Annotated in this window: 58 protein-coding genes and 1 tRNA gene (2 of these 59 only partly in view); 37 read left to right on the top strand and 22 right to left on the bottom strand. The window is 60.9% G+C overall.

The window, feature by feature from the left end; genetic code table 11:
* The 6 genes from BLU46_RS04705 to BLU46_RS04680 all read right to left on the bottom strand — a co-directional run.
* On the bottom strand, positions 1 to 255 hold the 5' portion of the coding sequence (locus BLU46_RS04705; RefSeq protein ID WP_093199097.1) for a COG4705 family protein. It extends 510 nt beyond the left edge of the window; only the first 255 of its 765 coding nucleotides appear in the window; its start codon is at positions 253 to 255; its stop codon lies beyond the left edge, outside the window.
* A 58-nt stretch (positions 256 to 313) separates the two neighbouring features.
* Positions 314 to 1,369, bottom strand: a complete 1,056-nt coding sequence (locus BLU46_RS04700) for an ABC transporter ATP-binding protein (protein ID WP_093199091.1) — start codon at positions 1,367 to 1,369, stop codon at positions 314 to 316.
* Positions 1,366 to 2,964, bottom strand: coding sequence for an ABC transporter permease (locus tag BLU46_RS04695; protein WP_093210117.1), 1,599 nt, complete (start codon positions 2,962 to 2,964; stop codon positions 1,366 to 1,368). The genes BLU46_RS04700 and BLU46_RS04695 overlap by 4 nt, the downstream gene beginning before the upstream one ends.
* A 3-nt stretch (positions 2,965 to 2,967) precedes the next feature.
* Entirely contained in the window at positions 2,968 to 3,984 is a 1,017-nt protein-coding gene (locus BLU46_RS04690) for an iron ABC transporter substrate-binding protein (RefSeq protein ID WP_093199086.1), read from the bottom strand.
* Positions 3,985 to 4,161: 177 nt separating this feature from the next.
* Positions 4,162 to 4,665: an SPOR domain-containing protein gene (locus BLU46_RS04685; protein WP_063031691.1), complete on the bottom strand. Its 504-nt coding sequence runs from the start codon at positions 4,663 to 4,665 to the stop codon at positions 4,162 to 4,164.
* A 103-nt stretch (positions 4,666 to 4,768) separates the two neighbouring features.
* The gene (locus BLU46_RS04680) at positions 4,769 to 5,314 is read right to left on the bottom strand and encodes a DUF4410 domain-containing protein (protein ID WP_017478821.1); all 546 of its coding nucleotides are present in this window, start codon (positions 5,312 to 5,314) and stop codon (positions 4,769 to 4,771) included.
* 332 nt (positions 5,315 to 5,646) lie between these two features.
* On the opposite strand from BLU46_RS04680, the gene BLU46_RS04670 reads away from it, so the two are divergent.
* The 3 genes from BLU46_RS04670 to pcp are packed head-to-tail and all read left to right on the top strand — an operon-like array spanning position 5,647 to position 7,962.
* Positions 5,647 to 6,360, top strand: a complete 714-nt coding sequence (locus BLU46_RS04670) for a DUF969 domain-containing protein (RefSeq protein ID WP_093199082.1) — start codon at positions 5,647 to 5,649, stop codon at positions 6,358 to 6,360.
* Positions 6,357 to 7,307: a DUF979 domain-containing protein gene (locus BLU46_RS04665; protein WP_063031687.1), complete on the top strand. Its 951-nt coding sequence runs from the start codon at positions 6,357 to 6,359 to the stop codon at positions 7,305 to 7,307. The genes BLU46_RS04670 and BLU46_RS04665 overlap by 4 nt, the downstream gene beginning before the upstream one ends.
* Positions 7,308 to 7,314: 7 nt before the next feature.
* Entirely contained in the window at positions 7,315 to 7,962 is a 648-nt protein-coding gene (gene pcp / locus BLU46_RS04660; RefSeq protein ID WP_093199078.1) for a pyroglutamyl-peptidase I, read from the top strand.
* On the opposite strand, the gene BLU46_RS04655 is transcribed toward pcp, so the two are convergent.
* From BLU46_RS04655 to BLU46_RS04635, 5 genes are all read right to left on the bottom strand, one after another.
* Positions 7,955 to 9,367: a heavy metal sensor histidine kinase gene (locus BLU46_RS04655; protein ID WP_063031682.1), complete on the bottom strand. Its 1,413-nt coding sequence runs from the start codon at positions 9,365 to 9,367 to the stop codon at positions 7,955 to 7,957. The genes pcp and BLU46_RS04655 overlap by 8 nt on opposite strands.
* Entirely contained in the window at positions 9,364 to 10,035 is a 672-nt protein-coding gene (locus tag BLU46_RS04650) for a heavy metal response regulator transcription factor (RefSeq protein ID WP_063031680.1), read from the bottom strand. The genes BLU46_RS04655 and BLU46_RS04650 overlap by 4 nt, the downstream gene beginning before the upstream one ends.
* Positions 10,036 to 10,086: 51 nt before the next feature.
* On the bottom strand, positions 10,087 to 10,335 hold the full coding sequence (locus tag BLU46_RS04645; RefSeq protein ID WP_017478827.1) for a DUF2790 domain-containing protein: 249 nt from the start codon (positions 10,333 to 10,335) through the stop codon (positions 10,087 to 10,089).
* Between the two features lie 111 nt (positions 10,336 to 10,446).
* The gene (locus BLU46_RS04640) at positions 10,447 to 11,217 is read right to left on the bottom strand and encodes an alpha/beta fold hydrolase (protein WP_063031677.1); all 771 of its coding nucleotides are present in this window, start codon (positions 11,215 to 11,217) and stop codon (positions 10,447 to 10,449) included.
* Between the two features lie 162 nt (positions 11,218 to 11,379).
* The gene (locus BLU46_RS04635; RefSeq protein ID WP_063031676.1) at positions 11,380 to 11,592 is read right to left on the bottom strand and encodes a hypothetical protein; all 213 of its coding nucleotides are present in this window, start codon (positions 11,590 to 11,592) and stop codon (positions 11,380 to 11,382) included.
* 243 nt (positions 11,593 to 11,835) lie between these two features.
* Between BLU46_RS04635 and BLU46_RS04630 the strand changes: the two genes are divergently transcribed.
* Positions 11,836 to 12,510 carry an HAD-IA family hydrolase gene (locus BLU46_RS04630; RefSeq protein WP_063031674.1) on the top strand — a complete coding sequence of 225 codons (675 nt, stop codon included), beginning with the start codon at positions 11,836 to 11,838 and terminating at the stop codon, positions 12,508 to 12,510.
* Positions 12,511 to 12,570: 60 nt separating this feature from the next.
* Here the strand turns inward: BLU46_RS04630 and BLU46_RS04625 are convergent, their stop codons facing one another.
* Entirely contained in the window at positions 12,571 to 12,831 is a 261-nt protein-coding gene (locus BLU46_RS04625; protein ID WP_063031672.1) for a hypothetical protein, read from the bottom strand.
* 169 nt (positions 12,832 to 13,000) lie between these two features.
* Between BLU46_RS04625 and BLU46_RS04620 the strand changes: the two genes are divergently transcribed.
* Complete coding sequence (locus BLU46_RS04620) at positions 13,001 to 13,459, top strand: DUF2214 family protein (protein ID WP_063031670.1); 459 nt, start codon at positions 13,001 to 13,003, stop codon at positions 13,457 to 13,459.
* 120 nt (positions 13,460 to 13,579) lie between these two features.
* Here BLU46_RS04620 and csrA read toward each other — a convergent pair whose 3' ends face one another.
* Positions 13,580 to 13,774 carry a carbon storage regulator CsrA gene (csrA, locus tag BLU46_RS04615; RefSeq protein ID WP_003192511.1) on the bottom strand — a complete coding sequence of 65 codons (195 nt, stop codon included), beginning with the start codon at positions 13,772 to 13,774 and terminating at the stop codon, positions 13,580 to 13,582.
* A 248-nt stretch (positions 13,775 to 14,022) separates the two neighbouring features.
* Between csrA and BLU46_RS04610 the strand changes: the two genes are divergently transcribed.
* Complete coding sequence (locus BLU46_RS04610; RefSeq protein ID WP_093199074.1) at positions 14,023 to 14,415, top strand: penicillin-binding protein activator LpoB; 393 nt, start codon at positions 14,023 to 14,025, stop codon at positions 14,413 to 14,415.
* 43 nt (positions 14,416 to 14,458) lie between these two features.
* On the opposite strand, the gene BLU46_RS04605 is transcribed toward BLU46_RS04610, so the two are convergent.
* The 3 genes from BLU46_RS04605 to BLU46_RS04595 form a co-directional block, all read right to left on the bottom strand.
* Complete coding sequence (locus tag BLU46_RS04605; RefSeq protein WP_063031666.1) at positions 14,459 to 15,148, bottom strand: endonuclease; 690 nt, start codon at positions 15,146 to 15,148, stop codon at positions 14,459 to 14,461.
* 4 nt (positions 15,149 to 15,152) lie between these two features.
* Positions 15,153 to 15,404, bottom strand: a complete 252-nt coding sequence (locus BLU46_RS04600) for a DUF1654 domain-containing protein (RefSeq protein WP_008438695.1) — start codon at positions 15,402 to 15,404, stop codon at positions 15,153 to 15,155.
* Between the two features lie 229 nt (positions 15,405 to 15,633).
* Positions 15,634 to 16,722 carry an asparaginase gene (locus BLU46_RS04595; RefSeq protein WP_003219965.1) on the bottom strand — a complete coding sequence of 363 codons (1,089 nt, stop codon included), beginning with the start codon at positions 16,720 to 16,722 and terminating at the stop codon, positions 15,634 to 15,636.
* A gap of 567 nt (positions 16,723 to 17,289) precedes the next feature.
* Here BLU46_RS04595 and BLU46_RS04590 point away from each other — a divergent pair.
* The 7 genes from BLU46_RS04590 to BLU46_RS04560 are packed head-to-tail and all read left to right on the top strand — an operon-like array spanning position 17,290 to position 24,257.
* Positions 17,290 to 18,249 (top strand): sugar ABC transporter substrate-binding protein, encoded by a 960-nt coding sequence (locus BLU46_RS04590; RefSeq protein ID WP_093199069.1) that lies wholly within the window; start codon positions 17,290 to 17,292, stop codon positions 18,247 to 18,249.
* Between the two features lie 58 nt (positions 18,250 to 18,307).
* The gene (locus BLU46_RS04585; protein ID WP_063031660.1) at positions 18,308 to 19,861 is read left to right on the top strand and encodes a sugar ABC transporter ATP-binding protein; all 1,554 of its coding nucleotides are present in this window, start codon (positions 18,308 to 18,310) and stop codon (positions 19,859 to 19,861) included.
* Complete coding sequence (locus BLU46_RS04580; protein WP_063031658.1) at positions 19,858 to 20,835, top strand: ABC transporter permease; 978 nt, start codon at positions 19,858 to 19,860, stop codon at positions 20,833 to 20,835. The genes BLU46_RS04585 and BLU46_RS04580 overlap by 4 nt, the downstream gene beginning before the upstream one ends.
* Before the next feature lie 3 nt (positions 20,836 to 20,838).
* A complete protein-coding gene (locus tag BLU46_RS04575; protein ID WP_063031656.1) occupies positions 20,839 to 21,861 on the top strand; it encodes a LacI family DNA-binding transcriptional regulator in 1,023 nt (340 codons plus the stop codon).
* Between the two features lie 23 nt (positions 21,862 to 21,884).
* The gene (gene rbsK / locus BLU46_RS04570; RefSeq protein ID WP_093199064.1) at positions 21,885 to 22,802 is read left to right on the top strand and encodes a ribokinase; all 918 of its coding nucleotides are present in this window, start codon (positions 21,885 to 21,887) and stop codon (positions 22,800 to 22,802) included.
* Positions 22,799 to 23,203 (top strand): D-ribose pyranase, encoded by a 405-nt coding sequence (gene rbsD, locus BLU46_RS04565; RefSeq protein WP_017478841.1) that lies wholly within the window; start codon positions 22,799 to 22,801, stop codon positions 23,201 to 23,203. Before rbsK ends, rbsD begins: the two co-directional genes overlap by 4 nt.
* Positions 23,204 to 23,228: 25 nt before the next feature.
* The gene (locus BLU46_RS04560) at positions 23,229 to 24,257 is read left to right on the top strand and encodes a nucleoside hydrolase (RefSeq protein WP_063031651.1); all 1,029 of its coding nucleotides are present in this window, start codon (positions 23,229 to 23,231) and stop codon (positions 24,255 to 24,257) included.
* A 33-nt stretch (positions 24,258 to 24,290) separates the two neighbouring features.
* On the opposite strand, the gene BLU46_RS04555 is transcribed toward BLU46_RS04560, so the two are convergent.
* Complete coding sequence (locus BLU46_RS04555; protein WP_063031649.1) at positions 24,291 to 24,503, bottom strand: hypothetical protein; 213 nt, start codon at positions 24,501 to 24,503, stop codon at positions 24,291 to 24,293.
* A gap of 143 nt (positions 24,504 to 24,646) precedes the next feature.
* Here BLU46_RS04555 and BLU46_RS04550 point away from each other — a divergent pair, with 143 nt between their 5' ends.
* Both BLU46_RS04550 and BLU46_RS04545 read left to right on the top strand, forming a co-directional pair.
* Positions 24,647 to 24,952 (top strand): hypothetical protein, encoded by a 306-nt coding sequence (locus BLU46_RS04550; protein WP_063031647.1) that lies wholly within the window; start codon positions 24,647 to 24,649, stop codon positions 24,950 to 24,952.
* 147 nt (positions 24,953 to 25,099) lie between these two features.
* The gene (locus tag BLU46_RS04545; protein ID WP_017478844.1) at positions 25,100 to 25,420 is read left to right on the top strand and encodes an I78 family peptidase inhibitor; all 321 of its coding nucleotides are present in this window, start codon (positions 25,100 to 25,102) and stop codon (positions 25,418 to 25,420) included.
* A 73-nt stretch (positions 25,421 to 25,493) separates the two neighbouring features.
* On the opposite strand, the gene BLU46_RS04540 is transcribed toward BLU46_RS04545, so the two are convergent.
* Positions 25,494 to 25,706 (bottom strand): cold-shock protein, encoded by a 213-nt coding sequence (locus tag BLU46_RS04540; RefSeq protein WP_003179963.1) that lies wholly within the window; start codon positions 25,704 to 25,706, stop codon positions 25,494 to 25,496.
* Positions 25,707 to 25,995: 289 nt separating this feature from the next.
* Complete coding sequence (locus BLU46_RS04535; protein WP_081253185.1) at positions 25,996 to 26,310, bottom strand: hypothetical protein; 315 nt, start codon at positions 26,308 to 26,310, stop codon at positions 25,996 to 25,998.
* A 364-nt stretch (positions 26,311 to 26,674) separates the two neighbouring features.
* On the opposite strand from BLU46_RS04535, the gene thrS reads away from it, so the two are divergent.
* From thrS to BLU46_RS04490, 9 genes are all read left to right on the top strand, one after another.
* Entirely contained in the window at positions 26,675 to 28,597 is a 1,923-nt protein-coding gene (gene thrS / locus BLU46_RS04530) for a threonine--tRNA ligase (RefSeq protein ID WP_093199059.1), read from the top strand.
* Positions 28,597 to 29,148, top strand: coding sequence for a translation initiation factor IF-3 (gene infC, locus BLU46_RS04525; protein ID WP_169875357.1), 552 nt, complete (start codon positions 28,597 to 28,599; stop codon positions 29,146 to 29,148). The genes thrS and infC overlap by 1 nt, the downstream gene beginning before the upstream one ends.
* Positions 29,149 to 29,207: 59 nt before the next feature.
* Entirely contained in the window at positions 29,208 to 29,402 is a 195-nt protein-coding gene (rpmI, locus tag BLU46_RS04520) for a 50S ribosomal protein L35 (RefSeq protein WP_002553160.1), read from the top strand.
* A 28-nt stretch (positions 29,403 to 29,430) separates the two neighbouring features.
* Positions 29,431 to 29,787 carry a 50S ribosomal protein L20 gene (gene rplT / locus BLU46_RS04515; protein WP_003219940.1) on the top strand — a complete coding sequence of 119 codons (357 nt, stop codon included), beginning with the start codon at positions 29,431 to 29,433 and terminating at the stop codon, positions 29,785 to 29,787.
* 109 nt (positions 29,788 to 29,896) lie between these two features.
* On the top strand, positions 29,897 to 30,913 hold the full coding sequence (gene pheS / locus BLU46_RS04510) for a phenylalanine--tRNA ligase subunit alpha (RefSeq protein WP_063031643.1): 1,017 nt from the start codon (positions 29,897 to 29,899) through the stop codon (positions 30,911 to 30,913).
* Between the two features lie 26 nt (positions 30,914 to 30,939).
* Positions 30,940 to 33,318 carry a phenylalanine--tRNA ligase subunit beta gene (gene pheT / locus BLU46_RS04505; RefSeq protein ID WP_093199055.1) on the top strand — a complete coding sequence of 793 codons (2,379 nt, stop codon included), beginning with the start codon at positions 30,940 to 30,942 and terminating at the stop codon, positions 33,316 to 33,318.
* Positions 33,319 to 33,321: 3 nt separating this feature from the next.
* The gene (ihfA, locus tag BLU46_RS04500; protein ID WP_002553164.1) at positions 33,322 to 33,624 is read left to right on the top strand and encodes an integration host factor subunit alpha; all 303 of its coding nucleotides are present in this window, start codon (positions 33,322 to 33,324) and stop codon (positions 33,622 to 33,624) included.
* Positions 33,605 to 33,961 (top strand): MerR family transcriptional regulator, encoded by a 357-nt coding sequence (locus tag BLU46_RS04495; RefSeq protein ID WP_003219935.1) that lies wholly within the window; start codon positions 33,605 to 33,607, stop codon positions 33,959 to 33,961. Before ihfA ends, BLU46_RS04495 begins: the two co-directional genes overlap by 20 nt.
* 90 nt (positions 33,962 to 34,051) lie before the next feature.
* Positions 34,052 to 34,128: transfer RNA gene (locus BLU46_RS04490), tRNA-Pro, on the top strand.
* 549 nt (positions 34,129 to 34,677) lie between these two features.
* Here BLU46_RS04490 and BLU46_RS04485 read toward each other — a convergent pair.
* The 3 genes from BLU46_RS04485 to BLU46_RS04475 all read right to left on the bottom strand — a co-directional run bounded on the left by BLU46_RS04485 (position 34,678) and on the right by BLU46_RS04475 (position 38,523).
* The gene (locus BLU46_RS04485) at positions 34,678 to 35,511 is read right to left on the bottom strand and encodes a CmcJ/NvfI family oxidoreductase (RefSeq protein ID WP_063031639.1); all 834 of its coding nucleotides are present in this window, start codon (positions 35,509 to 35,511) and stop codon (positions 34,678 to 34,680) included.
* A gap of 28 nt (positions 35,512 to 35,539) precedes the next feature.
* A complete protein-coding gene (locus BLU46_RS04480; protein WP_093199052.1) occupies positions 35,540 to 36,280 on the bottom strand; it encodes an SDR family NAD(P)-dependent oxidoreductase in 741 nt (246 codons plus the stop codon).
* Between the two features lie 92 nt (positions 36,281 to 36,372).
* Positions 36,373 to 38,523 (bottom strand): TonB-dependent receptor family protein, encoded by a 2,151-nt coding sequence (locus BLU46_RS04475; protein WP_093199047.1) that lies wholly within the window; start codon positions 38,521 to 38,523, stop codon positions 36,373 to 36,375.
* 433 nt (positions 38,524 to 38,956) lie between these two features.
* Here BLU46_RS04475 and BLU46_RS04470 point away from each other — a divergent pair, with 433 nt between their 5' ends.
* From BLU46_RS04470 to BLU46_RS04410, 13 genes are all read left to right on the top strand, one after another.
* The gene (locus tag BLU46_RS04470; RefSeq protein ID WP_093199044.1) at positions 38,957 to 40,660 is read left to right on the top strand and encodes an ABC transporter substrate-binding protein; all 1,704 of its coding nucleotides are present in this window, start codon (positions 38,957 to 38,959) and stop codon (positions 40,658 to 40,660) included.
* A complete protein-coding gene (locus BLU46_RS04465) occupies positions 40,657 to 41,589 on the top strand; it encodes an ABC transporter permease (protein ID WP_093199041.1) in 933 nt (310 codons plus the stop codon). The genes BLU46_RS04470 and BLU46_RS04465 overlap by 4 nt, the downstream gene beginning before the upstream one ends.
* 23 nt (positions 41,590 to 41,612) lie before the next feature.
* On the top strand, positions 41,613 to 42,866 hold the full coding sequence (locus BLU46_RS04460) for an acyl-CoA dehydrogenase family protein (protein ID WP_093199038.1): 1,254 nt from the start codon (positions 41,613 to 41,615) through the stop codon (positions 42,864 to 42,866).
* Positions 42,867 to 42,898: 32 nt separating this feature from the next.
* Complete coding sequence (locus BLU46_RS04455; protein WP_093199035.1) at positions 42,899 to 43,951, top strand: NADP(H)-dependent aldo-keto reductase; 1,053 nt, start codon at positions 42,899 to 42,901, stop codon at positions 43,949 to 43,951.
* A gap of 15 nt (positions 43,952 to 43,966) precedes the next feature.
* Positions 43,967 to 44,830: an ABC transporter permease gene (locus BLU46_RS04450; protein WP_093199032.1), complete on the top strand. Its 864-nt coding sequence runs from the start codon at positions 43,967 to 43,969 to the stop codon at positions 44,828 to 44,830.
* Positions 44,827 to 46,485 carry a dipeptide ABC transporter ATP-binding protein gene (locus BLU46_RS04445; protein ID WP_093199028.1) on the top strand — a complete coding sequence of 553 codons (1,659 nt, stop codon included), beginning with the start codon at positions 44,827 to 44,829 and terminating at the stop codon, positions 46,483 to 46,485. Before BLU46_RS04450 ends, BLU46_RS04445 begins: the two co-directional genes overlap by 4 nt.
* Positions 46,486 to 46,522: 37 nt before the next feature.
* On the top strand, positions 46,523 to 47,923 hold the full coding sequence (locus BLU46_RS04440) for an LLM class flavin-dependent oxidoreductase (RefSeq protein WP_081253184.1): 1,401 nt from the start codon (positions 46,523 to 46,525) through the stop codon (positions 47,921 to 47,923).
* Positions 47,924 to 47,964: 41 nt separating this feature from the next.
* Positions 47,965 to 48,480: a GNAT family N-acetyltransferase gene (locus tag BLU46_RS04435; protein WP_157721263.1), complete on the top strand. Its 516-nt coding sequence runs from the start codon at positions 47,965 to 47,967 to the stop codon at positions 48,478 to 48,480.
* Between the two features lie 989 nt (positions 48,481 to 49,469).
* Complete coding sequence (locus BLU46_RS04430; RefSeq protein ID WP_093199025.1) at positions 49,470 to 51,131, top strand: ABC transporter substrate-binding protein; 1,662 nt, start codon at positions 49,470 to 49,472, stop codon at positions 51,129 to 51,131.
* Positions 51,128 to 52,108, top strand: a complete 981-nt coding sequence (locus BLU46_RS04425; RefSeq protein WP_093199022.1) for an ABC transporter permease — start codon at positions 51,128 to 51,130, stop codon at positions 52,106 to 52,108. Before BLU46_RS04430 ends, BLU46_RS04425 begins: the two co-directional genes overlap by 4 nt.
* Entirely contained in the window at positions 52,105 to 52,968 is an 864-nt protein-coding gene (locus BLU46_RS04420; RefSeq protein ID WP_076016009.1) for an ABC transporter permease, read from the top strand. Before BLU46_RS04425 ends, BLU46_RS04420 begins: the two co-directional genes overlap by 4 nt.
* Positions 52,965 to 54,680 carry a dipeptide ABC transporter ATP-binding protein gene (locus BLU46_RS04415; RefSeq protein WP_093199019.1) on the top strand — a complete coding sequence of 572 codons (1,716 nt, stop codon included), beginning with the start codon at positions 52,965 to 52,967 and terminating at the stop codon, positions 54,678 to 54,680. The genes BLU46_RS04420 and BLU46_RS04415 overlap by 4 nt, the downstream gene beginning before the upstream one ends.
* A gap of 20 nt (positions 54,681 to 54,700) precedes the next feature.
* Positions 54,701 to 55,528, top strand: the 5' portion of a protein-coding gene (locus tag BLU46_RS04410) for an acyl-CoA dehydrogenase family protein (RefSeq protein WP_093199015.1). The gene runs 381 nt beyond the window's last position; the window shows 828 of its 1,209 coding nt (coding positions 1-828); it begins with the start codon at positions 54,701 to 54,703; its stop codon lies beyond the right edge, outside the window.

Raw genomic sequence — 55,528 nt, 5'->3', positions numbered from 1 at the left:
ACCGACGATGCTCACCAGCACCACCGTCAGCCAGTAGATCCAGGGCGTGTAGGCCTTGGTGCGCAGTTGGTAGAACAGCGCGATCGCCAGCAGCGTCGCCATGCCGACGCTGGTCCAGCCGACGCCGAAACCGGCGTCGACGGCGAGAAAGTCGGCGCCGGTTTCGCCCACGGTCGTCGACATTACTTTGATCACCCAGAATGACAGCGTCACCTCGGGCACTTTGTTCAGCCAACGGGCTGCTGTGGCATTCATCGGGGTTACCTCTCCTGTACGCGGCAAGTGGCGCAGGGGAGAAGGTACGGCACGACACTTAGCTGGGACTGAGGTCCGTCAGTACGTGTGCCCGGCCTACGGTTGTGAGGTGCACGACACTGCCGGTCGGCGGTGCCTGCAGCCCGGAACTGCGCACCAGCAAGGATCGACCTGTGCCCGATTGCAGGGCCACGGTCAGGGTGCAGGTGTTGCCGCCAAAATCACGCTCGGTCACCACGCCCTGACAGCCTTCAGTCGCTGGCTCGCCCAGGCTGATGTGCAGTTGCTCGGGGCGCAACATGATCTGTGCCAGCCCGTGGTTACCCAGGCTGTTGACCGCGATGCGGCCCAGGTCGCAATGGGCCCAGCCACCTTCGATGCGGGCGGGCATCAGTACGGCATCGCCGAGAAACAGGGCGGTCTGTTCGTCCCTGGGAAACTGATACAGGTCCATCGGATTGCCGGATTGCACCAGGCAACCCTGACGCATCACCGCCAACTGATCGGCGAACGACAGGGCTTCGCTCTGGTCGTGGGTCACCAGAATGGTGGTCACACCCGCGTCTTCCAGGAGCCTGGCGACCATTTTGCGCATCGCCGCGCGCAAGCCGGTATCCAGGGCGGAAAAGGGTTCATCCAGGAGCATCAGCCGTGGCTGTTGTGCCAGGGCCCTGGCCAGCGCCACACGCTGTTGTTGGCCGCCAGAAAGCTCATGGGGCCAACGCTTGGCCATGCTGGCGTCAAGCGCCACGCTGTCCATCAGTTCGGCAATTCGCTGTTGCCGCACATCGCCCTTGGCTTTGAGGCCGAAGCCTATGTTGTCGGCCACCGTCATGTGCGGGAACAACGCGCCATCTTGCGGCACGTACCCGATCAGGCGTTGATGGGCCGGGACTTCATGCTGCTCATCCACCAGTACCTGGCCATTGAGGGTGAGGCTGCCGGAATCGGGAAATTCGAAGCCGGCAATCATCCGCAGCAAGGTGGTTTTGCCTGAACCGGAAGGCCCGACGATAACCGTCCGGCTGCCGGTGGGCACTGACAGGTTGATGTTTTCCAGGGCGCGTTGGGTGCCGAAGGATTTGCAGATCGCGGTGAGTTCGAGAGCGTTCATCGGCCAGCCGTGCGTTTGGATTGGTGATAAAGAAGACCGGTCAGCGGCAGCGACAGCAGGATCATCAGCAGCGCATACGGGGCTGCGGCTGCGTAGTCGATTTCACTGGTCATGGCCCAGAAACCGGTGGCCAGGGTGCGGGTACCGTTGGGGGCGAGCAACAGGGTAGCGGTCAGCTCGTTGGTGATTGCCAGGAACACCAGCGCGGCCCCGGCGGCGGCACCCGGTGCGGCCAGGCGCAAGGTGATCAGCCATAGGGCGCGGCCAGGAGAACGGCCGAGGCTGCGGGCCATGTTTTCCAGCTCTACCGGTGCCTGGGCGATACCGGCGCGCAAGCTCACCAGCGCCCGTGGCAGGAACATCAGCATATAGGCCAGCAGCACAGTGATCGTGGTTTGGTAAATCGGCCGGGCGAAGTGGATAGTCACCGTCACCAGGGCCAGCGCCACGACGATACCGGGCAGCGAGCTGGTGATGTAGTTGCAGCTTTCCAGCACCCGCTGCAAGCGGCCTGGTGCACGAATCGACAGCCAGGCAATCGGCACCGCTGCGCAGGTCGTCAGCACCGCACCGGCGATGCCCAGCAGCAGGGTTTGCTCCAGCGCCGGCAGCAATTCCCCCAACTGCCAGACCTCGCGGCCACCGGCAATCAACCATTTGCCCAGGGTGATCAGCGGCACGCCGAGGGCCAGCAGGCAGGTCACGGTTTGCAGGCCCAGGGCGAGGGCGGTGGTGCCCGCCTTCAAGCGTACGATTCGCTGTTCCCGTGCGCTGCCCGAGCCGACACGGGCGTAACGGGCATTGCCCCTTGCTGCGGATTCGGCGGTGAGCATCGCCAGGCAACACAGCGCGAGTACCGCCGCGAGCATGTTGGCCGCCGGGCCATTGAAGGTGGACTTGAACTGATCGAAGATCGCCGTGGTGAAGGTGTCAAAGCGGATCATCGCGTACAGCCCGTATTCGGCCAGCAAGTGCAGGCCCACCAGCAGCGCGCCACCGCAGATCGCCAGGCGCAATTGTGGCAGCACCACCCGGAAAAACACCGCCCAGGGTTTTAGCCCGAGGGATTCGGCCACGTCCTCGATGGCAGGGTCGAGCCGGCGCAGTGTCGCCGCCACTGGCAAGTAGAGAAACGGGAAATAGGCAATCACCGACACCAGCACGCCCGCCGGCAGGCCGTGAATCGATGGCACCAGGCTGACCCAGGCGTAGCTGTGAACAAACGCCGGTACCGCGAGCGGCGCGACGGCCAGTAGCGACCAGGCGCGACGCCCGGGCAGGTTGCTGCGCTCCGTGAGCCAGGCCAGCGCGACGCCCAGCACCACGCACAGGGGCAGGGTGATCAGTACCAGCAACACGGTATTGACCAGCAATTCGCCCACTCGCGGTCGTAACACCAAGGCAGCGATCTGCGCCCAGCCAATCTGCCAGGACACGCCGATCACAAAGGCTATCGGCAACAGTGCCAGCAGTGAGACCCATACGGATAAACCGGTCACCCACGCGCCGCCGCGGCCTTTGAACAGGCCACGGGAGCGTCGGGCAGAATGGGCGGGCAGCGCGTGCGCGATACCCGGCGGCAGGGATTCAGGCAGCAATCAGAGCAGTCCGGCCTGGGTCATGAGTTCGACGGCTTTTTTGCTGTCGAGTTTGGACGCGTCGACTTTCGGTGCATCGAGTTGCGCCAGTGGCACCAGTTTCGGGTTCGACTGGGCACCCTGGCCCACGGCGTATTCGAACGAGTTACCGCTCTCGAGAATCGCCTGGCCGTCTTTGCCGGTGATCCATTTCAGGAACGCCTGCGCTTGTTCCGGGTGTTTGCTGGAGGCCAGCACGCCGCCACCGGAGATGCTGACGAAGGCACCCGGGTCCTGGTGCTTGAAATAGTGCAGCGCGGTGTTCTTGCTGTTTTCGCCGGTCTTGGCCTGATCGACGAAGCTGTAGTAGTGATAGATCACGCCGCTGTCGACCTGGCCGGCGTTGACGGCTTTAAGCACTGCGCTGTTGCCGCGATAGATGGTGGCGTTGGCTTTCATCGCCTTCAGCCAGTCGAGGGTGGCGGCTTCGCCTTTGAGCACCAGCACGGCGGCGACGATAGCCTGGAAGTCGGCACCGGCCGGGGAGGCGGCCCAGCGGCCTTTCCAGCTTGGCGCGGCGAGATCGAGCAAGGACTTTGGCAGGTCAGCTTCTTTCAAGGTGTTCGGGTTGTAGACAAATACCGTGGAGCGTGCGGCGATCCCCAGCCACTTGCCTTGGGCCGGGCGATAAGCGGCGCCGACCTGTTCCAGCGTGCCCGGTGCCACGGGCGCGAACAGCCCTGCGTTATCCACCAGCACCATGGCCGGGGAGTTTTCAGTGAGGAATACGTCTGCCGGCGAAGCGCTGCCTTCCTGGACGATCTGGTTGCCCATCTCGGTGTCGTCGCCATTGCGCACGGTCACCGGAATGCCTGTTTCCTGGGTGAAGCCTTCAACCCAAGCCTTGGTGAGGCTTTCGTGTTGGGCGTTGTAGACCACGATGCCCACCGAGTCGCTCGCCGCATAGACATGTCCGGCGCTGACCAATGCAGTGGCCAACAGGGCCTTTTTCAGAAAGGAAGGGATGCGGGTAATCATGCCGGGCGAACTCCTGGGCTCTTATCGTTGGGCGATGCAATTAATTCCCGGGCAATAGGAATCATTTGCATGTTTTGGCGCGGCGAATGTAGAGCGGGGAATGAGAAAAAAACGTCAAATAAATCGTTAATCCTCGTGATAAGAACTCGCGAAGCGGGTCTGCATCATGGCAGGGCGTTATCTCGCTACAGACCGCCAGGTCACCAGGCCGTCCAGGCCATGATCGGACTTCAAGTACCGAAGCACATTCTGCGCCTGGGCCTTCTCCTCAAACGGGCCGACAAAGGCGTGAGGTGCTTCATCGAGCACGGTGGGTACATCGAGCGCCTGCAACTGCGCAACCAGCTCGCCAAACGCTGTGTCGGTATCGGCGGAAAGACGCACGACCCAGCCGCTGCGATATTTCAGGGGGATGGGCTCTACCTCGGCGCCACAGTGCTTGCAGTGCGCGGCGGCGGCTTTGATCGGGCTGGAACAGGCAGGGCAGGGGCGCAGGTCTTCGTGTACCAGGGCGTCTACACCGGTCTTGGGAACGCGTGGCATCAGCAGGAGGACGATCAGGGGGATCAAGGGCACGAACAGCCCTATCGCAAACCATCTTGGCCCTGATCTGCCGCGCTCGCTGGCGAGGTAGGCGGTCACGGCGGTGACTGCCAGCCAAAGGGAAAGGTAGATGCTCATGTGCACGTCCTTGTCTTGATTTAGCGGGAGTGATGGCGACGCTGAGCCTGTTCAGCCCCGCGTCGCCATCGGCAGCGCAAACAACAGGGAGGCCGCCAGGTGCTTACTGCGCCTTGGCGTTCTTGATGTCCGCAATCACCTGCTTGGCAATCGCCTGGACCTGCTTCTGGGTCATGGCCGACGCCACGCCTTCCCAGGCTGATGACTCGGTTTCATAAGTGCGTGCGCCCAGCGGTGCACCGGATTTCAAGTCGGAAAAGTCAGCCTTCGAGAACACCCAGGCATTACCCACCAATGCCCCAGCAGCGTAGCGGCTGCCGGCCGTCAGGTAACGAAACTTGCTGACGTTAATGGTGATGCCCACCCCGTCGGCACTGCCGGTGTTGATGGTGGGTGTTTCCTTGAGGCTATAACCGGCTTGTTGCGCCTCGGTTTGCAGGGCCGCGCCCCATTGTTGCTTGAGCAGTGGCCAGTCCTGGTTTTGCTCGACAGTGGTGTTGCCCTTGAAGCTCACGACCAGGTTTTGTTTAGCCGATTCCGGGATGGCCAGGGTGTCTGCACCACCGCTTTTTACCTTGGCTGCACAGCCACCCAGCATCGAGAGGGCAACAGCGAACGACAGGGCGTAAAGCGCCTTGGAGGTTTTCATTGAATTTCCGTATCCACAACAATTGAGAAAGGGGGAGGCCACCGCATCGGATGGGGCGGCTACGATGCTTGAACCTCCCGGCGTCTGGCAAGCGATGACTGCCAAATGCCCTCTAACACTTCAAACACCCACAAACTTTATTGGATTGCAGCAACAATTTTTCTTGTTGGACACCTCCCTCCCCAAGCAGCAAAGATGCCGCCACTGACGCTCGACCTTCCAGGTCAACAATAAAAAATCGAGCCGGGCTGCACGCCGTTTTCTTGCAGTGAACCCTTTGTTCACTACCTGCTTTACTGGCGCCGCAGCGCGCACTTAAGGACCTCACCACCATGCAAACTGTTGTGAACCTATGGCCGCTGATTGGCGTACTCGTCATCGTGGTCGGCTTTGTGTTGCGCTTCAATCCGCTGCTGGTCGTCACGGCGGCAGCGATTGCCACCGGGTTTGCCGCCCACTTCCCGCTGGAAAAGATCCTCGCCACCATGGGCGACGGCTTCCTCCAGACCCGCGCCTTGCAATTGATCCTGTTGTTGCCCCTGGCCGTCATCGGCTTGCTGGAGCGCCATGGCTTGCGCCTGCATGCGCAAAACTGGATCGCGCGCTTTGAGCGGGCCACGGTCGGGCGCTTGCTGATCATCTATCTGTTTGTGCGTGAATCCACAGCGGCCATGGGCCTGACGAGCCTGGGCGGGCACCCGCAGATGGTGCGCCCGTTGCTGGCGCCGATGGCGGAAGGCGCGGCGGAAAAACGCTATGGCAAACTCCCCGACAAGCTTCGCCACAAGGTCCTGGCCATGTGTGCTGCGACCGACAACGTGGGGCTGTTCTTTGGCGAGGATATCTTCGTCGCCTTTGGTGCGATTGCGCTGATGCACACCTTCCTGCTGGGTTCGGGGATTGATGTCGAGCCTCTGCACATCGCGGTCTGGGGCATCCCGACGGCGATCTGCGCATTCATTATTCACGCCATCCGCTTGCATCGCTTTGACCGAATGCTGACCCGAGAGCTGTCACCGGCCAAGCAGTCGGAGTCGGTGCAATGATCATTTCCATTGAATACCTGTATTGGCTGGCTGGCATTCTGCTGGTGATCACCTCCGGGATGATCCTGATGGATCGCACCCACCCCAAGCGCTGGTCGAGTTCGTTGTTCTGGCTGTTGTTTGCCATTCCGTTCCTGGTGGGGGAGCGTCTGCCCTCGGTAGTGGTCGGCGTGGGCGTGGTGGTGATGGCGCTCATCGCGGGCCTGGGCGGCGTAGGCCGCGGCGCGCATGCCCAGTTGCATGACAAGGCCGCACGGGCCAGCGCTGGTCGCCTGGGGCATAAACTGTTTATCCCGGCCTTGGCCATTCCGTTGACCACGGTGATTGGCTCGGTGCTGCTCAAGCACACCGAAATAGGCGGCGTGCCGCTGCTGGACCCGAAGAACACCACCTTTGTCTCCCTGGGCATCGGCTGCCTGATTGCACTGGCGCTGGCCTGCTGGCTGACGCGGGACACCCCGGTGCAAGCCCTTCGCGAATCCCGGCGCCTGACCGAAGCACTGGGCTGGGCGATGGTGCTGCCGCAGATGCTGGCGATGCTAGGGTTGTTGTTCAACGAAGCGGGCGTGGGCACGGCCGTGGCGCACATCACCACCACCTACATCAACCTGGATTACAAGCTGGTAGCGGTGATGGTGTATGTGTTGGGCATGGCGCTGTTTACCGTGATCATGGGCAATGGCTTTGCCGCCTTCCCGGTGATGACCGGCGGCGTGGGTGTGCCGGTGCTGGTGGGTATCTACGGCGGTAACCCGGCGGTGATGGCCGCCATTGGCATGTTCTCCGGTTACTGCGGTACGTTGATGACACCCATGGCGGCCAACTTCAATATTGTCCCGGCAGCGTTGCTGGAGCTGCCGGATAAAAACGCGGTGATCAAGGCGCAGATGCCGACCGCGTTGATGATGCTGGTGGTCAATATTGTCCTGCTTTACCTGCTGATGTGAGGCTGTAATGCGCACTGTATTGCTGACGGGTTTCGAACCGTTTGACCAAGACCTTATCAACCCGTCCTGGGAGGCGGTACGCCTGTTGGAGGGTGTGCAGTTGGGCGCTGATGTGCGGATTGTCGCGCGGCAGTTACCCTGTGCTTTTGCCACGGCGGGCGAGCGCCTGGCTCAGCTGTTGGCCGAACATCGCCCGCAGATGGTCATTGCGGTCGGGCTGGGCCCCGGGCGCAGTGATATTTCCATCGAGCGGGTCGCGATCAACCTCAACGACGCGCGTATTCCGGACAACCTGGGTCAGCAGCCTGTCGACACGGAAGTGGTGCCCGGCGGCCCTGCGGCCTACTTCGGTACCTTGCCGAGCAAGGCCATGGTGAGGGCCGTGCGCGAGGCCTGCATTGGGGCCAGCGTGTCGCAAACCGCCGGCACTTTCGTGTGCAATCAGGTGTTCTACCTCTTGCAGCACGCACTCGCCGGATCAGGGGTACGTAGCGGTTTCATCCATGTGCCGTGGCTGCCCGAACAGGTGGCGGGCCGCGTACCCGAGCCGCCCTCGATGGCATTGCCGATGCAGGTTGAAGGGTTGCGGATTGCGCTGCTGACGGCCTGGAATACCCCGGTGGATATCACTGAAGCGGGTGGGCAAGTCAGCTGAGGTTTTCGGCTTCGCGTCCCGGGAAAAACAACGCGAAGCACGTCACACCGTCCTCGCTGCTGACGCTGTAGCGCCCGTTGTGCAACTGCATGATGGTCGCGACGATGGACAGCCCCAGTCCATTGGAGTGCGCCGAGCGTTCCCGGGATTCATCCACCCGATAAAACCGCTCGAACAACCTCGGCAAGTGCTCCGCCGGGATGGTTGCCCCGTGGTTAGTCACCGTCAGGCTGATGCCCTCGGCGCCGGGCGTGGCCTGAATCAACAGCTCGGAACTCGGCGCACCATATTTGATGGCGTTGGCGCACAGGTTGGCCAGGGCGCGGCGCAACAGCATCGGTTCGGCCCAGATCACGCCTTCGCCCTGGGCAAGGATGCGGATGTCGACATCGCCCGCCAGGCCTTCGAAGTAGTCGGCCATGCGTTCCACTTCATCGGCCGCATCCAGTTCCTGGCGTTGGCGCAGGGCGCTGGCGGGGTCGGTACGGGCCAGGAACAGCATGTTGTCGAGCATGCGCGCCAGGCGTTCAAGCTCTTCGACGTTGGAGGCCAGCAGTTGCTGGTAGGCCTCGACGCTGCGGTGTTGCTGCAACGCCACCTGGGTTTCCCCCAGCAAATTGTTGATGGGCGTGCGCAGTTCGTGGGCCATGTCGGTGGAGACCTGCCCCAGTTGCACAAAACCCTTGGCCAGGCGTTCGAGCATGGTGTTGAACGAGTCAATCATCGGCAGCAGTTCTTTCGGTGCGCCCTGGCTGTCGAGGCGCGCGGCGAGGTTGCCGACGCCGATGCCTTGGGCATGCACCGCCAGGCGCCGCAACGGCAGCAAGCCACGATGCACCATCAGGTAACCGACCACCGCCAGTACCAACGCGGCGATGCTGGCGAGGATATAGACACTCAGCCGGTAGCTGGCGAGCACGGCGGTGCGCTCGGTCATCAGGCGCCCGGTGGTGACTTGCAGGCTGCCCAGGTCGCCCGAATCAATGGTGGCGGCCAGGGTGGAGAAGGGCACGCCATTCACCCCGGGCAAGTGCTGCACGTCGGCGAATTCCAGGGTGTGGTCCCTGGGTACCGGTTTGACGGTGGGCATGTCGATGTTGCCGGGGTTCACCTCCAGCAGCGGCTTCTGCCCGGGCGCGGCAATGCTCAGCACCGATTCGCGGTTGCCGAGCATGTTCTGGAACAGCTCTGGCTTGGTCTTGATCAGGTCCAGGGTGTTGCTGTCGTTCAGCAGGTTGCGCAGTTGGTCGACGCGGTAAATCAGCGCGGCATCGTCCCGGTGGACCAGCTCGCGCTCAAGGTCGCGGTACAGCGCCACGCCGAGGGTCGCCAGCAGGGCGAACGCCAGTAAGGCAAAGATCAGCGCCAGGCGCAGTGTCAGGGAATAATGCCGAGGCTTACTCATGGCTGCGTATCGAAGCGGTAGCCGATGCCGCGCACGCTGTGGATCAGCTTGAGCTGGAACGGGTCGTCGATTTTCAGGCGCAGGCGGCGCACGGCCACGTCGACCACATTGGTGTCGCTGTCGAAATTCATGTCCCACACCCGCGAGGCGATCAGCGAACGCGACAGTACCTGGTCCTGGTGGGTGGCGAACAAGTGCAACAAGGCGAACTCCTTGTTGGTCAGGGTGATGCGCACACCGCCGCGGGTGACGCGGCGCTTGAGCACGTCGATCTGCAGGTCGGCGATCTGCAGTTGTTCTTCTTCACGGCTTGGCCCGCGCCGGGTCAGGGTGCGCAGGCGCGCCACCAGTTCGGCGAAGGAAAACGGCTTGATCAGGTAATCGTCGGCGCCCAGTTCCAGGCCCTTGATGCGGTCGGCAATGTCGTCCCGGGCGGTGAGGAACAGCACCGGTGTGTCGGCTTCCTTGCGCAGGCGACGCAGCACTTCCCAGCCGTCCATCTTCGGCATCATCACGTCCAGCACGATCACGTCGAACGGGGTTTCCAGGGCCTGGTGCAAACCGTCCACACCGTCGCGGGCGAGGCTCACGGAGTAACCCAGTTCCTGCAGGCCGTTAAGCAGGTAGTTGCCCGCCTTGGGCTCGTCTTCGACTACGAGGATATTCATGGGAGTTGCCCTGGTGATGTGCCGGTGTTTCGTGGCGCAAGTGTAGCCCGATCAATTGTCATTGGGGCAGCCGATGCCCTGTACTTGATAGTCCAGCACGTGTTCGCGGCCTTGGCTGTCGAGGTAGTCGAGGCGGGCGGGGACAATGCCGCACTGGCCGTAGGTGTCGGTGCTCGACAGCACTTTGGCCACGTCCATGTGCATGAAGAAGCCGGGCGTGTCATGGATGACCGGGGTGGTATCGGCAAACGCCGAGCCGGTGGCGAGGAGGGCAGCAAAGCCGAGGATAAACAGTTTCATGGCGGTATCTCTCTTTAAGGGTTGGCTGCCGGTATCCGGCAGTGAGTTCACAGTAACCAGGCGACACAAACAGCCAACCAACAGGATGATGACAAGATCGTAATGAAGGGATCAGGGCTGGCGGCCGGAGGCTTCGAGGATCAGGTCGGTGATTTCCTTGGCGTGGGAAACCAGCGACAAGTGGCTCGACGGCACTTCGATGGTGGTGGCGTTCATGCGCTTGGCGAGAAAGCGTTCCAGGTCCGGATTGATGGTCTGGTCGTTGCTGGACACCGCATACCAGGACGGTTTGGTGTGCCAGGCGGCGTTGACGGTGCGGCCGCTGAACAGGGTCTTGGCGATCGGTTGTTGTACGGCGTACAACTCCATGGCCTTGGCGCGGGGCACGTCGGCGGCAAAGTATTTGAGGAAGGCGTCCTGGTTCAGGGTCAGGTAGCCGTCGTGCTCCACCACACCGGCACGTACGGGTGTGCTCGGGTACTTGGCGGACAGGGCGACGAAGTCTTCGTTGGCGTCCGGAGCGCGGGCGGCGACGTACACCAGAGAGCTGACCTTGGGGTTGACCCCGGCGTCGCTGACCACGGTGCCAGCGTATGAATGGCCGACCAGCACGGTAGGGCCGTCCTGTTGATCGAGTACGCGATTGGTGGCGGCAACGTCATCCGCCACCGAGGTCAGCGGGTTTTGCACCGCGGTTACGTGCAAGCCGGCGGCCTGTAGGCGAGTGATCACTTCGGACCAGCTGGAACCGTCAGCCCAGGAGCCGTGTACCAGCACTACGTTATTGGCTTTCACCGGTGCAATCGGGCCGGCCACGGCGGCGCCGGCACCCAGCATCAACAGGCTGGCAGCGATCAGGCAGAGTTTGCTTACAGGTTTCATCGGGCGGGCTCGCTTCTTTATCAGTGGGAAGTTGGGTCACCCGCTGTGGGTGACTGACGACTTCACTGTATGAAGTGAGGGTGCTGGCAACACTGACAGCTTAATGACAAGTTTGTAATGCAATGGGCAGCCTGGAAGCTGCCCTTGTTGGACGGTGACCCTTCAGACAGTACGGGCTGCCTGCAGGCGTTCAGCGCCACCTTCCGCCAGGCCGCGTTCGTGCAGGCGGTCGGCGCCGCCCTCGGCGAGCAGATGGGACGGCTGGTCTTTGACCGCGGCGGCGTGGGTGTTGGCCGACGCCATGGATGACAGCCCAAGGCCCGCGACGACAGCCAGGCCGAATACCAGGGACGATGCTTTCAAGAGATTGAACATGATGAGGCTCCTACGAGTGAGCCAGCCGGATTGGCTGGTGGTCGTAGTTAATCCCCGGGGTGTATCCGCCATGTGTGCCCGGGCGTGGCGAAATGCGGGTTCGCGTATCCAGACAGGGTTCCCATACAGTCCGATACAAACCACGGGAAGGTTTACAGCGTTTGGGGTGATCCGTAGATTGCATCGGGCAAGTGGTTCGTCAGTACCCAAGACCGGGCGACGAAAACATGAGGAAACCGAGCAGTGTCCACCCGCGATTCAGCTGTATTCGCCAACCGTTACCGCGCCTTCCTGTTCGATATGGATGGCACGCTCCTGAACTCCATTGCCGCCGCCGAACGGGTATGGGCGACCTGGGCTGAACGCCACGGGCTGGATGTCGCGGCCTTTCTGAAGACCATTCATGGCGCCCGGGCTATCGATACCATCACCCGTCAGGCATTGCCCGGGGTTGACGCGCAGGCGCAGGCGCAGTGGATTACCGAGGCTGAACTCGAGGATGTAGAAGGGGTGGTGGCGATTGCCGGCGCGGTGGAGTTTCTCAACGCGCTGCCCGGGGATCAATGGGCGCTGGTTACGTCCGCACCCAAGGCATTGGCTCTGCGCCGTATGCAGGCGGCCGGGATCAACCCACCGGCGGTGTTGGTCACCGCGGAGGATGTCGCCAGCGGCAAGCCGGATCCGGCCTGTTATGTGCTCGGTGCCCAACGGTTGGGAGTGCCGGTGCAGGACTGCCTGGTGTTTGAAGATGCCAGCGTCGGGATTCGTGCCGCAGAGGCGGCGGGGGCCGACGTGATGGTGGTGACCTCGACGCACCATACGCCTATGGTCACGGAACACCCCTCGATTGCCGGGTACGAGCATTTACAGGTTTTGCGGGACGAAGCCGGGCTGTTGCACCTGCAGCGCCTGACGTAAAAAAGGCCGATCCGGTTAACCGGATCGGCCTTCTTCATAAACGGACGGTTCCACAGACGGTCAGGACGAGGCTTTCCGGCGATCACTGTGAGGGGCTCGTCGACACAATTTTCGATGAATGGCAGCCTGGAGGGGCTGGAGGCAGAAGACAAACAAGTACGCGCCCAGGAACAGCGTCAGGTCCAACCAGGAGTAGGCATTATCGGAGATGCCCTCCATTTCGTACCGCACGGCATACTCCAGTCCGAAAAAGACCACGGCGATCAGCCCGGCGATCGTCCAGGACTTGGATAAAGAAGGCTGTTTATCAGGACGCCTCATCAACGTGCTCCTTGGCGCGCTGCAGACTGTAAAAGATTTGTCACGAGATTCGGCTCTGGAAAACTCAACAAGTTCCATTTGTATGCAAGCTGTTTCATGCGTAAAGGGCACCCAGCGGCTATTACTGTGAAGGGTTCCTGCCTTCCGTCATGCAAAGGGAGTACGCCTTATGTTCGTTCAGTGGTTTCTTGCCGCCGTCCATTTACTGGCATTCGCTATGGCATTGTCGGCTGTGCTAGCCCGCGGCAAGGCCTTGCGCAGCCTGGTGGAGAGTGAACCATCCACCGTGCGTCGCGTATTGATCACGGACAACATCTGGGGCGTCAGCGCCCTGATTTTATTGATAACCGGTGGCCTGCGGGCGTTTGGCGGCTATGAAAAAGGCAGTGATTATTACCTGCACCAGCCGTTGTTTCACGTGAAGATGACGCTGCTGGTATTAATTTTGTTACTGGAGCTCGCGCCGATGATCCGCTTTATCAAATGGCGCATCGCTTTGGCTCGCGGCGCGCATCTCGATTTGCACCAGGCAGGTCTTTTTGCGCGCATCAGCCACCTGCAGGCGTTGCTGGTGGTGCTGATGATGATTGCAGCGACGGGAATGGCACGTGGCGTAGGCCTGGGGTAACAGTGGGCTGGCGCTGGAATAAGGGAATAGGGCGCGCTGGCCACGGGAAGCCGCGAGCAGGCTAAAGGAGGTTTTCGCCAGCCGTTACAGTGAACGAAAGGGCTGGCTACTGGAGGCGCTTCAAGGTGTCTGGTTTTTATCCGGAGCCGTCAGGCCCGCCTGGATACGTTGGTAGATCTCCTCGCGATGCACGGCAACGTCCTTTGGAGCATTGATGCCGATTCTTACTTGCTGGCCGCTAACGCCCAGGATGGTGATAGTAATGTCATCACCGATGTTTATGCTTTCACCGACTTTGCGGGTGAGTATCAGCATGGACTTCTCCTTGATTGCTTTGAAGGACACATGTTTCAGACAGGGCAGATGTCGGATGTGTGTAGCTTACTGCGAAGCGCTTCCCTGTGGCTGCCTCTTTTAGGACGCATAGAGGCGGCATTAATTCCCATGCCGCCATCATACAGGTCTGCGATACATGATTCGCATTGTTTAAGCCAACGTTTATGACGGCCAGAATAGACAGTGAATGATAAAGTCGCCTCTTTGATCCTCTAAGGAGCAGGGTAGTGCGTAAAGTAGCGATGGCAATTGCGGTGTTGGCATTGGCCGGTTGCGGTGAAGGTAAAAGTGTCGATGCCCCCAAGGCCAGGCCCGCCGTTGCCGAGGCGCCCGCCCAGGCCCAATCAGCGGCCGGTGCGATCGCCGCTCAAGAGTGGGATGTATGGGTGGGGCCACCGGATCACAAGCTGCAAGCGATAACTGACCTGACCGCGTGGTTGCTGGAACACGGTTTCAGTTTCTATCTGACAAAGGAAGACGGTAAGGATCAGGTGCTGTTGGGCCCGTTCAGCACCAAGGCCGAGGCAGAGGCCAAGCAGGTGCAGTTGACCGAGAAACTCGCCACTGCGAAGAAAAATGACACCGTGTCCGAGGTCATCGAACACAAGGTTGCGCAGTAAAGGATCGGCAAGCGGGAGTCCATGGCGCTCCCGCTTTTTACATTCAACCGCAGGCTTTCAAGTTCACCGGGCCGACAAATTCATTGCCGCGCCCCATCACGCACGCCACGGTTTGATTGCGCTGGCGTTCCCAGGGTTGTACCGGGTAGGTCTTGTTCCAGGCTTCGTAGAGTTGGCGGTCCTGCTTCGACAGGCGCAGGCCATACTGCTTGCTCATATAGAAGTACGTACGGGCGATCATCCCGCGAATGGACGGGCGGGGCATAACCTTCTTGGCCTTGAAATCCACCTGGGTCAGGCACGATCCATATTGCCCGCTTTGTACCGGCAGCCAGCCAAAACTGAAATTGTTCCGGTCGCCATTGACCTCGCCGATACTCGGCACCAAGTTGTGCAGGTCGGCCTCAGCGCGCTTGTACACCGCATCCTTGCGGGTGCAGTTCTTGCGCCCGCCATCCTGCCAGCACTGGCGCTGATGGCCGATCTGCCAGGCCGGAACAATGTGTTCCCATTCAATGCGTGCTGCCCGGTTGGCGTTCTTGCGCGGGACATAGCCGCAGGCTTTCAGGTCCACCCGGTTACCGTTGTATTTGCAGCCGCAATAAAATTCCGTGGATTGCGGTTCATACAGCTTCCAGGCGATTTTCTTGGCTTCGCTGAACGTCTTGGGCGCTTGGGCGTGAGCGGTGACAGCAAAAAACACAAACAACAGACTGATAAAACGGGCACTCATTGACTCAATCTTCCTTCGGCACAACCCAGAAAATCTGCACGCCACCGTCATCGCGATAAGCGAGGGTGACGTTGTCGTTTTCTGCGATTTCCTCCAGTAGTCGTGCCCATTCGTCTTCCGGTTCCTCGGGTAAACGGAAAATCAGCGCCGCCTTGTTCTTTTGAGCGTTGGTGGAATTGATGATTTTTTGCACGCGAACGGCCAGGCGTTGGTAGGCGTCAGGCGCTGCGGGTGCTGCGGAAGAGGGCTTTGCCACGGAGTATTCCTTATTAGGCTGTACGTGCATACAGTATTTAACTGTGGGCAATTTCGCAACTGCTTAAAATCCAAGAAGTTCTTCTGACAGTGGTTTTGCCGATTTGGTGTAGGAGGGCTTTGGTTCTCAACGGTTTATTGCGCGGGGGGTAAAGCGGGGGAATTTGGACCCGCTCGCGGTGCGCCACGAGCGGGATGGCCCAACCGTTACCGGCCGGGCCTGGGAGCGATCAATATTCCCAGAACATCCGTTGCAGTTCCTTGCTGTCCTGGGTCTTGGTCAGGGCGACCATGGCCAGGATGCGGGCTTTCTGCGGGTTCAGATCATGGGCAACTACCCAGTCGTATTTGTCGTCAGGCTGTTCGGCGTTACGCAGAACGAAACCGCCGGCATTCACGTGGGAAGAACGAATGATCTGCACGCCTTGCTTGCGTAGTTCCTGCAGGGCTGGCACCACCTTGGACGATACTGAGCCATTGCCGGTACCGGCGTGGATGATGGCTTTTGCGCCGGCCTGGGCCAGGGCCTTGTAGGCGGTGTCGCTTACGTTGCCATAGGAGTAGGCGATTTCGACGTCCGGCAGACTTTTGATGGTCTTGATGTCGAATTCCGAGTTCATGGTGTGGCGTTTGGCTGGCAGGCGGAACCAGTAGGACTTGCCTTCCACCACCATGCCCAGCGGGCCCCATGGGCTCTTGAACGCTTCAGTCTTGATGTTGATCATTTTGCTGACGTCGCGACCCGACTGGATCTCGTCGTTCATGGTGACCAGCACGCCTTTGCCGCGGGCGTCTTTGCTGCCGGCGACGGCAACGGCGTTGTACAGGTTGAGCATGCCGTCAGCCGACATGGCGGTGCCTGGGCGCATCGAGCCGACCACGACGATTGGCTTGTCGGTTTTTTCCACCAGGTTGAGGAAGTAGGCAGTCTCTTCCAGGGTGTCGGTACCGTGGGTGATCACGATGCCGTCGACGTCCTTGCTGTCGGCCAGCTCGGCGACGCGGCGACCCAGTTGCAGGAGATTTTCGTTGGTGATGCTTTCGGAGGCAATTTGCAACACTTGCTCGCCGCGTACATTGGCGATCTGACTAAGCTCAGGAACACCGGCGATCAGTTGTTCGATGCCGACTTTGGCGGCCTGGTAGGTCGCGCTATTGGCTGCGCTGGCGCCAGCGCCGGCGATGGTGCCGCCGGTGGCAAGGATCACCACGTTGGACAGTTTTTGCTGGGTTTCAGCTTCTTTTGCCTGAGCAGCAACAGGGAACAACAGCAGGAGGGCTAACGCGCCCGGGACGAAAGTTTTCAACGCAGATTTCATTATTCTTCTCTCTAGTTTTTGATGAGTGCTGATGCAGGTTCATCTAGAAACACCCGGGCGGTTCTGTACGCCGCGAGGTGCTGAGTAAGAGCAGGATTTGTACCAGCGGTATTTTGTTTGGTAATAGAATTTAACCTATTGATTTATATCTATATTTGTTTGATTTTTAAGCAAGGGACTTCGTCTTTTGTCCGGCTTTCCGAACAAAACGGCGTGCGAATGTTCGGTTGTCCGAAAAGGATGACGGAAAAGTTTGGTTTTAAACGCAGAAGGCACATCGCGACCTGTCGTTTCAGAGAACGATCAAGCGGCATCGATGTTTAGGGAGGACAGCCAATGGCTGCGAGGGCAGGGCGTAGAGCGGATTCATCAAAAGGCTGTTTTCTCCCGTTGACAAATCCCGACAAGCTTCTCATAGTTTGATCTAACGCAAACGTTTGCGAGATGTTTCACGGGCTGCTCTTGGCGTGTCGTGAAAGCTCGTATCAGTCGCCCGGGTGGGATGGCTGCCGAAGCGTTCTTCGGTGCAAGCGTTGCTCACAATAATCATAAGATCGGAGTGAACCCATGAAGCTGCCATTCGCTGGACGTCTTCTTGCTGTCGCTGTGCTTGCTGCCGCATCCGCTGCCCTGCCTCTTTCCTCTGTATTTGCTGCCGAGACCGCCGCCAAACCCAAGGTCGGCCTGGTCATGAAATCCCTCGCCAACGAATTCTTCGTCACCATGCAGGACGGCGCCAAGTCTTACCAGAAAGAACACGCCGCCGATTTCGACATGATCACCAACGGGATCAAGAACGAAACCGATACCAGTGCCCAGATCGATATCGTCAACCAGATGATCCTCGCCAAAGTAAACGCCATCGTGATTGCACCTGCGGACTCCAAGGCGTTGGTCACTGTGCTGAAGAAAGCCTCCGATGCAGGCATCAAGGTCGTCAACATCGACAACCGCCTTGATCCGCAAGTGCTGAAAAGCAAAAACCTCGATATCCCGTTTGTAGGCCCGGATAACCGCAAAGGGTCCAAGCTGGTGGGCGACTATCTGGCCAAGCAGTTGGCTGCGGGTGACAAGGTCGGCATCATTGAAGGTGTGCCGACCACCACCAACGCCCAACAGCGTACCGCAGGCTACAAAGATGCGATGGACGCCGCCGGCATGAAGATCGTCTCCACCCAGTCGGGTAACTGGGAAATCGACCAGGGTCAGAAAGTCGCATCCGCCATGCTGAGCGAATACCCGGACCTCAAGGCATTGTTGGCCGGTAACGACAACATGGCGCTGGGCGCTGTCTCTGCCGTACGTGCGGCAGGCAAGGCCGGCAAGGTGTTGGTCGTGGGCTACGACAACATCGAAGCCATTAAACCCATGCTGCAGGACGGCCGCGTATTGGCGACCGCCGACCAGGCAGCTGCCCAGCAAGCGGTGTTCGGTATCCAGAACGCGCTCAAGCTGGTGAAGGGTGAAAAAGTCGACGCCAAAGACGGCGTAATCGAAACCCCGGTCGAACTCGTCCTCAAGAAGTAATTCCCCGGCAGCACCAAACAGCGTCCGCTCACTCGAGCGGACGCCTGGAGACGTTCCTATGTCATCTTCCGCACCGAACGCTGTCCTCTCGGTCAGCGGTATCGGCAAGACCTATGCCCAACCGGTTCTGTCCGACATCACCCTGACGCTCAATCGTGGGGAAGTGTTGGCGCTTACCGGTGAAAATGGCGCGGGGAAAAGCACCCTGTCGAAAATCATCGGCGGGCTGGTCACGCCGACCGACGGCCAGATGCAGTTCAATGGCCAGGCCTACACGCCGGGCAGCCGGACCCAGGCTGAAGAGCAGGGCATCCGCATGGTCATGCAGGAGCTCAACCTGTTGCCGACCCTTACCGTCGCCGAAAACCTGTTCCTCGATAACCTGCCCAGCCACGGTGGCTGGATCAGCCGCAAGCAACTGCGCAAGGCCGCGATTGAAGCCATGGCGCAAGTTGGCCTGGACGCCATCGACCCGGACACTCTGGTCGGCAGCCTCGGCATCGGCCACCAACAGATGGTCGAAATTGCCCGCAACCTGATTGGCGATTGCCACGTATTGATCCTCGATGAACCCACGGCGATGTTGACCGCCCGTGAAGTCGAGATGCTGTTTGAACAAATCACCCGCCTGCAGGCCCGGGGCGTGGCGATTATCTATATTTCCCACCGGCTCGAAGAGCTTGCCCGTGTCGCCCAGCGCATTGCAGTACTGCGTGACGGCAAGCTGGTGTGTGTCGAGCCGATGGCCAACTACAACAGTGAGCAACTGGTCACGCTGATGGTGGGCCGCGAACTGGGCGAGAAAATCGACCTGGGCCCGCGCACCATCGGCGCGCCGCTGTTGACGGTCACAGGCCTGACCCGCTCGGACAAGGTCCGCGACGTGTCCTTTGAAGTGCGTGCCGGTGAAATCTACGGCATCTCCGGCTTGATCGGCGCTGGCCGTACAGAATTGCTGCGCCTGATCTTCGGTGCCGATATCGCCGACAGCGGCACCGTGGCCCTGGGCACACCCGCGCAAGTCGTCAGCATTCGTTCGCCTGCCGACGCGGTCGGTCATGGCATCGCCCTGATCACCGAGGACCGTAAAGGCGAAGGCCTGCTGCTGACGCAATCCATCGGCGCCAATATTGCCCTGGGCAACATGCCGAAGGTCTCCAGCGGTGGCTTGGTGAATAGTCGTGACGAAACCGCCTTGGCCAAGCGCCAGGTCGACGCCATGCGCATCCGCAGTTCCAGCCCGGCGCAATTGGTGTCGGAGCTGTCGGGCGGTAACCAGCAGAAGGTGGTGATTGGCCGCTGGCTGGAGCGCGACTGCGAAGTGATGTTGTTCGATGAGCCGACCCGGGGCATCGACGTTGGCGCCAAATTCGATATTTATGCGCTGCTCGGCGACCTGACCCGCCAGGGCAAGGCGCTGGTGGTGGTGTCCAGCGACCTGCGTGAGTTGATGCTGATCTGCGACCGCATCGGCGTGCTTTCCGCCGGGCGCCTGATCGAGACCTTCGAGCGCGACAGTTGGACCCAGGACGAATTGCTTGCCGCTGCTTTTGCCGGCTATCAGAAACGTGATGCGCTGCTCAATGACGCAGCGCCTAGGAATACCCCATGAAAACCATTTCCTCCCCTGCAAAACGTGGCGGCAACTTTTACGGCCTGGGCACTTACCTTGGCCTGGCCGGTGCTTTGCTGGCGATGATCGCGTTGTTCTCGTTCCTGAGTGACCACTTCCTCTCGTACGACACCTTCAGCACCCTGGCCAACCAGATTCCCGACCTGATGGTGTTGGCGGTGGGCATGACCTTCGTGCTGATCATCGGCGGTATCGACCTGTCGGTGGGGTCTGTGTTGGCCCTGGCCGCATCGGCCGTCAGCGTAGCGATTCTCGGCTGGGGCTGGAGCGTGTTGCCGGCAGCCATACTGGGCATGGGCTGCGCCGCGTTGGCCGGGACTATCACCGGTTCCATCACCGTGGCGTGGCGCATCCCGTCGTTCATCGTGTCTCTGGGCGTGCTGGAAATGGCCCGCGGCGTGGCGTACCAGATGACCGGCTCGCGCACCGCCTACATTGGTGATTCGTTTGCCTGGCTGTCGAACCCGGTGGCCTTCGGGATTTCGCCTTCTTTCATCATCGCGTTGCTGGTGATCATCGCCGCGCAGCTTGTGCTGACGCGTACCGTGTTCGGTCGCTACCTGATCGGCATCGGCACCAACGAAGAGGCCGTGCGTCTGGCGGGTATCAATCCAAAGCCCTACAAGATCCTGGTGTTCAGCCTGATGGGCCTGCTGGCCGGCGTGGCGGCACTGTTCCAGATTTCGCGCCTGGAAGCTGCGGATCCAAACGCCGGTTCCGGCCTGGAATTGCAAGTGATTGCCGCCGTGGTGATCGGCGGTACCAGCCTGATGGGCGGGCGCGGCTCGGTGATCAGTACCTTCTTCGGCGTGCTGATCATCTCGGTACTCGCGGCAGGGCTGGCGCAGATTGGCGCCACCGAACCGACCAAACGTATCATCACCGGTGCCGTGATCGTGATTGCGGTGGTGCTGGATACTTACCGCAGCCAGCGCGCCAGTCGGCGAGCCTGAGCCATGGCAACGATCAAGGATGTGGCGGCGCTTGCGGGGATTTCCTACACCACGGTGTCCCATGTGGTGAACAAGACGCGCCCGGTCAGCGAGCCGGTACGGATCAAGGTCGAGGCGGCCATCAAGCAGCTCGACTATGTACCCAGTGCGGTCGCGCGATCGCTGAAGGCCAAGACTACCGCGACCATCGGCCTGTTGGTGCCCAACAGCCTCAACCCGTATTTTGCGGAACTGGCCAGGGGCATCGAGGATTACTGCGAGCGTAACGGCTATTGCGTGATCCTCTGCAACTCCGACGATAATGCCGAAAAGCAGCGCAGCTACTTGAGGGTGCTGTTGGAGAAGCGCATCGACGGCTTGATCGTGACCTCGGTAGGCGGTGATGACAGCGGCCTGGCAACGGGCCTGAAAGCGGTGCGTACGCCGATGGTCATCGTCGACCGCGCGCTGGACGGGATCGATGTGGACCTCGTGCGCATCGACCACGAACAGGGCGCCTACCTGGCGACCCGTCATCTGTTGGATTTGGGGCACCGCGACATTGCCTGCATTGGTGGCCCGAGCCATACCCGCGTGGCGCAGATGCGTATGGCGGGTTACTACCGCGCGCTGGCCGAGGCGGGGCTCGAAGTGCCGGCCGGTCGTGTGCTGGAGAGTGACTTCACCAGCACCGGTGGTTACGCGGCGGCAGCGCAATTGCTGGCGGATAATCCCCCCAGTGCGATTTTTGCCGGCAACGACATGATCGGCTTCGGCGTATTGCGCGCGGCTGCCGAACGTAATATCCGCGTGCCCGGTGAGCTGTCGGTGATCGGGTTCGATGATATTCAAATGAGCCAGTACGTGTACCCGGCGCTGACCACGGTGGGCCAGTCGATCCTGCAACTGGGAGAGATGGCGGCCGAGATTTTACTGCGACGAATTGCGACACCCCAATTGCCGATCGATCAACGCATCGTGACGCCGAGTATTGTTCTGCGCGAGTCGACGGCGCCGTTGGCCGGTGTGTTTGCCCAATACCGCTGAACCGAATTGATGAGTACTGATGTATGCCAGCAAAAGTAGTGGTAATAGGCAGCCTGAACATGGACCTGGTCACCCGGGCCAGTCGGCTGCCCCGCGCCGGTGAAACCCTGATCGGCCAATCGTTTTCCACCGTTCCCGGCGGCAAGGGCGCAAACCAGGCGGTCGCTTCGGCGCGTCTTGGGGCCGAAGTCGCGATGGTCGGTTGCGTGGGTACCGATGCCTACGGCGCGCAATTACGCGAAGCATTGTTGGTGGAAGGCATCGATTGCCAGGCCGTCAGCACCGTCGACGGTTCCAGCGGTGTGGCGCTGATCGTGGTGGATGACAGCAGCCAGAATGCGATTGTCATCGTCGCCGGCAGCAATGGCGAATTGACCCCAGCCAAATTACAGACCTTTGACAGCGTGCTGCAGGCTGCCGACGTGATTGTCTGTCAGCTTGAGACGCCGATGGAGACTGTTGGCCATGCCCTCAAACGCGGTCGCGAACTGGGCAAGACGGTGATCCTCAATCCGGCACCAGCCAGCGGTCCTCTGCCTGAAGATTGGTACGCCGCCATCGATTACCTGATTCCCAACGAAAGCGAAGCCTCGGCCTTGAGTGGCGTGGTGGTGGATTCACTGGACAGCGCCAAGGTCGCTGCTACGCGTCTGATCAAGGCCGGTGCCGGCAAAGTCATCATTACCCTCGGCTCCGAGGGCGCATTGTTTGCCGATGGCCAGGGCTTTGAGCACCTGATGGCGCCCAAGGTCAAGGCGGTCGATACCACGGCTGCCGGTGACACCTTCGTCGGCGGTTTTGCGGCGGCGCTGGCCAGCGGCAAAAGCGAGGCCCAGGCCATTCGTTTTGGCCAGGTGGCTGCTGCGCTGTCGGTCACCCGTGCGGGTGCGCAACCCTCCATTCCTACATTGCATGACGTCCAAGGTTTTGTGCCCTCATGAAAAAGACTCCCTTGCTTAATATCGCGCTGTCGCGGGTGATCGCATCCCTTGGCCACGGCGACATTCTGGTGATCGGTGATGCCGGCCTGCCGGTGCCGCCGGGTGTTGAACTGATCGACCTGGCGCTGACCAAAGGTATCCCGGATTTCGTCAGCACCTTGCGCATTGTTCTCAGTGAAATGCAGGTGGAAAGCCACGTGCTGGCGGAAGAAATCCTGCTCAAGCAACCGCCGGCCCTGGCTGATCTCAATACCCTGACCGAACAGGCCGCTCTCGGCGAGCGCCGCCTGCTCAGCCATGAAGAGTTCAAGCAGCTCAGCCGCAAGGCGAGGGCGGTGGTGCGCACTGGTGAGTGCCAGCCTTACTGCAATATCGCGCTGGTCTCCGGCGTAACGTTCTAGAATTCCCAACGACAAGGAGTGCGTCATGCAACGTGGTACCCAAACCCTGCGACACCTTTTCCGGAGTGTGCTGCTTTTGTCCTTCCTGACTGCTGCAAGCGCCCACGGGGCGGAAAAAATCGACCTGATCATCGATACCGACCCCGGTGCGGACGATGTGGTGGCCTTGCTGTTCGCCATGGCTTCGCCCGATGAGCTGAACATCCGTGCGCTGACCACCGTTGCCGGTAACGTGCGCCTGGACAAGACCTCCCGCAATGCGCGCCTGGCTCGCGAGTGGGCAGGGCGCGAGGACATCCCGGTATACGCCGGTGCACCAAAACCAATGCTGCGCACGCCGATCTACGCCGAAAACATCCACGGCAAGGAAGGTATCTCTGGCGTCACCGTGCATGAGCCGAAGAAAGGCCTGGCCGAAGGCAATGCCGTTGATTACCTGATCAAGACCCTGAGCACCGCCAAACCCCACAGCATCACCATTGCCATGCTCGGTCCACAGACCAACCTGGCGCTGGCGTTGACCCAGGCGCCGGAGATCACGCAAGGCATCAAGGAAGTGGTAGTGATGGGCGGCGCGCACTTCAACGGCGGCAATATCACGCCGGTGGCCGAGTTCAATCTGTTCGCGGATCCGATCGCGGCCGAGATCGTGCTCAAAAGTGGCGTCAAGCTGACTTACCTGCCGTTGGACGTGACCCACAAGGTCCTGACCAGTGACGCACGCCTGAAGCAAATCGCTGCGCTGAACAACAACGCGAGCAAGGTGGTCGGCGATATTCTCAATGAATACGTCAAAGGCGACATGGAGCACTACGGCATCCCGGGTGGCCCGGTGCATGACGCTACCGTCATTGCCTACCTGCTCAAGCCTTCGCTGTTCAGCGGCCGTGAGGTCAATGTGGTGGTGGACAGCCGTGAAGGCCCGACCTTCGGCCAGACCATCGTTGATTGGTACGACGGCCTGAAACAACCGAAGAACGCATTCTGGGTTGAAAACGGCGATGCCCAGGGCTTCTTCGATCTGCTGACTGAGCGTCTTGGTCGCCTGAAGTAAGCGCTTTACCGGTCGGCGTTCGTCGGCCGGGTCTTATTCGCGCTCGGGGTCTGGCGCCCCCATGTGATCGGTCGGGTATTTCTCGAATACCTGGCCGATGAATGCCTGCGCGGCCTGAGTACCCAGTTCCTTGACCAGCAGGTCGATACCGATGATTGCCAACTCCTCCGGGCTGCCCGGGCTATAGGAGCTTTGCCCTTGGGGCCACTTGGCTTTGATGTCGGCGTGGATCGTGACGATGGTCATGGGGGTCTCGCGAGGCTGGAAGGCGGTTGGTGCTGTCTTGCGAGTGGAGTTAACCATTTTGCGCAGCGTTTGGCACTGCTACTTAGGCATGAGGGGAGGGCTGTGCGACACTGTCCGCCTGTTTAATTGCCAGGGCAAACCGCGTGCAGATCGATTTGAACAACCCCGAGAACCTGACGCTGGAGGCTGTGAAACAGTTGCTGGCCTCCGCCAGTGACAACGTTCACACCCAATTGCGCGTCACCAAAGCCGGCATTGCCTACCTATCTTCGGGCGTGGTGGGCGGTGTTGATATCGACGGCCTGCTGTTTCGTCTCGAAACCTGGGCGGCGGGTTCCGGTTATGTCGGCAACGTCGCAGCCAGCGACGAGGTGTGGGTGATGCAGATTTTCAATGCGCTCAAGCAGAACTGGCCGACGCCGCCGTTTGATTACATCGACATCTACTGAGCGCGTTCATATCTGGTGACGATTGATTCGCTGGTACCCAGCGTCGACTCAGGCAGACTGGCCAACGGCCAATTGTGACAATTCGGAAACCAATCGGCCAAACCGCGGTCGCACGGTCTCTGCCCATTTTTTCTTAAAGGAGGCTTCATGCCTTGGAAGCTCGCATCATTCGGTACTTTGTTGGCTGCGCTTGTCTTGACGGGTTGCAGCACCCCGGGTACCTCTGAGCCAGCCAAAGACACTGCCGTGACCGATGCTGGTCATAGCCGCTGTGAGGCGAAGGCTGCCGAGTTCGCAATCGGCCAGAAGGCTTCGCCGCAACTGCTGGAACAGGCCCGTAGCCGCGCCGGTGCGCAGAACGCACGCATTCTCAAACCAGACGACATGGTCACCCTGGAATACCGCTCCGATCGCCTGAATCTCAATACCGATGACAACCTGGTGATCAATCGCGTCAACTGCGGCTGATGGTTTCAGCGCTTTTCTCCAGGCCATAAAAAACCCCGTCACATGGACGGGGTTTTTTTAGTTCGGCGCAGAATTACTCTGGGCGAACCTGTGCAGCTTGCATACCCTTTTGGCCTTTCTCAGCCACGAAGGAAACGGTTTGGCCTTCTTTCAGGCTTTTGAAACCGTCGCTTTCGATAGCTTTGAAGTGTACGAACAGGTCGTCACCGCCACCTTGAGGAGTGATGAAGCCGAAGCCTTTTTCATCGTTGAACCATTTAACGGTGCCGGTTTGGCGATTAGACATGGTGTATCTCCAAGAAACATATATTTTCAGTAGTGCTGTGCTGCTCAGGCCAACTGGGCACACCGAGCTATCATAGTCGAAATGTTCGGCTTGGGAGCCCCCCCAAGGCATTGTTTGCTATTCAATCGCGTTGCGTTTCGTGCCTTGGTTGGCTGAAAGCCCCGATCTACGGGGCTTCTAAGCGAAATATCAGCTAGTAAAAAAAGCCGTAAAAGCTGCGTAATTTGTGAGAAATGGCAGTTTTCAGGGCGATTTCTGGTCCTTTAGCCGGTCTGGCGGGGTGTAAAAATTACTTTTTCTTCACGACTTTGCAGGACGAAATAGCCGCGACAGCTTTGTTTTTCAGCGCGGGATCTGCGTTCTGGTTGGTCATGAGTTCCTTGATCTCGGCACTGCTCAATTCGGCATTGATCTTGTCCGCGCCACATTCGCAATGGTCTTTGGCGGTTTTGGCATCAACGCTTTGCTGGGCGGCTGAACTGCAATCCTTGATGAAGCTGTCCCGTGCACCGGCAGGCCAGTTCGACGGGGCTGCGGCGTGCGCACCCAGGGACATGAGGGTCAGGGATGCAGCAAGGGCGAAAGTCGAGGTAAAACGCATAATGAAATGCTCCTGGAGTCATGGACGAACGGTGATTCTCGGTGTGTTTGAGGCTCGCCGTACAGTTCAAGTTCACTTTTGCCCTTAAAAGCCGGGAATTTGCGTTTCGTTAAGCGGCGCCGACGCCATGACCGTTCATCTGTGCTAGCATCTTCCGCTTGGCTATTTTCCGGCGCGCCCTATGCCGCCTCGCCAAGGTCTTTTTTGTTTAACTCCAGTCACTCTGGTTCGATTACCGGTTGGCCGAAAGGCTCCTGCCGCTGTAAGGCAGGCGTTCATCATTGAACGGCCTGGTGTTGGATCTTGTACTGGCTCATCCCAACCCACGTGACCTTTGGTAGGGGTCACCACTAGGAGAGGAGGCGCCATGCCAACTATTACTCTTCCCGACGGCAGTCAACGTTCATTCGATCATTCGGTTTCCGTAGCCGAGGTCGCCGCATCCATTGGTGCCGGCCTGGCCAAGGCCACCGTGGCCGGCAAGGTCGACGGCAAGCTGGTTGACGCCAGCGACCTGATCACCGGCGATGCCAGCCTGCAAATCATTACGCCCAAGGATCAAGAGGGGCTGGAGATCATTCGCCACTCTTGTGCGCACCTGATTGGCCACGCGGTCAAGCAGCTGTACCCAACCGCGAAGATGGTCATCGGCCCGGTCATCGACGAAGGCTTCTATTACGACATCGCCTACGAGCGTCCTTTCACTCCGGACGACCTGGCGGCCATCGAGCAGCGCATGCATGCGCTGATCGAAAAAGATTACGACGTCATCAAGAAAGTCACTCCGCGTGCCGAAGTGATCGACGTGTTCACTGCTCGCGGCGAAGACTACAAGCTGCGCCTGGTGGAAGACATGCCGGATGAGCAGGCCATGGGCCTGTATTATCACGAAGAATACGTCGACATGTGCCGTGGCCCGCACGTGCCGAACACGCGCTTCCTCAAGTCGTTCAAGCTGACCAAACTCTCCGGTGCCTACTGGCGCGGTGACGCGAAGAATGAACAGCTGCAGCGGATCTACGGCACTGCCTGGGCTGACAAGAAGCAGCTGGCAGCCTACATCCAGCGCATCGAAGAAGCCGAAAAACGCGATCACCGCAAGATCGGCAAGCGCCTGAACCTGTTCCACCTCCAGGAAGAAGCGCCGGGCATGGTGTTCTGGCACCCGAACGGCTGGACTCTGTACCAGGTGCTCGAGCAGTACATGCGCAAGGTTCAGCGCGACAACGGCTACCTTGAGATCAAGACGCCGCAAGTCGTTGACCGCAGCCTGTGGGAGAAATCCGGGCACTGGGCCAACTACGCCGACAACATGTTCACCACTCAGTCGGAAAACCGCGACTACGCCATCAAGCCGATGAACTGCCCGTGCCACGTACAGGTGTTCAACCAAGGCCTGAAGAGCTACCGCGAGTTGCCGATGCGCCTGGCCGAGTTCGGTGCCTGTCACCGTAACGAGCCATCGGGTGCCCTGCACGGCATTATGCGCGTGCGTGGCTTCACTCAGGATGACGCCCACATCTTCTGCACCGAAGAGCAGATGCAGGCCGAATCCGCTGCGTTCATCAAGCTGACCATGGACGTTTATCGCGATTTCGGCTTCACCGAAGTCGAAATGAAGCTGTCCACTCGTCCGGAAAAGCGCGTGGGTTCCGACGATCTGTGGGATCGCGCCGAAGCTGCACTGGCCGCAGCACTGGACAGTGCGGGGCTTGCGTACGACCTGCAGCCGGGCGAGGGTGCGTTCTACGGTCCGAAGATCGAGTTCTCGCTGAAAGATTGCCTTGGTCGCGTCTGGCAGTGTGGTACCCTGCAGCTCGATTTTAACCTGCCGATCCGTCTGGGAGCCGAATATGTCTCCGAAGACAACAGCCGTAAACACCCGGTTATGCTGCACCGGGCGATCCTCGGCTCGTTCGAACGGTTCGTCGGGATCCTGATCGAGCACTACGAGGGTGCATTCCCTGCGTGGCTGGCTCCGACCCAGGCAGTGATCATGAATATCACTGATAAACAGGCAGATTTTGCCGCTGAAGTTGAAAAAACTCTCAATGAAAGCGGATTTCGTGCCAAGTCCGACTTGAGAAATGAAAAGATCGGCTTTAAAATCCGCGAGCATACTTTGCTCAAGGTTCCCTATCTTTTGGTTATCGGAGATCGGGAAGTCGAGATGCAGACTGTCGCTGTGCGTACTCGTGAAGGTGCTGACCTGGGCTCGATGCCCGTCGCCCAGTTCGCTGAGTTCCTCGCGCAAGCGGTTTCCCGGCGTGGTCGCCCAGATTCGGAGTAATTATTATTAAGCGTGAAATGAGACAAGATAAACGAGCTGCACCGAAAGCCCCGATCAACGAGAATATCTCGGCACGCGAGGTTCGGTTAATTGGCGCTGACGGCGAGCAGATTGGCATCGTCTCGATTGATGAAGCGCTTCGTATTGCTGAAGAGTCCAAATTGGACCTGGTGGAAATCTCCGCCGATGCAATCCCACCCGTTTGCCGGGTGATGGACTACGGCAAGTCGATCTTCGAGAAGAAGAAGCAGATTGCCGCGGCGAAGAAGAACCAGAAGCAGATTCAAGTAAAAGAAATCAAGTTTCGTCCAGGGACGGAGGAAGGGGATTACCAGGTAAAACTGCGCAACCTGGTACGTTTCCTGAGTGATGGGGACAGGGCCAAGGTATCCTTGCGATTCCGCGGCCGTGAGATGGCCCACCAGGAGCTGGGGATGGAACTCCTCAAGCGGGTTGAAGCTGACCTGCTCGAGTACGGTTCGGTCGAACAGCATCCTAAGATGGAAGGACGCCAGCTTATTATGGTCATCGCCCCGAAAAAGAAGAAGTAATCAATAGGGCACGGCAGGCCTTCTGATTATGTTTATCAACTGAATGCGGAGTACCGAACATGCCAAAGATGAAAACTAAAAGTGGTGCTGCTAAGCGGTTTCTGAAAACTGCTAACGGTATCAAGCACAAGCACGCTTTCAAGAGCCACATCCTGACTAAAATGTCGACCAAGCGTAAGCGTCAACTGCGCGGTAGCAGCTTGCTGCATCCGTCTGACGTTGCAAAAGTCGAGCGCATGCTGCGCCTTCGTTAATTTTAGTCAAGAATAGAGGAAGTAACTCATGGCTCGTGTAAAGCGTGGCGTCATGGCGCGTAAGCGCCACAAGAAAATTCTGAAACTTGCTAAAGGCTACTACGGCGCGCGTTCACGCGTATTCCGTGTTGCCAAGCAAGCGGTTATCAAGGCTGGCCAATACGCCTACCGTGACCGTCGTCAGAAAAAACGTCAGTTCCGCGCTCTGTGGATCGCTCGTATCAATGCTGGTGCACGTGTTAACGGTCTGTCCTACAGCCGTTTCATCGCTGGCCTGAAAAAAGCGTCCATCGAGATCGACCGTAAGGTTCTGGCTGATCTGGCAGTGAACGAAAAAGCGGCGTTTGCTGCGATTGTCGAGAAAGCTAAAGCCACCTTGGCTTAAGTACCCCCGACAGTCACCCTGGGTCGCTTCCGCGGCCCAAGGTGTTAAACGTCTTAAATAGGGGAAGAGCCTTCAAGCTCTTCCCCTATTTTGTATCTGGAGTCTGTACATGGAAAACCTGGATGCGCTGGTCTCTCAAGCACTAGAGGCTGTGCAACGCGCAGAAGATATCAATGCCCTGGAGCAAATCCGGGTTCACTACCTTGGCAAAAAGGGTGAATTGACTCAGGTGATGAAGACCCTGGGGAATTTGCCGGCTGAAGAGCGTCCGCAAGTCGGTGCGCTGATCAACGTGGCCAAGGAGCGTGTTACAGAGGTTCTCAATGCGCGCAAGGCGTCGCTCGAGGAGGCCGATCTTGCGGCCAAGCTCGCCGCCGAGTCCATTGACGTAACCCTGCCTGGCCGTGGCCAGACCTCGGGCGGTCTGCATCCGATTACCCGGACTCTGGAACGTATCGAGCAGTTCTTCACCCACATCGGCTACGGCATTGCCGAAGGCCCTGAGGTCGAAGACGACTATCACAACTTCGAGGCGCTCAACATCCCAGGCCACCACCCGGCCCGGTCGATGCATGACACCTTCTATTTCAATGCGAACATGTTGCTGCGCACCCATACCTCGCCGGTACAGGTCCGCACCATGGAATCGCAGAAGCCGCCGATCCGCATCGTCTGCCCAGGCCGTGTGTACCGCAGCGACTCCGATATCACCCACTCGCCGATGTTCCACCAGGTCGAAGGCCTGCTGGTTGATCGCGACATCAACTTCGCCGACCTCAAAGGCACCATCGAAGAGTTCCTGCGGGTGTTCTTCGAGAAGGAGCTGGCGGTGCGTTTCCGTCCCTCGTTCTTCCCGTTCACCGAGCCATCCGCTGAAGTCGATATGGAATGCGTGATGTGCAGCGGTAAAGGCTGCCGCGTCTGCAAACAGACCGGCTGGCTGGAAGTGATGGGTTGCGGCATGGTTCACCCCAACGTGCTGCGCATGTCCGGGATCGACCCGGAAGAATTTTCGGGCTTTGCCTTCGGCATGGGCGTTGAGCGTCTGGCCATGCTGCGTTACGGCGTGAACGACTTGCGTCTGTTCTTCGACAACGACTTGCGGTTCCTCGCGCAATTTCGCTAGTCGTAACGGATCTTTAGGAGAGCAGGATGAAATTCAGTGAACAATGGCTGCGTGGCTGGGTAAGCCCGCAGGTAAGTCGCGACGAGCTGGTTGCCCGTCTGTCGATGGCCGGCCTTGAGGTCGATAGCGTTACGCCGGCCGCCGGTGTTTTCAGTGGCGTGGTAGTGGGCGAGGTGCTGAGCACCGAGCAACACCCGGACGCTGACAAGTTGCGTGTGTGCCAGGTCAGCAACGGCGCGGAAACCTTCCAGGTCGTGTGCGGAGCGCCAAACGTGCGCCCGGGCCTGAAAATCCCGTTCGCCATGATCGGTGCCGAACTGCCAGGCGACTTCAAGATCAAGAAGGCCAAGCTGCGTGGCGTTGAGTCCAACGGCATGCTGTGCTCCCAGGCGGAGCTGCAGGTCGGTGAAGGCAATGATGGCCTGATGGAACTGCCGGCCGACGCGCCGGTGGGCCAGGATATCCGTGTCTACCTGGAACTGGAAGACGCCAGCATCGAGGTCGACCTGACCCCGAACCGCGGCGACTGCCTGTCCCTGGCGGGCCTGGCCCGTGAAGTCGGTGCGCTGTACGCCGCCACCGTCAGCCGTCCGGTGGTTGCCGCCGTGCCTGCCGTGCACGACGAAGTGCGTTCGATCGAGGTGCTGGCCCCTAACGCCTGCCCACGTTACCTGGGTCGTGTGATCCGTAACGTCGACCTGTCCAAGCCAACCCCGCTGTGGATGGTTGAGCGCCTGCGTCGTTCCGAAGTACGCAGCATCGATGCTGCCGTCGACATCACCAACTACGTGATGCTGGAACTGGGTCAACCGCTGCACGCTTTCGATCTCGCTGAAATCAATGGCGGCATTCGCGTGCGCATGGCCGAGGAAGGCGAGAAGCTGGTACTGCTCGACGGCCAGGAAGTCAGCCTGCGTGCCGACACCCTGGTGATTGCTGACCATTCCCGCGCCCTGGCGATTGCCGGCGTGATGGGTGGCGAGCACAGCGGCGTGTCCGCAACCACTCGCGACATCTTTCTCGAAAGCGCCTTCTTTGATCAGATCGCCATCGCTGGCAAGGCCCGTTCCTACGGCCTGCACACCGACGCCTCGCACCGCTACGAGCGTGGCGTGGACTGGCAACTGGCCCGTGAAGCCATGGAGCGCGCCACTGGCCTGCTGCTGGAAATCACTGGCGGCGAAGCCGGCCCGATCATCGAAACCGTCAGCGAGCAGCACCTGCCGTCGGTTGCACCGATCGTTCTGCGTGCCAAGGCCGTTGAGCAAATGCTCGGCCTGGTGATCGAGCCGGTTGAAATCGAGCGCCTGCTGTCGGCACTCGGCCTCGGCATCTCTGCAGGTGAAGCAGGGCAGTGGCACGTAGAAGTGCCAAGCCATCGCTTCGATATCAGCCTGGAAGTCGACCTGATCGAAGAGCTGGCCCGCCTGTACGGCTACAACCGCCTGCCGGTTCGTTACCCGCAAGCGCGCCTGGCGCCGCAGCCGAAAGCTGAAGCCCGTGCACATCTGCCGGAACTGCGTCGCCTGCTGGTTGCCCGTGGTTATCAGGAAGCGGTGACCTACAGCTTCATCGATCCGAAGCAATTCGAACTGTTCAACCCGGGTGTCGAGCCGCTGTTGCTGGCTAACCCGATCTCCAACGACATGGCCGCCATGCGCTCGTCGTTGTGGCCTGGTTTGGTAAAAGCGCTTTCCCACAACCTGAACCGTCAACAAGACCGTGTGCGCCTGTTCGAAAGCGGTCTGCGTTTTGTCGGTCAGTTGGACGGCCTGAAGCAAGAGCCGATGCTGGCTGGCGTCGTCTGCGGCAGCCGTCTGCCGGAAGGCTGGGCACAAGGCCGCGACACCGTCGACTTCTTCGACGTCAAGGCCGATGTGGAAGCGGTGCTGGGCTTTGCCGGTGCGCTGGATGCCTTTACCTTCACCCCTGGCAAACACCCGGCGTTGCACCCGGGCCAGACTGCACGTATCGAACGTGAAGGTCGCCTGGTGGGCTTCGTTGGCGCGATTCACCCTGAACTGTCGAAAACCTTGGGGCTGGACCGTCCAGTCTTCGTTTTTGAGCTAGTCTTGGCTGAAGTGGCATCGGGCAAAATGCCTAAATTCAGCGAGTTGTCGCGTTTCCCTGAAGTGCGACGTGATCTGGCGTTGATTGCCGATCAAGGTGTTGCGGCCAGTGCTGTTCTGGACGTAATCCGTGAAAATGCAGGGGAATGGCTGACAGACCTCAGGCTATTTGACGTCTATCAGGGTAAAGGCATTGATCCGCATAGAAAAAGCCTTGCAGTTGGCTTGACCTGGCAGCATCCATCGCGCACTCTTAATGACGATGAGGTGAATACGACGACACAAAATATCCTCACCTCGCTCGAACAAAGGTTGAACGCCACGTTAAGGAAGTGACGTATGGGGGCTTTGACGAAAGCTGAGATGGCGGAACGTCTGTATGAAGAGCTGGGCCTGAACAAGCGCGAGGCCAAGGAATTGGTCGAGCTGTTCTTTGAAGAAATCAGGCACGCTCTTGAAGACAACGAACAGGTCAAATTGTCCGGTTTCGGCAATTTTGACCTGCGGGACAAACGCCAGCGGCCTGGCCGCAATCCAAAAACGGGAGAAGAAATCCCGATCACGGCTCGCCGTGTGGTCACCTTTCGTCCAGGGCAGAAGTTGAAGGCCCGAGTTGAGGCTTATGCTGGAACCAAGTCATAACGACGAACTGCCCGTCATCCCAGGCAAACGCTACTTCACCATTGGTGAAGTCAGCGAGCTCTGTGCGGTAAAACCGCACGTGCTGCGCTATTGGGAGCAGGAGTTTCCTCAACTCAACCCCGTCAAACGCACCGGGAACCGTCGGTATTATCAGCGCCAGGATGTGCTGATGATCCGACAGATCCGTGCGTTGCTGTACGACCAGGGGTTCACCATCAGTGGCGCGCGCCAGCGTATGTCCGGTGATGAAGCCAAAGACGACACCACCCAGTACAAGCAAATGATCCGCCAGATGATCTCCGAACTCGAAGATGTGCTGGTGGTTTTGAAGAAGTAATTCCGGCTTTTAAAATACTTCCACATTTCAAAAGCTTGCGGTATATTCCTGATCGCTTCGTTGCGAAGCGAACCCAGTAAAACGCCTAGTCGGGGCGTAGCGCAGTCCGGTAGCGCACTAGCATGGGGTGCTAGGGGTCGAGTGTTCGAATCACTCCGTCCCGACCATATATTTCAATGAAAAGGCCAATGCACACAGCATTGGCCTTTTTCATTTGCGTGACTTTTGCGGGATGCCCTTATTTCCCCGCTTGCCTTAACTTGCCGATTAAACTTCCAAGACAATCCTCACTTGAACAAGCACCGATCCCGGCGGTAACTCGTCACAAAATCCTCAATGGTCGGCAGCGGGCCGAACAGTTTCTGCTGCCGTTCGATGATCGTGGCTGATATAGCCGCTTTTTCGCACCCACGACAACACGGCAATGCCGTCCCGGAGCGATGGAGCGGGCCTGGCATCAACGGCCTCAGCAACGTGACCAGACGCGAGAATGCAGGTTTCGCAACGACGAGCCGACCCGGCACGCGTATGAATGCCGCCGCCACCATTGGTCCGGTAGGCGACATCGCAGAAGATATCGACGCTTTGATTCAGCACCGAGGCAGGCAAGTCGGGTGCTGCTTCAATGGCGTACCGCGCCAGGTCAGGTGAGTAGCCTTCAAACGCGTGGTCGGACGTGCGCTCCGAAGTTACCAGGCCTCTCTCCAGACTCGCCCTCACTCCCCAAAAAACACCAACGCCCGCACCTCGATACTCCTCCTTGGCGGTGCATCCACCGGCGTAGTCGGGTCATCAAACGCCGTATGTGCGCTGCGCCTTGCAACATCGCTACGCGAGTCATGGATCTTCAACAGCAGCACCTCATCCGGCCGCAACTGCGGGTAGTAATACCAGCGATGTGCGGGATTGGCCTTGACCGAAAAAGTCTCGCCAACCTTGTCCCGATACACCAGGTCGCTGGGCAGCAAGTCGCTCTCGGCCATGCTTCGCGCATCGCACAGGGCGAGTGGGGTACTCAGGACCGGCGCACCAATCGGCCGCCAGACGTTAATAATCGCAAACCGTTTCAGCAGCCGCTGTTCAGCCTCATCCGCAGGCAAATGATCACGTACCCTGCGAATCGCCGAGCGCTCGGTCTGGTCGTTATGCACGTACCGCACCGGCTCACGCAGCCCGCGGTCCTCGCGTCCGTGCTCGTCCACCCGGATGGTGTGGTCGAAGATCACCACTTTCACCGCTCCGGTCTGTTGCTTGAGCAAGGCTTCGGTTTCCGGATAGTAGTGTTCACGGACCTGATCATCGTTTTCCAGGTCAGGCACCGTGCTGGTGTGGTCGATCCTTTCGAAACCGTTGCGATCCAGATGAGCCGGTTCGTCGAGCAACCGGGCGTTGTGAATACTCACTTGGGTGGGGTCCAGCACGCCGTTGCGCTTGGGTGTGCCGTCTGGCTGCGGAAAGGTGTAGTTCACCGGTCGCTCGCCGGTGTCCAGCAGGTAGTTGAGTTCGCCGATGACCGATGGCGGGGCGAGATGAGTCTGATGAGTTCCCATGAACAATCCTCCAGGCGTGAGGCGGTTTTCAGAAGGGTTCCTTGAAGGGCCGCAGGTCCAGTTCCTGGGTCCAGGCGCTGCGCGGTTGGGTGTGCAGGTACCAATAGGCGTCGGCGATGTCTTCGAGTTTCAGCGCACCGTCTTCCCCCAGTCGCGCCAGGTAATCCGGGGCCCGGCTTTGCACGCGCTCACCGTCGATGGCGCCATCGATGACCACATGGGCGACGTGCACGTTTTGTGGCCCGAACTCGCGGGCAAATGACTGGCTCAGTGAGCGCAAGCCCGCCTTCGCGGCAGCAAAGGCGGCGAACGGTGGCTTGCCTCGCAATGAAGCGGTAGCCCCGGTGAACAACAGGCTGCCGCCACCACTGTCGAGCAGCAAACGGGTGGCCTCGCGGGCAAACAGGAAGCCGCCCAGGGTCGAGGCCCGCCAGGTCTGCTCGAACAGCTGCGCGCTCAACTCCAGGGTGGGCGCTGCGACGGAGTTGCCGACATTGAAGATCGCGGCCTTGAGGGGGCCCAACTGGCTGATCTGCTGGCTGGCGGCGATCACCTCGGACTCGATTCCCGAGTCCGCCACGATAGCTACCGCATCCCCGCCGAGCGCACGGATGCCCTCGACCACAGCCTGCAACTTGTCGGGGCTCCTGCCGCTGACAGCCACCTGCAAACCCTCCCGCGCGAAGCGTCGCGCCAGCGCCGCTCCCAGGCCGGCCACGGCACCCACACCGGCAACCCACACCACAGGCTCGGATCGAGACTCAGACATTAGCCACTTCCTCAATGAGATACGTGGCTAACAATTTACCCATCGCCGGGCGTGAGGAATAAGAACATCGACAGCTAAGGTTATGCGATGACTCAATAGCGCATTTCCACCGCCACATAAGCCCCAATCCCATCCCCCGGATACAACGACGCCGTATCCTGGCCCTTCGCGTCATACAACGGCTGCACCGCAGTCACGTACTTCTGATTGGTCAGGTTCTTCACATCCAGCGACACCTTCCAGTCCTTGCTCGGCGTTTCATACCCCACGTTCGCCCCGAAGATTGTGTAGGAGGGCGCGTAGAAGCTATTGGCATAGTCCACCGCCGTACGCGAAGCCGACTGCACGTTCACCCCGGTATAGAAGCCCGCCGGGTGCTGATACTGCACCTCGCCCTGATAGATATGCTTCGGAATTCCCGGCAGTTGGTTGTCGCCGAAGGTCGGGTCGTGCCGGTAGTAGAAGTCGTTGTAGGTGTACACCTGGCGCAGGGTGATTTTTTCACCCGAGGTGTTTTCCCACAGGCGCGTATTCAAGCCGGCCTCGATCCCTTGATGGATCGTCGGTGTGGCGTTGAATGCACCGGTTACCGCCGCTGCGGTGGAGGTGGCCGGAATGATCTGCACGTTGAGCAATTCATTTTTCACCCACGAGCGGTAGAGCGCCAGGCTGCCGTCGAAGATGCCCGATGAACCCTTGATCCCGACTTCCACGGTATTGGCTTTCTGTTCCACCAGCGGCCGTACGTACGGCGAGGTCGGCCCGGAGCCGGAGTATTCCCACGACGCCGGTGGGTCGACGGAGCGGCTGACGTTGGCGAACACTTGCAGTTGCGGGGTGAACTCGTAACGCACGCCGATTCGCGGTGCCAGGCTCCAGTTGTCGTAGGTGACATCGCTCGGGTACGTGGTGGTGTTGGCCACCAGGGCTTCCTTGACGTCGGCATGGCGCCGTACGTTGATCGCCGAGACGCCACTGGTCAGCCATAGGCCGTCCACCAGTTCCAGGTCGTTGCCCACGGAGAACACGTGATCGAAAGACGAGCTGTAGTCGACGAACTTGCGGGTCTGTTTGTTGGCGAAGGTGGAGTCGACCTGGCCCTTGAGGTGTTCGGTGGAGGTGAAGGCCAGGCTGGAGCGGCTTTCGTGGCCGAACAGGGTGTCGCGGCGGTCGTAGTTGATCACCGCGCTCAGGTCATGCCAGTCCCAGTAGCTGGGGTTGCTCGGGCTGTTCGGGCTGTTGTTGTGGGCGTACTGGTAGTAGACGAAGCCCACCGACAGGGTGGCGTCGTCCTCAAAGGTGTAGGTGGTCTTGCTGCCCAGCCATACGCTGCCGGGGCGACGGCTGCCGGCGCCGCTGCTTTCGGCGGTGGCACTGGCGCGGTCGGAGTGGTGCTTCACCGCATCCAGGGTGGTGGCGCTCGGGTCGTTGTGGAACTCGTCGCGGTAACGCAGCATCACCCGGGATTCGAGTTGCGGGCTGAAGCGGTAGCCAAAGTTCGCCACTACGCCCTGGCTTTTCGACAGGCTGTAATCGCGGTAGCCATCGCTGCGGTAGTTGTCGGCATTCAGGTAGTAATCGAACGCGCCCTCGACGCCGCCGACACTCAGGCTTTGCTTGTTGTAGCCGTAGCTCCCGGTTTCCGCGCGCACCCGTAGCCCGGGCGCGGTGTAGCCGGTCTGGTTGACGAAGTTGATGGCGCCGCCAAGGCTCAGTGCGCCGTACTGGAAGGCGTTGGCGCCGCGCAGGATTTCGGTGTAGTTCACCCCCGAGCCGTTGAGGAATTCGTAGGGTGTGCCGCCCGGGCCGGTGATCGGCAGGCCGTCGAACAGGAACTTGATGCCCTCACGGAAATACCCCGGCGAGGTGTTGGCCCCTGAGCCACGGATGGAGATCTTGGCCGCGTCATTGCCACCGGTGGACTGCACGAACACACCCGGTTGATAGGCGAGGGTGTCCTGCAAGGTGGCGGTCCGTCCCTTGGCCACCTGTTCGCTGTCTACCACGCTGGTGCCGCCGGGCACCTCGGACAACTGACTCTTTGCCGCCTCAACGGGCGTGATTTTTTGTGCCTCCACCGTCACGGTCTTTAGCCGCGTACCGGTTGTCGGTGTGACCTCATCCTCTGCCTGTGCGCTGGCGGAAAAGACCAGGGCCGAGCCCAGTCCCAGCATCGCCAGCCAAGTGGCTTGCCGAACGGCAAGTGTCAACTTTTGCAACTCTCCCCGAAAGATCGGATCCATTAAGCGTGTTCCTTGTGAATAGATAAATGAGCCCCAGCTTTCTATTCGAATAGTCATGCCTGTTTCGCTCTGAGCAGTTTCTATGCCAATGCTATTTTCCAAGAATTACGGGCGCTTAGTGGGGGAGAAGTGTTCTGCGGGATACTTTGTTTTGAATCAGTGTTTAATTTTCAACAGTTAACTCTGTTGGCCGGATTTGCTTCAACTGTCGCAAACGCAACAGTTGATAAGCAGTGTGTAAAGCTACCAACAACTTAAGGTCGTATAACGGGTATAACCATATAAGTGTTTGCTATGGATTTTCCCGGTCTGTAAGGGTTTCGTACCTGTTTAGTGATCAGGATGGCGTTTCTGAAAGTCTGGCATGCTCACTGCATTACAGCCTGTAGTTGCAAACTTTCAGTGTTTATCGAGTTCCTCTAAGGAAGCGTCATTGACAACCATTCTGAAACTGTCGGCGGTTATATCACTGTCCCTGGCGATCAATGCCTGTTCACCGGCTGCGGCACCACAACATGAAACTTCGGTGGCTGATGGCACTGTGACTAACGGTGTGGTGACTTATTCGGCGACGGACTTTTATGAGCCTTCACCGGGTCGCAGCGGTGGAACTTTGCGAGTGTCCGCCGCCTCCGACGCCGGCAGTTTCGATGTTCACGCCTTATCCAACGGCAACATCCAATGGATGGGCCGAATTCTCTACGACTGCCTGGTGTACCAGGACGAGCAGGGCAATATCAGCCCATGGCTGGCCCGTTCCTGGGACATCTCCGAGGACGGCAAGACCTACACCTTTCACCTGCGCGATGACGTGACCTTCAGCGACGGCGAGAAATTCAACGCCCAGGCGCTGCAAACCAACCTGGAGCACATGCGCGATCCGGCGACCAAGTCCCCGCTGGCGGCGGCCTACATCGCGCCATACCTGGGCGGCAAGGTCATCGATGACTACACCTTCGAAGCCCACTTGCGTGAACCCTACACACCCCTCCTCGACGTGCTGGCGCAGTCCTGGCTGAGCATGATCTCGCCAAAACAGATCCGCGAAGCGCCCAAGACCATCGCTGAACATCCCATCGGCAGCGGCCCGTTCCTGTTGCAGAGCTACACCCGTGACCAGGGTGCGGTGTTCATCAAGCGCCCCGGCTACGACTGGGCACCACCGGTGACAAGGCATAAGGGGGAGGCCTACCTGGACCGCATCGAGTTGAGCTACGTCCCCGAAGCCATGATCCGCTTCACGGCGCTGGAGTCCGGCCAGTCGGATTTCGCCCTCGACGCGCCGGCCCAGAACGCCGCTGCGATCCGCGCCAACCCGAACCTGGTGATGCGCAGCCGGATCCGCAAAGGCAACCCGAGCCGCAGCATGACCTTCAACGTTGAACAGCCACCGTTTGACGATGTACGCGTGCGCCGCGCAGTCGCCAAGGCCATCGACCGCGAAGGGTTGGCGTGGATTTCCGGCTTCGGCGAATACATCGCCAAGGCGGATTTCCTGGCGGCCAACACCCGGTTTTATCAACCCAACAACGACGCCCTGGCCTACGACGTCAAAGCCGCTAATGCGCTGCTGGACGACGCCGGCTGGACCGGGCGCGATGCCCAGGGTTATCGCACGAAGGATGGGCAGCGCCTCAAGGCAACAATGCTGTCCTATGACAACCCGGCGTTTCCCGCCAGCGTCTCGGTGGCCATCCAGGCCGACCTGAAAAAAGTCGGGTTTGAGATGCCCATCGAAATGCTGCCGCTGACCCGGGTGACCGAGAAACGCTACGCCGGGAAATTTCAGGCACTGGCCGGCGGTTACTGGCACACCAACACACCCGACGGCCTGTTCGTGCTCTATCACAGCCAGGCCATCAGCACCGACAAGATCATCGGCCAGAACGTCGGGCGCTTCCGTGATGCCGAGCTGGATCGGGTACTCAGCGCCGCTCGCCAATCCCGCGACCCGGTTGAATTGCAGGCGCTCTACGGCGAAGCGCAAAAGCGCCTGACCGAAACCGTCCCGGCGGTGCCTTCGGTGGAAAGCCAGGTGCTCACCGCGTATGGCCGGCAAGTTCAAGGCGTGATTTTTGATACCTCCCACAACGTACCGTTCTTCACCAGCATCTGGCTGGACCGGGGGCAACCATGAGCCTGTTCAAATCCATCGCCTGGCGCCTGCTGGCGGGCATCGGCGTACTGTGGGGCGCTGCGACGCTGACCTTTCTCGCCGTCAATTTCAGCGGCGGAGATACGGCGCTGGCAATCCTCGGCGGCCCGGACTCGATGCCCACACCGGAGCTGCTGGCCCGGGTGCGTGCCGAATACGGCCTGGACCAGCCCCTGATCGTGCAATACGGCAATTACCTGGTACGCCTGGCCCATGGCGACCTCGGCGAGTCCTATCGCCTGCGTATTCCGGTGCAGCAGGCGATTGCCGAGCAGATCGGCGCCACCATTCAACTGTCCTTGAGCGCCGCGCTGCTGGCAGTGGTGTTGGCCCTGGTGTGCGCGATCCTCACCGCCAACCGTTCGCGCTGGGTGCGCTCAGTCGTCTCCGGCAGCGAACTGGTGCTGTCGTCGGCGCCTTCGTTTGTGATCGGCATGTTGTTGTTGCTGGTGTTTTCGTTTCATTGGCACTGGTTGCCGCCGTCCGGTTCCGTAGGCTGGCGCTCCTTGATCCTGCCCTCGGTTGCGCTGGCCTTGCCGGTGGCTGCGGTGCTGACCCAACTGCTGCGCCAGTCCCTGGAAGACACCCTCGAACAACCCTTTATCGCCATGGCCCGTGCCCGCGGCCTGTCCGAAACCGCCGTGCGCCTGCGTCATGCCTTGCGCCACGCGCTGGTGCCGTTGGTGACCCTGGCCGGGTTCGTGTTCGCCAGCCTGCTGGGCGGCGCGGTGGTGGTGGAATTGCTGTTTGCACGCCAGGGCATCGGGCGCTTGATGCTCGATGCCACCAGCAACAAAGACGTGCCGATGGTGCTGGGGGTGACCCTGCTTGCGGCCACGGTGTACGTGCTGGTGAACCTGGCCGTCGATTTGATCAACCGCTGGATTGACCCCCGGGCCAATCAGGCGTGAGTGTCTTTGAAGAAGGAAAAACCATGAGTGCTTCGATCCCCGCTGCGGTGAGTTATGCCGACTTGCACCAGCGTTTTGCCGACGTATTTGCACGGATAGCCGACACCGCCGTCGCCCGCGAGCAGCAACGCGAGCTGGCCCATGACGCGGTGGCGTGGCTGCGGGAGGCCGGCTTCGGTGCCCTGCGTGTGCCGCAGGCATTGGGCGGCCTGGGCGCGAGTTTGCCGCAGTTGTTTCGCCTGTTGATTGAACTGGGGGAGGCCGATTCAAACCTGCCGCAGATTGTGCGCGCGCATTTCGGGTTTGTTGAAGGCCGGATTTCCAGCCGTGACAGCGAGTCCCAGGATTACTGGTTCGCCAAAGTCGTCGACGGCGAACTGTGGGGCGCCGCCATGGCCGAGCGCACCGATACCACCCGCAACTCGGTGACCCTCAGCGCAGTCGATTCCGGCTGGCAGCTGGACGGCGAGAAGTACTACTGCACCGGCACGCTGTACGCCAACTGGATCGCCGCCGTTGCCCTGGATGGCGAGGATTTTGTCAGCCTCGCGGTACGTACCGATGCGCCAGGCGTCACCGTCGAGGATGACTGGGACGGCTTCGGTCAGCGCCTCACCGGCAGCGGCACCACCCGCTTCAAGGCGGTCGACGTACCGGCGCAGCACATCGTGCGACGCTTCAAGAAAGACGAGCTGCGCGCCGAGTCCTACCTGAGCGCGTTCTACCAGCTGTTCCACCTGGCGACCCTGGCCGGCATCGCGAATGCGGTGCTGCGCGATGCCACCGAATTCGTCAAAGGCCGCACCCGCGCGTTTGGCGTGCCGGGGCAATCGAGCCCCAAGGATGATCCGCTGGTGCAGCGGGTGATCGGTCGCCTGTCGAGCCTGGCCTATGCCGCTCGCACCCAGGTGCTGGCCGTTGCCGAGGTCCTTCAGGAGGTGCACGAAGCAGAGCAGGGTGGCTACGCCAACGAAGAGCATTACACCGAGGCGGAGATCCGTGCCTATCAGGCGCAACAGATCGTGCTGGAACAGGTGCTGGAAGCCACCACGCTGCTGTTCGAAGTCGGCGGCGCCTCCGCCACCAGCGAGTCGCGTCGCTTCGACCGGCATTGGCGCAACGCGCGCACCCTGGCCTCCCATAACCCGGCGATCTTTCGCGAACGCGCCCTGGGCAACTACTACCTCAACGACGTCACCCCCACCGCCGCCTGGCGCAGTCTGCAAGCCGCCGACGCCGAGCAGCAGGCCGCTCGCGACGAAGCGAGTGCGGTATGAGCCTTCAACCCTTGAATAAAAAAGGATCACCCATGCGTTACCGCCAACTGGGCCACAGCGACATCCAAGTCAGCGTGCTGGGCCTGGGCACCATGACCTGGGGCCACCAGAACACCGAAACCGATGCCCATCAGCAGATTGATTTGGCGCTGGCCGAAGGCATCAACTTCATCGACACCGCCGAGATGTACCCCACGCCCACCAAGGCCGAAACCTGGCGCACCACCGAGCGCTATATCGGCAGTTGGCTGGCGGCCAGTGGTCGCCGGGACGAGGTGATCCTGGCGAGCAAAATCGCCGGCCCGGCCCGTGACCCCAGCAGCCAGCAGCACATCCGCGACGGCCTCAGCCACCACGACCGGCGCAACATCGTCGAAGCCCTGGACGGCAGCCTCAAACGCCTGAACACCGACTACCTCGACCTCTACCAACTGCACTGGCCCGACCGCACCACCAACATCTTCGGCCAGCGCGAATACCCCTATCAGGCAGACAACCAGAGCGTGGCCATCGAGGAAACCCTGGCGGTGCTGGCCGATCAGGTCAAGGCCGGCAAGGTGCGTCACATCGGCGTTTCCAACGAAACCCCGTGGGGCGTGGCCGAGTTTCTCAAGCAAAGCGAACGCCTCGGCCTGCCGCGGATTGCCAGCGTGCAAAACCCCTACAGCCTGCTGAATCGCCTGTACGAGGGCGGCCTCTCGGAGTTCACCCACCGCGAAGGCGTCGGCCTGCTGGCGTACTCGCCGCTGGCCTTCGGTGCGCTCACCGGCAAATACCTGGGCGGCGCACGTCCCGAGGGTTCGCGGCTGTCGGCGGTGTACCGCACCTTCAACCGCTATGACAGCGCCTCGGCCCAGGAAGCCATTACCGGCTACGTGGAAATTGCCCGGCAACACGGCCTCACCCCGGCCCAGTTGGCCCTGGCCTTCATCATCGACAAACCCTTCGTCACCAGCGCGCTCACCGGGCAAACCAGCCTGGCGCAATTGCGCGACAACCTCGGCGCGCTGGACGTGAGCCTCAGTGACGAGATCAAGGCGCAGATCCAGGCCATCCACCAGCGCATTCCCAACCCTGCGCCCTAGAACGAGGAGCCTGGCATGACGCAAACCATTGAAACGTTGAGCGGCATTCGCCCGTTGCGTCTTGCCGGGCTGACCCGGCTGCGGCCCGGCCTGTTGCTCGCCGGGGTGTTTGTTGCCCTGTTGCTGTTGGCCGCCGTTGTTCCGCAATGGCTGGCCCCCTATGACCCGCTGGAGGCGTCGGCGCGCCTGGCGTTCCAGGCACCGAGCAACGTGTATTGGCTGGGCACCGATGAGAACGGGCGCGATGTGCTCAGCCGGTTGATTTATGGCGTGCGCTCGTCGCTGTTCATGGGCATCGCCGCTACGGCGCTGGGACTGGCCTGGGGCACCTTGCTCGGGTTGATCGCCGGCCTTGGTCCGCGCTGGCTGGATGGCGCCCTGATGCGCGGTATCGACGTGTTGCTGTCGTTTCCCGACCTGTTGCTGGCGCTGGTGATCATCACGTTTTTCGACCAGGGCACGGCCAACCTGATTCTCGCGATAGGCATCGCCGGCGTGCCGCGTTATGCGCGGCTGGTGCGGGCGCAAACCCTGAATGTGCGCAACGCCGGCTACGTCGAATCCGCTGTCACCCTCGGCCAATCCCATCTGGCGGTGGTGCTGCGGCACATCCTGCCGAATGCGTTCAAGCCGGTGCTGATCCTCGCCACCATCGGCGTCGGCGGCGCGATCACCGCCGGCGCCGCCTTGAGCTTCCTCGGCTTTGGCGCACCGCCGCCGGCGCCAGAGTGGGGCGGGATGATGTCCATCGGACGCAGCTTCCTGGCCAATGCGCCGTGGCTGGTGGCCTGGCCCGCCCTGATCATCACCCTGACCGTTGTCTCCATCAGTGCCATCGGCCGCGAACTCTTGCGCCGCAGCGAAGGAAAGCCCCTATGACGATGAACATCCACACCCTCGGCCCGCTGGTCGACATCCGCGACCTGACGGTCCGTTTTGGCCAGGCCGAGCCGGTATTACACGGTGTCAGTCTGCAGTTGCATCGTGGTGAATGCCTGGCGCTGGTGGGGGAGTCGGGCTCCGGCAAAAGCGTCACCGCCCGCACCCTGGCCGGCCTCACGGGCAAGGACGCCCACGTCCAGGCCGCCAAGCTGGCCTTCCAGGGCGTCGACCTGCGCCAGCTCAATGAGCGGGCCTGGCAGCAACTGCGCGGCGCGAGCATCGGCTTTGTGATGCAGGACGCCCTCGGCGCGCTGGACCCGCTGCGCCGCGTCGGTGCCGAGATCGAAGAACCGTTGCACCTGCACACCGCATTGGGCCTGGAAGCGCGCCGCCTGCGGGTGCTGGAACTGCTGCGGGATGTGGGCGTGCCGGAACCGGAACTGCGCGCCAGCCAATACCCCTGGCAACTTTCCGGTGGCTTGCGCCAGCGTGCGTTGATCGCCTCGGCCATCGCCTGCAACCCACGGCTGATCATTGCCGATGAACCCACCACGGCACTGGACGCCACGGTGCAGGCCCAAGTTATCGCGCTGCTGGAAAGCCTGCGGGGTGAGGACAATGCGCTGCTGATGGTCAGCCATGACCTGTCGGTGGTCTCGCGCCTGGCCGATCGCGTGGCGGTGATGCGCCACGGGGTGATCGTGGAGGAGGGCAGCACCGAGCAGGTCCTGCAAGACCCGCGTCATCCGTATACACAACTGCTGCTGCGGGCGGCCAAGGCCGTGCACTTCCAGCCCACACGGCGGTTGCTCACGGCGGTCGAACCCGAGCCTGCGCCCCAGGGCGAAGTACTGCTGGAAGCGCGTGATCTGTCCAAAACCTTTGTTGGCCCCGACGGCAAGACCCGCACGGTGCTGAACCAGGTGTCGTTGCAACTGCGTCGTGGCGAAACCCTGGGAGTGGTGGGCGAATCGGGCTGCGGCAAGACCACCTTGACCCGCCTGATACTTGGCCTGGAAACCGCCGATGCCGGCGAGGTATGGATCAAGGGCCAGCGCTGGTCCGACCTCGACACCCGGCAAAAACGCGAAGCCCGGCGTGCGGTGCAAGTGGTGTTCCAGGACCCCCTCAGCTCCTTCGACCCGCGCTACACCGTGCAGCGTGTGTTGTTCGAAGCGCTGGTGGTGGCCGGCGTTCCTCGTCACATACGACGCGACCGTGCCCTGGAACTGCTGGAACTGGTGCGCCTCGATGCCAGCGCCTTGTCCCGCCGGCCTATCGAACTCTCCGGCGGCCAACGCCAACGGATTGCGATTGCCCGGGCCCTGGCTTCCGAGCCCCAAATCCTTATCTGCGATGAACCGGTCTCGGCGCTGGACGTGTCGGTACAGGCACAGATCCTGGAGCTGCTCGACGACCTCAAGCGCCGCCTCGGCCTGGCCTGCCTGTTCATCTCCCACGACCTGGGGGTGATCAACCACGTCAGCGAGCGCGTGCTGGTGATGAAGGCCGGCGAAGTGGTGGAGTCCGGCTCGGTACGCGCCGTGTTCGACCGCCCGGCCCATGCCTATACCCGCGCGCTGATCGACGCGATCCCGACCCTTGAAACCGACTACACGCCAGTCCCGTTCTACCTGAACGTCGCGATCTGACGTATTGGAAAACGTATCTACGAAAGGAGTGCTCCAGGTGCCCAAGCAACTGCACGTGAATTTGTTTGAGATGAACTGCGTCAGTCACATCGTCCATGGTTTGTGGGTGCACCCGGACAACAACCGGCACCGCTTCAACGACCTCGACTACTGGACCGAGCTGGCGCAATTGCTGGAATACGGCACCTTTGACGGTGTGTTCCTGGCCGACGTGATTGGCACCTACGACCGTTTTCGCGATGGCCCTGAAACCTCGTTGCGTGAAGGCATGCAGATCCCCAGCAACGACCCGCTGCTGGTGATTCCGGCGATGGCCGGGGTGACCAAGAACCTTGGTTTCGGCGCGACCTTTTCCACCACCTACGAACCGCCGTTCGCCTTCGCGCGGCGCATGAGTACCCTCGATCACCTGACCAAGGGGCGGGTGGGTTGGAACATCGTCACCTCGTACCTGCCGAACGCGGCGCGCAACTTCGGGCACGACACTGAGGTGGTCCATGATCACCGCTACGAGATCGCCGACGAATATCTGGACGTGTTGTACAAACTTTGGGAAGGCTCCTGGGACGACGACGCGGTGATTGTCGACCGCGAGCGCCGGATCTACACCGATCCGGACAAGGTGCGCTATATCAACCACGTAGGGGAGCACTTCAAGGTTGCCGGTCCGCACTTGTGCCAGCCTTCGCGGCAACGTACGCCGGTGTTGTTTCAGGCCACCGGGTCACCGGCGGGCATCGAGTTTGCCGGGCGGCATGCTGAAGTGGTGTTTACCGGGGGTAATGATGCACCGGCGGTGCGGGCGAATATCCAGGCGATGCGGCAGAAGGCAGTTGAGCATGATCGCGATCCGGCGGGGTTGAAGTTTATTGTGATGGCGGGGGTGATCGTCGGGCGTACCGATGAGGAGGTGAGTGCCAAGCTCGACAGTTATCGCAGGCTGGTGAGTGTTGAGGCGTCGCTGGCTCATGGGCAATCGGCGATTGATTTGACGGCGTATTCGCGGGATACCTTGATCAGTGATCTGGTGAGTCGGCGGGTCAAGGGGTGGGAGAGTTTGAGCCGGTACAAAGCGGACTCCACTGTGGGCGCGGTCTTGGCCCAGCTTGGCGGCTTCAACCGTGAGCGTTTTTTCGTTGCCGGTACACCTACGGTGGTGGCTGATGCGATTGAGAAATGGCTGGATGAGGATGGGATCGATGGGATCAACCTGAGGCAGTATCTGTCGTTTGAAACGGCGCGGGATTTTATTGAATTGGTGGTGCCGGAGTTGCGTCGTCGGGGGCGGTTTCGTGAGCGGTACAACGAGGGGGAGACGCTGCGGGAGCGGTTGTTTGGGGCCGGGCGGGCTCGGTTGCCGAGTGATCATTTTGGCGCGCGTTATCGGGATCCGGCGGCGTTGCTGAAGCCGGCGTTGCCGTTGCGGTTTCCGGCGTGAGTGGTGTGCCTGAGGGGGTTCTGTATTTCAGGGCTGCCAGGGTGGAAGATGCGCCGCGGTTGGCGCACATTCATTTGCAGACCTGGCAGGCTGCGTACCGGGAGATTTTGTCCGAGCGTTTTCTTGCTGACCTGAACAGCGGGGTGTCACAGCGCACGGCGTTTCTGGCCCAGGCCATAGGTGGTGGCACCTTGTCGGTGTGGGTGGTGGAGTTGGACGGGGAGCTCGTGGCGTGGGCGTCGTTTGGTAGCAGTCGGGATGTGGATGCGCCGCCGGTTACTGGAGAACTGCGTGCGCTTAATCTGTTGCCTGGGATCTGGGGGCAGGGGATTGGTACGCGGCTTTGGGGGCGGGTTCGGGAGCAGTTGATCGAGGCCGGTTTTATCAGTGCGACCGTTTGGGTGGTGCAGGGGAATCGGCGTGCTCTGGGTTTCTATCGGGCGCTTGGGTTTGTGGCTGAACCGCATACGGCTAAGACTGTGGTGGAACATGATGAGCCGTTGCCGTTGGTGCGATATCGGGTGCAGCTTAAGGTTTTTGTGGGAAATGAAGTTTGAGTACATATCCGTTATTTAGGTAACGGCGGCTTATGGTTCCGCTCTTACAGCGGGTCACTTTTGGCAAACGCCCGGAATGCCGGCCCAGCCAAAAGTAACCAAAAGGTCTTTGCCCCACCACTCGGTGCCTCGCCTAGGCTCGGCATGCCCGCACTCCGGCCCGGTTCCGCGGGCCGCCGCGACGGGCCATCCATGGCCCGGCGCGGCTAAATCGGCATCCCTGCCGATTTAGCCGCTCCACCGTGCCTACTTGCGGCCATCGTGGTTGACGGGGCCTGCAGATCAAAATCAAAAGCAGATCAAAAGCAGAGCACAGCGGCCTACCGGCCGGCTTGAGAGTGGTGAAGCAAAAGCCAAATCAAAAGCTAAAGCGGGCACGGTCAAATGTGGGAGCTGGCTTGCCTGCGATGGCATCAACTGGGTGTACCTGATGCACCGAGGTGTTTGCATCGCAGGCAAGCCAGCTCCCACAGAAAAGCAGCTCTGCTTTCGCTCTGGCCTTTGATCTGGCTTCTAACACTCAAGCCGGCCGGTAGGCCGCTGTGCTCTTGCTTTTGATCTTGATTTTGATCTTAGGCGCCCCGTTAAACCACGCTGGCCGAACGCAGGCTTTGGAGCGTGGGTAACCTGGCAGGACGCCAGGTTAGCCGTCCTGGGCCATGGATGGCCTATGACGGCGGCCCACGGTCCAAAGCCGGAGTGAGGGCACACCGAGCCTGGGCGAGGTGCCGAGTGGTGGGGCAAGAGCGTTTTGCTTACTTTTGCGCTTTTCAAAAGTGAGCCGCTGTAAGAGCGGAACCAATAGCGGCCGTTACCGCAGCAACGGATATGTATTCCCCCCAAGGCCAGATGTTGCCTGGCCAACAGTTGCCGCACACATTGTCGTTTTCAGCCATCACCTAAACCCCCAATGCCCCCTGTTTACGGCCCCAAAAACCCGGCATGCCTTGTGCAATGACCCAGTTCCCGGACTTTAGGCCTCAGTCATCATGCAAGAACCCGCCCCTTACCCGCGACGATCAACCCCGTTGCTTCTCATCGGCACCGCCACACTCTGCAGCCTGCTGCTCGGCTGCGGCCAAAGCAGCTCCACCGTCACCCGCAGTGACCAACCAGTAAAGGGCGGCACCCTGATCTACGCCACCGACCGCGAACCCACCTGCCTCGACCCCCACGTGGCCGGCGACATGCCCCAGGTGTTCGTCGCCCAGCAATACCTCGACTCCCTGGTCTCAATGGACACCGACGGCCGCATCGGCCCCTGGCTCGCCAAGACCTGGGAAGTCTCCCCCGACGGCCTGACCTACACCTTCCACCTGCGCAACGACGTGCACTTCACCGACGGCACCCCGTTCAACGCCGCCGCGGTCAAGGCCAACCTCGACCACATGGCCAACCCCAAGACCCAATCCAGCACCGCAGGCGGCTACATCCGCCAATACCGCAGCACCGACGTGCTCGACGAATACACCGCAGTGGTGCACCTCGCCACGCCTTACGCCGCGTTCCTGGAAGTGTTGGCCCAAGGCTTCCTCGGCATCGAGTCCCCCACCGCACTGCTGCGCTCCCGCGACGTGAACTGCGAAAGCCCGGTCGGCAGCGGCCCGTTCAAGGTCGTGCGCTGGGACCGCCAAAGCCAGGTCGAACTGGTGCGCAACCCCGACTACAACTGGGCCCCACCCACCGCCAAACACCAAGGCCCGGCCTGGCTCGACCGGATCGTCTGGAAGTTCATCCAGGAACCTTCCGTGCGCTTCGCCTCCTTGCAGGCCGGCGAGGTCGACGTAATCGAAGCCTTGCCCCCCGAATCCCACGAGGCCGCGCGACGCAATCCGGACCTGACCCTGGTGATCGCCCAACGCCCCGGCAACCCCACCAACGGCACGCTGAACATCACCCGTGCGCCGTTCGATGACGTGCGGGTGCGCGAAGCCTTCGTGCGCAGTTCCGACATCGAGGGCGCGTTGAAGAGCGTGTACTTCAATGAGTTCCCCCGCGCCGGTGGGCCGTTGAGCCCGGCCACGCGCTTCTACAGCCCGGAATTCCAGCACGCCCAGGATTACGACCCGGCCCGTGCCGCGCAGTTGCTCGACCAGGCCGGCTGGACCCAGCGCGACAGCGACGGCTATCGCACCAAGGACGGCAAGCGCTTGCAAGTCCACGTGGTGATGGGCAACCGCACGCCACCGTCGGAATACACCTTGTGGGAGCAGGTGCAGGCCACCACCCGGCAGGTCGGCTTCGAGCTGATCGTCGACCAGATGAGTGACGTGCAGGCCACCAAGCGCCAGGCCGACTGGGACTACGACATTCGCCTCGGCTACTGGAACACCAACACCGCCGACGTGCTGCGGATCATCTTTGGCAGCGAGTTCATCCGTCCGGCAGGCGTCGGGGGTTATCACCAGAACACCGCAGGCTTCAGTGATCCGGCCTTCGACACGCTGATCCAGCAGGCCCTCACCACCCAGGACAGCGAGCAGCGCCGGGCCCTGTATTACCAGGCGCAGAAAATCGCTTCCAGCCAGTACCTGCAACTGACCACCTACCCGCAAAGCACGCGGCTGGGTATCTACAAGACCACCCAGGGCGTGCGGCTGGAGCCGTCGCTGGCGGTGACGTATCTCTATGACGCATGGGTGAATAAATGAGCAGTCCATCACTTGCCAACCCTCGCCACGAGCGCCTGGCCCGGCTCGGCAAACGTGCGCTGTGGCGTCTTGCCGGCGGGGTGCTGGTGCTCTGGGCGGTGGCCACGCTGACTTTCTTTGCTTTGCGCCTGATGCCCGGTGATCCGGTGCTGGCGATCCTCGGCGGCCCGAGTGGCAATCCCACTGCTGAAACCATCGCTGAAGCCACTCGCGAATACGGTCTCGACAAGCCTCTGGCGGTGCAATATGCGCTGTACCTCGGGCGGTTGGTGCAAGGTGACCTGGGGGTTTCCTATTCCCAGCACCTGCCGGTGACCCGCGTCCTCGCCGAGCAATCCTGGCCGACCCTGGAACTGACCCTGACCTCTCTCGCACTCGCCTGGGTCCTGGTGCTGGCGCTGACGGTGCTGACGGCGGGGCGCCGACGCTGGGTGGCCAGCCTGGCTTCCCTCGCCGAAACCCTGGCCGCCGCGTTGCCGCACTTCTGGCTGGGGATTCTGTTGCTGGCGGTGTTTGCGTTCGGCCTGCGGCTGTTCCCGCCGGCGGGCAGTGATGGCTGGCGCACCCTGGTGCTGCCGTCGTTCGCCCTGGCGATTCCGCTGGCCGGGTTTATCGCCCAGGTCACCCGCGAATCCCTGGACCTGACCCTCGACCAACCCTTCATCCTGACCGCCCGCACCCGTGGCCTGAGTGACTTCAACGTGCGCTTCAAACACGCGTTGCGCCACGCCGTGTTGCCGGGCATCTCGCTGTCGGGTTGGGCCATCGGCGCGCTGATCAGCGGCGCCGTGGTGATCGAAGTGATCTTTTCCCGCAAGGGCCTCGGCCGCCAGTTGTACCAGGCGGTGCAGGCACAGGACCTGCCGCTGACCATCGGCATCAGCCTGGTGGTCGCCGCCGGTTACGTGCTCGCCAATATTCTGGTCGACCTGCTGTACCTGTGGGTCGACCCTCGCCAACAGGAGCTTCCAGCATGAGCGGCCTGACCCTGGAAACACCGCTGCCCGCGCTGCGGATTCAGCGCACCACTCGCACCCTGCGCCTCGGTCCGCTGTTGGCGATTACCTTTTTGCTGCTGGTGATTGTCGCGGCGCTGGTGCCACAGTTGTTCGCCTACAGCGACCCGCTGGCCATCGTACCCCGCGACGCATTTCATTCGCCGAGCCTGGCCCACTGGTTCGGCACCGATCAGTCGGGACGGGATATTTTTTCGCGGGTGATCTACGGCACTCGCCAGTCGTTGTTTATCGGCCTGGCAGCCACGGCGATTGCCATGAGCATCGCCATCGTTCTCGGTCTGCTGGGCGGCCTTGGCGGCGCGCGGGTGGACCGCGGCGTGGGTTGGTTGCTGGAAGTGCTGTTTGCGTTTCCGAGCCTGATCCTGGCGCTGCTGTTCGTGGCGATCTTCGGTAGCGGCATCGGCCCTCTGATTGTCGCCACTGGGCTTGGCAGTGCGCCGGGTTACGCAAGGATGGTCCGTGGCCAGGTGCTTGCGGTGCGTAACGCGGGCTATATCGAAGCTGCCCGGGCTCTTGGGCATCCGCCGCTGCGCATCATCCTGCGCCAGTTGCTGCCGAACGCCATGCGTCCGTTGATCGTGACCCTGACCATGGGCGTGGGCCAGGCGATTGTCTGGGCCTCGGCCCTGAGCTTTCTCGGCCTGGGCGCCCGCCCGCCGGCGCCGGAGTGGGGGACCATGTTGTCCATGGGCCGCGACTTTATCGCCAACGCCTGGTGGCTGACGTTCTTCCCCGGCCTGTTCATCGTACTCACCACCCTGTCGACCACGGTCACTGGCCGTTACCTGCAACAACGCCTGGAGGGCCGTCTTTCATGAGCGACCAGAAACGCTTGATCGTTGAAGGCCTGTCCATCGAGTTTGCCGGGCAGTCCGTCGTGCGCAATTTGTCTTTCACTCTGGAACCGGGCAAGACCCTGGCGCTGGTGGGTGAATCCGGTTCCGGCAAAAGCGTCACCGCCCGCAGCCTGATCGGCCTCGCAGGTGCTGGTGCCAGGGTTACCGCACGTACCTTGAGCTATGACGGGGTGGATTTGCTCAGCCTGTCGGAGCGGGGCTGGCGTCGTTTGCGTGGCAATGGCATCGGCTTTGTATTGCAGGACGCTCTGGTGTCCCTCGACCCGTTGCGGCCGGTGGGCAAGGAGATTCTCGAGGTGCTGGAGACCCATCGCTGGGGCGACCGTCGCAGCCGTGGCGAACGGGTCATCGAACTGCTGGACCTGGTGGGCGTACCCGAACCGCAACTGCGTGCCCGCCAGCGTCCCGATCAACTCTCCGGCGGCCTGCGCCAGCGTGCGCTGATTGCCAGTGCACTTGCGTTGAACCCCGGCCTGGTGATCGCCGATGAGCCCACCACGGCGCTGGATGCCACGGTGCAGGCGCAGATTCTGCAGGTGTTGCAGCAGATCAAGGCCCGTGGCGATTCGCTGCTGATCATCAGCCATGACCTGGCGGTGGTCGCGCAACTGGCGGATGAGGTGCTGGTGCTGCGGCACGGCGAAGTGGTGGAGCAGGGGCCGATGGATCAGGTGCTGCTCAACCCGCGCCACGCCTACACCCGCTCGTTGCTGGATGCGGTGCCCGCCGAGCATGCCCGTGGCACACGCCTGTCGCCGGAGCGCAGCAATGCTGTCGCGCAACCACGGCCTGGCGCGGATTCGCCGGTGCTGCTCAAGGCATCTGGCCTGGGCAAACGGTATGTCGGCCCCGATCAACAATCGCGCCAGGTGGTGGATAACGTCAGCTTCGAGCTGCGCGCCGGTCGCACCCTGGGCATCGTCGGTGAATCCGGCTCCGGCAAAACCACCGTGGCGCGCATCGCCCTCGGCTTGCTGCAACCGGATGCCGGCGAGGTGCGTTTTCTCGATCAGCCATGGGCAGCCACAGGCGCCGAACGGGTCGAGGAGAAGACCCGGCGCCTGCATCGCCGCGACATCAGCGTGATCTATCAGGACCCGCTGAGTTCGTTCGACCCGCGCTGGACGGTGGGGCAGTTCCTCAGTGATGCGTTGGACGTTGCCGGCATCGACGCCGAGCAACAGGCGGCCCGCGTGACACAGTTGCTCGACCAGGTACGGCTGGCGCCGCAATTGGCCGAGCGCCGACCGTTGCAACTGTCTGGCGGGCAGCGCCAGCGCGTGGCGATTGCCCGGGCGATTGCCAGCAACCCCAAGGTGATTATCTGTGACGAGCCGGTGTCGGCGCTGGATGTGTCGGTGCAGGCCCAGGTCCTGGATTTGCTGGCCGACCTGCAAGCCTCGCTGGGCCTGGCCTACCTGTTTATTTCCCACGACCTCGGGGTGATCCGCCACGTCAGCGACGAGGTGCTGGTGATGCGCCACGGCCAGGTAGTGGAAAGCGCCAGCGTCGAGACGTTGTTCGAATCCCCTCAACAGGAATACACCCAACGCTTGTTGGGCGCAGTGCCGCGCCTGCCCGGCAGCGGTACGCAGCTGGTGGTGCCGGCCCTGGAGCCGGAAAACCCCGGCTGGCTGTTTGATGAATCGCGCCTGTGGAAAATCGCCATCTAGACCTGAATCAAGGAAGTGCCATGAGCAAGTTGTCTGCTGTACCCACGCCGCCGGTTGTGACGGTGGCCGAACTGAACGCCCGTGCCGACCGCATCCTGCCGCAGATTGCCGCCGGCGCTGCGCAACGTGAGCGTGACCGCCAGCTGCCTTATGAGGCCGTGGCGCAGATCGCCAAGGCCGGGTTGTTTACCGTGCGGATTCCCAAGCGGTTTGGCGGCGCCGGTGGGACGGTCAAGGACGTGATCGCCTTGCTGATTCGCATCGCCTCGGCCGACTCCAACGTGGCCCAGGCCCTGCGTCCCGGTTTCGGGTTTGTCGAAGGCCTGCTGGCGTCCCGCGCCGAAGAGGCGGATGAGGAGCGTGAGCGCTGGTTCGAGCGCTACCTGCAAGGCGCCGTGATCGGCAATGCCGGTTGGGAAGTCGGTGGCGCCAACGGTTCCATCAGCGCGCGCATCGTGCGTGACGGCGAGCACTTTCGCGCTTCCGGCAGCAAGTACTACAGCACCGGTTCGTTGTATGCCGATTGGGTCAGCGCCGTTGCCCTGGACGAGAATGACCAGCCCGTATCGTTCATCCTGCCCCGCGACCGTCAGGGTTTGGAGTTGCTGGATGATTTCGACGCCATGGGCCAGCGCCTGACCGCCAGTGGCACCACCCACCTGCATGATGTGCAGGTGTTGGCCAGCGAGATCCGCACCCGCACCGTCGAGGAGGGCAAGCGCACGATTGTCACGCCGTTCCTGCAAGTGTTCCTCGCGGCGGTGCAGGCCGGTATTGCGCGCAATGCGCTGAACGACGCAGTGACCTTTGCCAAGGAGCATGCGCGGCCGATCAAGCACAGCAGCGCC

The organism is Pseudomonas yamanorum, from assembly GCF_900105735.1.
Taxonomy (GTDB): domain Bacteria; phylum Pseudomonadota; class Gammaproteobacteria; order Pseudomonadales; family Pseudomonadaceae; genus Aquipseudomonas; species Aquipseudomonas yamanorum.
Note: the sequence above shows the minus strand (reverse complement) of the source record. Positions and strands in the feature narration are given on the sequence as shown.

Bases quoted from the DNA above. Each gene is read 5' to 3' on its own strand.
- BLU46_RS04640 (WP_063031677.1), bottom strand. From the start codon at position 11,217: ATGAAACCTGTAAGCAAACTCTGCCTGATCGCTGCCAGCCTGTTGATG.
- BLU46_RS04555 (WP_063031649.1), bottom strand. From the start codon at position 24,503: ATGACCATCGTCACGATCCACGCCGACATCAAAGCCAAGTGGCCCCAA.
- BLU46_RS04580 (WP_063031658.1), top strand. From the start codon at position 19,858: ATGAAAACCATTTCCTCCCCTGCAAAACGTGGCGGCAACTTTTACGGC.
- ihfA (WP_002553164.1), top strand. From the start codon at position 33,322: ATGGGGGCTTTGACGAAAGCTGAGATGGCGGAACGTCTGTATGAAGAG.
- rpmI (WP_002553160.1), top strand. From the start codon at position 29,208: ATGCCAAAGATGAAAACTAAAAGTGGTGCTGCTAAGCGGTTTCTGAAA.
- BLU46_RS04670 (WP_093199082.1), top strand. From the start codon at position 5,647: ATGCAAACTGTTGTGAACCTATGGCCGCTGATTGGCGTACTCGTCATC.
- BLU46_RS04650 (WP_063031680.1), bottom strand. From the start codon at position 10,035: ATGAATATCCTCGTAGTCGAAGACGAGCCCAAGGCGGGCAACTACCTG.
- BLU46_RS04585 (WP_063031660.1), top strand. From the start codon at position 18,308: ATGTCATCTTCCGCACCGAACGCTGTCCTCTCGGTCAGCGGTATCGGC.
- BLU46_RS04480 (WP_093199052.1), bottom strand. From the start codon at position 36,280: ATGTCTGAGTCTCGATCCGAGCCTGTGGTGTGGGTTGCCGGTGTGGGT.
- BLU46_RS04495 (WP_003219935.1), top strand. From the start codon at position 33,605: ATGCTGGAACCAAGTCATAACGACGAACTGCCCGTCATCCCAGGCAAA.
- BLU46_RS04540 (WP_003179963.1), bottom strand. From the start codon at position 25,706: ATGTCTAATCGCCAAACCGGCACCGTTAAATGGTTCAACGATGAAAAA.
- BLU46_RS04560 (WP_063031651.1), top strand. From the start codon at position 23,229: ATGCAACGTGGTACCCAAACCCTGCGACACCTTTTCCGGAGTGTGCTG.
- BLU46_RS04485 (WP_063031639.1), bottom strand. From the start codon at position 35,511: ATGGGAACTCATCAGACTCATCTCGCCCCGCCATCGGTCATCGGCGAA.
- BLU46_RS04620 (WP_063031670.1), top strand. From the start codon at position 13,001: ATGTTCGTTCAGTGGTTTCTTGCCGCCGTCCATTTACTGGCATTCGCT.
- BLU46_RS04475 (WP_093199047.1), bottom strand. From the start codon at position 38,523: ATGGATCCGATCTTTCGGGGAGAGTTGCAAAAGTTGACACTTGCCGTT.
- BLU46_RS04450 (WP_093199032.1), top strand. From the start codon at position 43,967: ATGACGCAAACCATTGAAACGTTGAGCGGCATTCGCCCGTTGCGTCTT.
- BLU46_RS04690 (WP_093199086.1), bottom strand. From the start codon at position 3,984: ATGATTACCCGCATCCCTTCCTTTCTGAAAAAGGCCCTGTTGGCCACT.
- pheS (WP_063031643.1), top strand. From the start codon at position 29,897: ATGGAAAACCTGGATGCGCTGGTCTCTCAAGCACTAGAGGCTGTGCAA.
- BLU46_RS04635 (WP_063031676.1), bottom strand. From the start codon at position 11,592: ATGTTCAATCTCTTGAAAGCATCGTCCCTGGTATTCGGCCTGGCTGTC.
- rbsD (WP_017478841.1), top strand. From the start codon at position 22,799: ATGAAAAAGACTCCCTTGCTTAATATCGCGCTGTCGCGGGTGATCGCA.
- BLU46_RS04415 (WP_093199019.1), top strand. From the start codon at position 52,965: ATGAGCGACCAGAAACGCTTGATCGTTGAAGGCCTGTCCATCGAGTTT.
- BLU46_RS04465 (WP_093199041.1), top strand. From the start codon at position 40,657: ATGAGCCTGTTCAAATCCATCGCCTGGCGCCTGCTGGCGGGCATCGGC.
- BLU46_RS04575 (WP_063031656.1), top strand. From the start codon at position 20,839: ATGGCAACGATCAAGGATGTGGCGGCGCTTGCGGGGATTTCCTACACC.
- BLU46_RS04700 (WP_093199091.1), bottom strand. From the start codon at position 1,369: ATGAACGCTCTCGAACTCACCGCGATCTGCAAATCCTTCGGCACCCAA.
- BLU46_RS04545 (WP_017478844.1), top strand. From the start codon at position 25,100: ATGCCTTGGAAGCTCGCATCATTCGGTACTTTGTTGGCTGCGCTTGTC.
- BLU46_RS04430 (WP_093199025.1), top strand. From the start codon at position 49,470: ATGCAAGAACCCGCCCCTTACCCGCGACGATCAACCCCGTTGCTTCTC.
- BLU46_RS04425 (WP_093199022.1), top strand. From the start codon at position 51,128: ATGAGCAGTCCATCACTTGCCAACCCTCGCCACGAGCGCCTGGCCCGG.
- BLU46_RS04665 (WP_063031687.1), top strand. From the start codon at position 6,357: ATGATCATTTCCATTGAATACCTGTATTGGCTGGCTGGCATTCTGCTG.
- BLU46_RS04685 (WP_063031691.1), bottom strand. From the start codon at position 4,665: ATGAGCATCTACCTTTCCCTTTGGCTGGCAGTCACCGCCGTGACCGCC.
- pcp (WP_093199078.1), top strand. From the start codon at position 7,315: ATGCGCACTGTATTGCTGACGGGTTTCGAACCGTTTGACCAAGACCTT.
- rplT (WP_003219940.1), top strand. From the start codon at position 29,431: ATGGCTCGTGTAAAGCGTGGCGTCATGGCGCGTAAGCGCCACAAGAAA.
- rbsK (WP_093199064.1), top strand. From the start codon at position 21,885: ATGCCAGCAAAAGTAGTGGTAATAGGCAGCCTGAACATGGACCTGGTC.
- BLU46_RS04420 (WP_076016009.1), top strand. From the start codon at position 52,105: ATGAGCGGCCTGACCCTGGAAACACCGCTGCCCGCGCTGCGGATTCAG.
- BLU46_RS04655 (WP_063031682.1), bottom strand. From the start codon at position 9,367: ATGAGTAAGCCTCGGCATTATTCCCTGACACTGCGCCTGGCGCTGATC.
- BLU46_RS04590 (WP_093199069.1), top strand. From the start codon at position 17,290: ATGAAGCTGCCATTCGCTGGACGTCTTCTTGCTGTCGCTGTGCTTGCT.
- BLU46_RS04605 (WP_063031666.1), bottom strand. From the start codon at position 15,148: ATGAGTGCCCGTTTTATCAGTCTGTTGTTTGTGTTTTTTGCTGTCACC.
- csrA (WP_003192511.1), bottom strand. From the start codon at position 13,774: ATGCTGATACTCACCCGCAAAGTCGGTGAAAGCATAAACATCGGTGAT.
- BLU46_RS04680 (WP_017478821.1), bottom strand. From the start codon at position 5,314: ATGAAAACCTCCAAGGCGCTTTACGCCCTGTCGTTCGCTGTTGCCCTC.
- BLU46_RS04445 (WP_093199028.1), top strand. From the start codon at position 44,827: ATGACGATGAACATCCACACCCTCGGCCCGCTGGTCGACATCCGCGAC.
- BLU46_RS04595 (WP_003219965.1), bottom strand. From the start codon at position 16,722: ATGAAATCTGCGTTGAAAACTTTCGTCCCGGGCGCGTTAGCCCTCCTG.
- BLU46_RS04645 (WP_017478827.1), bottom strand. From the start codon at position 10,335: ATGAAACTGTTTATCCTCGGCTTTGCTGCCCTCCTCGCCACCGGCTCG.
- pheT (WP_093199055.1), top strand. From the start codon at position 30,940: ATGAAATTCAGTGAACAATGGCTGCGTGGCTGGGTAAGCCCGCAGGTA.
- BLU46_RS04455 (WP_093199035.1), top strand. From the start codon at position 42,899: ATGCGTTACCGCCAACTGGGCCACAGCGACATCCAAGTCAGCGTGCTG.
- thrS (WP_093199059.1), top strand. From the start codon at position 26,675: ATGCCAACTATTACTCTTCCCGACGGCAGTCAACGTTCATTCGATCAT.
- BLU46_RS04625 (WP_063031672.1), bottom strand. From the start codon at position 12,831: ATGAGGCGTCCTGATAAACAGCCTTCTTTATCCAAGTCCTGGACGATC.
- BLU46_RS04460 (WP_093199038.1), top strand. From the start codon at position 41,613: ATGAGTGCTTCGATCCCCGCTGCGGTGAGTTATGCCGACTTGCACCAG.